This window comes from Massilia norwichensis (assembly GCF_024753245.1).
GTDB lineage: Bacteria > Pseudomonadota > Gammaproteobacteria > Burkholderiales > Burkholderiaceae_D > Telluria > Telluria norwichensis.
This window is the reverse complement of the sequence record NZ_JANUGX010000019.1, coordinates 56,746-114,416: the sequence shown is the minus strand read 5'-3', so window position 1 is coordinate 114,416 and position 57,671 is coordinate 56,746. Positions and strand designations below refer to the sequence as shown.

Sequence of the window (57,671 nt, the reverse complement as noted above, 5' to 3'; positions counted from 1 at the left end):
ACGGCACTTGGGTTCTCGCTGCTGGCCTTCTCGAGCCAGGTCGTGGCCTTGTCGCGCTGGCCCTGCAGGTTCGCCAGTTCGGCCAGGGCCGTCATCGCATTGATGTTCTTCGGATCCTTTTTGAGGATGGCGGTAAAGCGGCTTTCCGCGTCGGCCGGCTTCTTGGCGTTCAGGTCGAGCTGGGCCAGGTTGGCCGCGGCCGGGAAGAAGGTCGAGTCGATTGCGAGCGCTTTGTCAAAAGCGGCGCGGGCATTGGCCGTGTCCTGCTTGGCGACATAGACCGAGCCGAGCAGGGCATGCACCTGCGCATTGTCGGGCTGCTGCTTGACCAGGTTCTGGGCCGCGGTCAGCGCCTTGTCGTAGTTCTTCATCGACATTTCGGCTTGCACCAGCGCCATGCCGCCCTTTGGCGAACTGGTGTCGAGCGATGCGCCGAGTTCGAGTTCGCTCAGGGCCTTGGCCTGGTCGCCTTGCTTGAGCTTGGACATGCCGAGCGAGGTGTGCAGGGCCGCGACCTTCGGCGCCAGCGCCGTCGCTTTTTCGAGATAGTTGGTGGCGTTGCCGAAGTCCTGGGTACGCAGATAGCTTTCGCCGGCCAGCGCCAGCAGGTGCGGGTCGTCGGAGGTATTCTTCAGGGCCGGCGCCAGGGTGGCCAGCGCCTCGGAGGGCGCGGTCTGCAGCTGGGCCTGGGCCAGCAGCTTGCGCGCATAGGTGTTGTCCGGATTGGTATTCAGGTAATGCTGCAGATGCTGTTCCGCCTGCTGGTAGGAACCGAGGTTCAACTCGATCGCGCCGGCCAGCAGAATGCTCGGCATGTGCTCGGGTGCGCTCTTGAGCACTTTTTGCACGGACTCCAGTGCCGCCTTGTGCTGGCCCTTGGTGAAGTCGAGCAGGGCCTGGGTGTAGGCCAGCTGCAGGCTGCCCGGCGTGAGCTTGCGCGCCGCGTCGAGGTCGGCCTTGGCATCGTCGAACTTTTTCAGGTTGATCTCGACCAGCGCTTTTTCGATGCGCGCGGTGCGGTGGTCGGCCTTGATGACCGAGGCCTGGGTGAAGGCGGCCAGCGCTTCCGGCATCTTGCCTTCGCCGCGTGCCAGGGCGCCCTTGAACATCCAGGCATCGGCGTTTTTCGGATCTTTCTTGACGGCCTGGTCGGCGTAGTTCTCGGCTGCCGTGGTGTCCTTCTGGTACAGCGCCAGGCGGGCCATGCCGATCAGCACAGTGCCATTGTCCGGCTGCAGCTTGACCGCCTGCTCATAGGCTTCCTTGGCCTTCTCGACATCGTTCATGTCGAGATAGGCATTGCCGCGCAGGGTCAGCAGCTCGGCCGAGTTGGCAGCGGCTTCGGGCGTGGCAGTGTCCAGCACTTCCTTGGGCTTGCCCTGCTGTTCCAGCGAGCGCGCCAGCACCGGCAGCGCACGGCTCTTGTCGATGCCGAGCGACAGTGCTTTGCGCAATTCTTTCTCTGCCGACACAAAATCACCGGTATCGGCGTGCAAAATACCCAACGCCAGTCGTGCTTCGCCGTTCTCCGGGCTGTTGGCGACGGCATTCTTCAGCTCGATCATTGCCGCCTTGGTTTCGCCCTTTTGCTGGTATTGCTTGGCATCTGCCAGGAGCTGTTCGGTTGGCTTGCTGCGGTTGCAGCCGCCCAGGACGGCGCTGGCGATGATGGCGCCAGTGACGAGAGCGATCCGGAGCGCTCCCTTGTTGACTTTACGCGGCATGGTTTCCTCAAAAAATCGGCCGGTGCAAACAAACCTGTCTGCACAGAAATTAGCGAAAGTCAATCATACCCGAAGAAATCTGCCTGCCATTAACACAATAGGCAATTGTGCATAATCAAACGACTTTGTGGTTTGGGTGCCTCGTTTACTTGTTGTCGTTGTTGCGCAGGCGGCTCAGCAGCGCCTCCACATTTTCGCCGGCGGGGATACCGTGGCGGCGCAGTAGTTGCACGTGCAGCACCAGGTTTTCGAGGACCAGTTTGGCCGACACCGCCAGCAAGGTCATCAGGCGGTCCTCGGTACTGAACTTTTCCATTGACGCCGCCATTTCGCACAGGTGGTTGGCGACCAGTTCGCGCAGATCGTCCTCGGGGAAGGGCAGATCGGCGAAATCGATGGGATCTTCCTGCTCGACTTCCCGCATCAGGGCGGCGAGGTGTTCCGGCTTGATCGGCATGCGTGGCTCCGTGGTGGTCCTGGGCCCATTCTAGGGCAGGGCGGCGGCAACGGCCGTCTGCTTGACCGGGGAAGGCTCAACCGTTCGCCTGGTCCTTGTCGAGGCGGCTGGTGGGAATGGGTACCGCGGCGGTCCGCGCCGGCGCCTTGCGCGACAGTCCGGCCATCTGGGCCAGATCCATGAAAAACGGACGCGGATCGCGCCAGCTGAACACATAATAACGGCTGCCGGGCCGGATGAAATCGAGCAGATAGCCGAACAGTTCGGACAGGCGCGAAAACTGCAGGCGGCGGTCCGCAATGCGGCCCTGCTGGAACAGAATGCGCAGCAGCCGCTTGGTTTCCGGCACCATGAAGCGGCAGCGTAGGCCGGCATGGTAGGTCTGCTGATCGACGGTTTCGCCAAGACCGAACTGGCGGTAGCACAGCATCGGGAAGCCGGCACCGGCATGCCAGGCGAGCGGCAAGCTACCCCAAAAGCGGCCGTTGATTTCCATCAGTGCCGCTTCGCCCGTCTGCGGATCGTAGCGGTACTCGACCATCGCCACCCCTTCCCAGTCGAGTTCACGCAGCAGCGCGACCGATTTTTCCATCAGTTCGCGGTGAGCATCGGGCGGCAGCGATGCGCACATGCTCGAAAATCCCCCTTCCGGAGGCCATTCATGCAGGCGTAGATGCTGGAAGGTCGAGCGCGGCTGGCCATCCTTCATGAGGATGAACTGGCCAAGCCCGAGCCCGGGACAGTATTCCTGGATCAGCGGATAGGTATTCGCCGCTTCGAACGGGCGCAGGTAGTCCAGCAGTTCCTGCGCCGAATGGCAGTAACGCATTTTTTCGGGCGAGATGCCGAGCGGCGCCAGCAAGCGCTGGGCCTCGTGGGGATTCGCCCACTTCAGCACCACCGGGTAGCGCAGCGTGGCGCTGGCCCGTACCGCATCGACCATGCTGGACGGCAGCTCGGTGCGTGGTGTCCGCACGCCGACTCTGGCAGCGGCGGCATAGGTTCTGGTCTTGTTCAGCACGCTGGACATGCGGCGCTCGTCTGCGAACGCCAGCTTGAAGGCGCCAAGACGTGCTCGATGGTGGTTCAGCAGGTCGATATCGCCTTCGGAGATCGCGAACAGGCAGGCCTCGCCCAGCTCTTCGCCTAGCTTGACGAGCTGCTCGATCAGCGCTTCCCGCGTACCCGCACGCACCAGGCCGCGGCTGAGGTAACGCGAATGCATGCCGAGCGCATCCTGCTTGCGCGCGATGCCGATCACCGGCACGCCATGACTGCCCAGGTCGCGAATTACGGTCAACCCGATGGGCGTATCGATGCCGAGGACTACCGCCGGCAGCCTTGGCTTCATACGACCTTCCTGTCATCGGCATAGGCTGCCGCATCGGTACGCTTCAGGTGCGGCAATGCGGCCGCAAGATGGCGTACAGCCTGCTCAACCCGGCGGAAACTGGTGTCGAAATAGTCGTCGCTCAGGGTGTACGGGTCATGAAGATGCGGCATCGCCGGTTTGCACCACATGCCGAGCAGGCAGACATCGACATCGTTGCGCGGGCCCAGGCGCCGGCGCAATTCGTGCGCCTGGCGGACTTCCATCACCATGTAGAGATCTCCCGGCTGGGGCTTGAAATCCTTCCAGTCGAGTGCGTGGTGGGCAGTCATGTCGACCTGGCGCCGGCCAGCCGCCGCCACCGCCGCTGCTGGAGAGGCGCTCCCGGTACACGTCGACAAGCCGAACGAGGCAACCGGCAGCCCGCAGTCGGCGGCAATATGGTGGGCGTATGCACTGCGGCAGATGTTGCCGAGGCAGACGAACACCACGCGGCGCACCGATGCCGGGTTGCGCAGCATAAAGGGGCGCAGGCGGCCGGTCGCCAGCTCGGCGTCGGCCAGCAGCAGGCGCACTAGGCCGCGCCAGGTGCCGAAACGGCGGTCAATCCAGTTCTTCATGAGGTGAGAGGTTTTGTATTGGCGAGCGCCCAGCGGCCATAGCGGTCATATGCGACTTGCATGCCCATCCTGGGCACGCTGTGCCAGACTGGGCTGCTCAACAGGAGATTGCGTTCGTCCCGGCAGGCCGGGTCGTCGGCGGCGCGCACCATGCCGCAAGCATCGAAACGGTCCTTGTTATCCTGCAAATAAGCGCAGAGCTGGACCAGACGCTGCTGGGTCAGGGCGTGGCGGCGCGCACGGCTGTAGCCCGGGTCGGCTTTCTGTACGTATTCAAAAGGATGCGTCAGAATCACAACCAGCGGAATGCCGGCCGCCTGCGCCTTGTCCAGCAAGATGCGAGTTTCTGCGAAACTGGTGCCTGCAATGGTCAATGCCTTCATGTGCTTGCGTGGCCCCACTTTCCAGTCCGAATAGGAGAGTACTGGACACTCGAGTACGCCATGACGCTCGTGGGTGCCGCTGTAGAGCGCATAGTCGGGACTGCCGGTATGGAAGACCGGCACGGCGATATTCGAACTGTAGGGAATGCCGACCTTGGCCAGCGCCCTGAACAGGTTTTCATCGTGCTGCAGATTACCGCTACGGAAAGCGCGCGGCGCCGGTAAACCCCACTCGCTGAAGGTGTCGATACCTTGCTGAAGCAAGCTGACCGTATCGTCGAAATCGCGTCCGTGAAAATTGTCGGGCATGCGGGTGTGGCGTACCCGTTCGCGCCAGTCCTCATGGGCAAACATCGTCCAGCATGGGTGGGAGTGCAACTGCACTTCATGGCCTTCAGCGTGGATCTGCCGAGCGATCGCGCACATCGGATCGTCCTTGAAATAGAAACGCTGGACAGTCTCTACAAAAAAGGTGGCTTGGACCTGGTGACGCCGGAAGGTATCGAGCATGAATCCCAAGCCTTCCGAGCGGCCCTTGATGTTGCACCAGACGTTCTGTTCGGCTACCGGGGAGCGCGATGCGTCGGCAAAGGCGCCGCCGATACTGAATTCAGTGTCGATTGTGATGGAGACCCGTGTGCGCATCATATTCTCGAAATAATTATTGATATTACCACAAGGATTTTTTCGTCACTGCCCTATTGTGCGGTGCATACAAAAACCTGAGAACAGTGGGCTCAGGTTACCAGTGAACAGGAGTGGATGAGGGTCGAGATGCGTTCATTGCCACTATATCGTCGAGGTGGGCGCCTCAGGAACCGCGCAACCGGTATCACATGCGCAGTCGAGTTGCATAAAACAAACAGCAGGGGGAACAGCACGTACAGCGGGAAGATGAGCCTTGGGATCGGTGGCTGGGCTCGCCTGCGAGCATAGCAGGCGGAATGAAAAGCGAAGGGTAAAGCGAACCAGGGAGGGTCATCGACACCCGCATACCCAAGGGCTTGGTATGCGGGTGCGCATGCTTCGATGGCCGAGTTACATATTGCGGCGATACTGCCCACCAACCTCGAACAGCGCGGTCGTGATCTGGCCCAGCGAGCACACGCGCACGGCGTCCATCAGGCGCGCGAACACGTTTTCGTTATCGATCGCGGCCTGCTGCAGCGCGGCGAGGGCGGCCGGGGCTTCAGCGGCGTGGCGCTGGTGGAAGGCTTCCAGGCGCGTCAGCTGCGACTGCTTTTCGTCGTCGGTGGAACGGGCCAGCTCGATGGTGGCCGGCGCGCCTTCGCCCTTCGGATTGCGGAAGGTGTTCACGCCGATGATCGGCAGCGAGCCGTCGTGCTTCTTGTGCTCGTACAGCATCGACTCTTCCTGGATCTTGCCGCGCTGGTAGCCGGTTTCCATCGCGCCCAGCACGCCGCCGCGCTCGGCGATGCGTTCGAACTCCTGCAGCACGGCTTCCTCGACCAGGTCGGTCAGCTCTTCCATGATGTACGAGCCCTGGTTCGGGTTCTCGTTCTTCGCCAGGCCCCATTCGCGGTTGATGATCAGCTGGATCGCCAGCGCACGCCGCACCGATTCGTCGGTCGGCGTGGTGATCGCTTCATCGTAGGCGTTGGTGTGCAGCGAGTTGCAGTTGTCGTAGATCGCGATCAGCGCCTGCAGCGTGGTGCGGATATCGTTGAAGTCGATCTCCTGCGCGTGCAGCGAGCGGCCCGAGGTCTGCACGTGATACTTGAGCTTTTGCGAACGGTCGTTGGCGCCGTACTTGTCGCGCATCGCCACCGCCCAGATGCGGCGCGCCACGCGGCCCAGCACCGTGTATTCCGGGTCCATGCCGTTCGAGAAGAAGAAGGACAGGTTCGGTGCGAAGTCGTCGATGTGCATGCCGCGCGCCAGATAGGCTTCGACAAACGTAAAGCCGTTCGACAGCGTGAAGGCCAGCTGCGAGATCGGGTTCGCACCGGCTTCGGCGATGTGGTAGCCCGAGATCGACACCGAGTAGAAATTGCGGACCTGGTGGTGCACAAAATACTCCTGGATGTCGCCCATCACCTTCAGCGAGAACTCGGTCGAGAAGATGCAGGTGTTCTGGCCCTGGTCTTCCTTCAGGATGTCGGCCTGCACGGTGCCGCGCACGTTGGCCAGCACCCATTCCTTGATCTTGGCGGCTTCGTCGTCGGTCGGCTGGCGGCCGTTGTCCGCCACGAACTTGTCGATCTGCTGGTCGATGGCGGTGTTCATGAACATCGCCAGGATGGTCGGGGCCGGGCCGTTGATGGTCATCGACACGGACGTCGACGGGCTGCATAAATCGAAGCCGTCGTACAGCACCTTCATATCGTCCAGGGTCGCGATCGACACGCCGGAGTTGCCGACCTTGCCGTAGATGTCGGGACGCAGGGCCGGGTCGGCGCCGTACAGCGTGACGGAGTCGAAGGCGGTCGACAGGCGTTTCGCGTCCATGCCGGTCGAGACCAGCTTGAAGCGCTTGTTGGTGCGGAAGGCATCGCCTTCGCCGGCAAACATGCGGGTCGGGTCTTCGCCTTCACGCTTGAACGCGAACACGCCGGCCGTGAACGGGAAGGAGCCCGGCACGTTTTCCAGCATCAGGAAGCGCAGCACTTCGCCGTGGTCTTCGTACTTCGGCAGCGCGACCTTGCGGATCTTGGTGCCGGACAGCGTGGTCTGTACCAGCTTGGTGCGGATTTCCTTGTCGCGGATTTTGACGACGTAATCGTCGCCGGCGTAGGCCGCCTGCATATCCGGCCACATGGCCAGCAGCTTGCGCGCGCCGGCGTCCATGGCGCCGTCACGTTCGGTGATCAGGTCGTCCAGCACCACTTCGCGGTTGGCAGCCGCCAGCATGCGCTTGGTCTCAAGGAGCTGCTGGCGTTCGCGCGCCAGCTTCACCTGCCTGGACACGTTGCGGTGGTAGCCGCGCACGGTGTCGGCGATTTCGGCCAGGTAGCGGGTACGCGCAGGCGGAACGATCACGTTCTTGCCGCTCGAGTATTTCTGGGCCGGCTGCGCCAGCTTCGGCGCTTCCGTTTTCAGGCCGAGCTTCGCCAGCGCCGGCAGCAGGCCGAGGTAGAGGGCGGTCACGCCGTCGTCGTTGAAGCGCGATGCCTGGGTGCCGAACACCGGCATCTGGTCCGGGCTCTGCGACCACAGTTCGCGGTTGCGCTGGTACTGCTTGGCGACGTCGCGCAGCGCATCCTGGGCGCCCTTGCGGTCGAATTTATTGATCGCGATGAAGTCGGCGAAGTCCAGCATGTCGATCTTCTCGAGCTGGGACGCGGCGCCGAATTCCGGCGTCATCACGTACATCGACAGGTCGACGTGGGGGACGATCGCGGCGTCGCCCTGGCCGATGCCCGAGGTTTCGACGATCACCAGATCGAAGCCGGCCACTTTGCAGGCGGCGATCACTTCCGGCAGCGCCTGCGAGATTTCGGAACCGGCTTCGCGCGTGGCCAGCGAGCGCATGAACACGCGCGATTGGCCGTTCCACGGATTGATCGCGTTCATGCGGATGCGGTCGCCCAGCAGGGCGCCGCCCGACTTGCGGCGCGACGGGTCGATCGACACCACGGCGATGTTGATGCGGTCGTTCTGGTCCAGGCGGATACGGCGGATCAGTTCATCGGTCAGCGAGGATTTGCCGGCGCCGCCGGTGCCGGTGATGCCGAGCACCGGCACCGTCAAACCTTCGGCAGCGTCGACGATCTGCTTGCGCAGTTCGGCGGCGGCTTTACCGTTTTCGAGTGCCGTGATCAGCTGGGCCAGCGGACGGTGGCGCTGCGCGATGTCGCCGGTGGTCAGCGGTTCCAGCGAAGTCGGGGAATAGGTCGAGAGGTCGATGTCGCAGGCTTCCAGCATCGAGCGGATCATGCCGACCAGGCCCATGCGCTGGCCGTCTTCCGGGCTGAAGATGCGGGTCACGCCGTAGGCATGCAGTTCTTCGATTTCGCTCGGCACGATCACGCCGCCGCCGCCGCCGAACACCTTGATATGGGCACCGCCGCGCTGGCGCAGCAGGTCGATCATGTACTTGAAATATTCGACGTGGCCGCCCTGGTAGCTGGAGATGGCGATGCCTTGCACGTCTTCGGCCAGGGCCGCGGTGACGACTTCGTCGACCGAGCGGTTGTGGCCCAGGTGCACGACCTCGGCGCCGTTCGACTGCAGGATGCGGCGCATGATGTTGATCGAGGCGTCATGGCCGTCGAACAGCGAGGCTGCGGTCACGAAGCGCACTTTATTGGCCAGTTGCGGCGGCGTAGGCAGCTCGAGCCTGGCGGCGGGGGTGATGTCGTTCATGGTGTTCCTTGAGATTGCGGAAGCGAACAGGAGTTCTTGGTACGGTATATGACGTTAACGTAAACGTCAAGAATGCAGAACACGTCGTCCCCGCGTAGGCGGGGACCCATACTGAGCATTAGGAATCGATAACTGCGCAGTATTGCTGCGTATTCGACTTCGGCAGCTCAGCATGGATTCCCGCTTTCGCGGGAATGACGAATCGGATAATCAGGCAGCGCGCTTCTTGACGTTGCCGCTCAGCAGTTCCTCGACACGTGCACGGTACTCGGCCACCGCCTTTTCCTTCACGTGGCCGAAGCCGCGGATCTGTTCCGGCAGCGCAGCCAGCTCGACCGCCGTCGCGTAATTGTCTGCGTCCAGCGAGCGCAGCACGCCTTCGATCATCCCACGATATTCGGCAATCAGGGCGCGCTCCATCTTGCGCTCGGCGGTGTAGCCGAACAGGTCGAAGGCGCCGCCACGCAGGCCTTTCAGCTTGGCCAGCAGTTTGAAAGCGCTCCACATCCAGGAGCCGAATTCGGCTTTCACCAGGTGGCCCTTGGCATCCTTTTTCGCGAACAGCGGCGGCGCCAGGTTGAATTTCACCGAGAACTTGCCCTCGAACTGCCCGGCAAGCTGCTCGACGAAACGGCCGTCGGTGTACAGGCGCGCCACTTCGTACTCGTCCTTGTAGGCCATCAGCTTGAAGTAGGATTTCGCCACCGCCATCGACAGTTTGTTGCCCAGGTTATGGGCCGTTTCGAGCTTGCGCACCTTGTCGACCAGTTCCGTGTACTGCGCGGCGTAGGCGGCATTCTGGTAGCCGGTCAGGAACTCGACACGCTTCTTGATCACGCTGTCCAGGGTCTGCGGCATCTGCACGACGATGGCTTGGGTTGGCGTGGCGGTCTTTTCGACGCGCTTGAGGTCGACGGCGGCGCGGCGGCCCCACAGGAAGCTGCGCTTGTTCGACGCGACGGCCACGCCGTTCAGTTCGATGGCGCGCAGCAGCGCGGCTTCCGACAGCGGAATCAGGCCCTTCTGCCAGGCGTAGCCCATCATGAACAGGTTGGCGGCGATCGAGTCGCCCATCAACGCGGTGGCCAGCTTGGTGGCATCGATGAAGTCGACGCCCGATTCGCCGCCGACCGCCTCGGCGATCAGCGAGCGCACCTGCGCGGCCGGGAATTCCCAATCCCGCTGCTGGGCGAAGGTGCCGGTCGGCTGCTCGTGCAGGTTGACCACGACCGTGGTGCGGCCCGGGCGCATCTTCGAGATGGCGTCGGAGGCGCCGGCGGTCAGCATGTCGCAGCCCAGCACCAGGTCCGCTTCGCCGGTGGCGATGCGCTGGGCGCGCAGGCGCTCCGGCGTTTCCGCGATCTTGACGTGCGAGGTGACGGAACCGTTCTTCTGGCTCATGCCGGTCATGTCCAGCACCGAGGCGCCTTTGCCTTCCAGGTGGGCGGCCATGCCCATCAGCGCGCCGACGGTGATCACGCCGGTGCCGCCGATGCCGTTGATCAGGATGTTGTAGGGCGCAGCGATCGAGGGCAGCAGCGGCGCCGGCAGCGCGCCCCAGCCATCGTCTTCATCCTTGGACTTGGCGACGCCAGCCTTGTTCTTCTTGAGCGTGCCGCCTTCGACGGTCACGAAGCTCGGGCAGAAGCCCTTCGCGCACGAGTAATCTTTGTTGCAGGACGACTGGTCGATGGCGCGCTTGCGGCCGAATTCGGTCTCCTTCGGCAGGATCGAGACGCAGTTCGACTGCACGCCGCAGTCGCCGCAGCCTTCGCAAACGGCTTCGTTGATCACCATCCGTTTCGCCACGTCCGGGAACTCGCCCTTCTTGCGACGGCGGCGCTTTTCGGCGGCGCAGGTCTGGTCGTAGATCAGGACCGTCACGCCCGGCAGTTCGCGCAGCTCGCGCTGGATGTCGTCCATGTGCTTGCGGTCGTGGATCGTGACCAGTTCCGGCAGCGCCGAGCGATCTTCGTAGCGCGACAAATCTTCGGTGACGAGGGCGATGCGTTTCACGCCTTCGGCCGCCATCTGCTGGGCGATCAGCGGCACCGAGGTGACGCCGTCGACCGGCTGGCCGCCGGTCATCGCGACCGCGTCGTTATACAGGATTTTATAAGTGATGTTGACCTTGGCCGCGATCGCCGCGCGAATGGCCAGATAGCCCGAGTGGAAGTAGGTGCCGTCGCCCAGGTTCTGGAATACGTGCGGCACTTTCGAGAACGCCGCCTGGCCGATCCAGGGCGTGCCTTCGCCGCCCATGTGGGTGGTCAGCTTGTTCATCTCCGGGTAGATCGAGGTCGCCATCACGTGGCAGCCGATGCCGGCCAGCGCGAAGGAACCGTCCGGCACCTTGGTCGAGGTATTGTGCGGGCAGCCGGAGCAGTAGAAGGCCGGGCGGAAGGGCGTCGTGACGGCCTTCATCAGCACCGCGTCCTTGGCTTCCAGGAAGGCCAGGCGCGCCTTGATCAGGTCGCGCGTACGGTCTTCCAGGTTCAGGCGCGCGATGCGGCCGGCGATCACGCGCGCGACCTGGGCCACCGAGAAATCGGCTTTCGGCGGCAGCAGCCACTCGCCGCGCGGCGCGACCCACTCGCCCTTGTCGTCGAACTTGCCGACGATGTGCGGACGGACGTCGTCGCGCCAGTTGTACAGCTGTTCCTTGAGCTGGTATTCGACCACCTGGCGCTTCTCTTCGACCACCAGGATCTCTTCCAGGCCCTGCGCGAATTCGCGCACGCCTTCCGGTTCCAGCGGCCAGATCATCGCGACCTTGTACAGGCGCAGGCCGACCTGGGCCGCCATCGCTTCGTCGATGCCCAGTTCTTCCAGCGCTTCCAGCACGTCGACATAGGATTTGCCGGAGGCGATGATGCCGAGCTTGGCGTCCGGGCCGTCGATGGTCACGCGATTCAGTTTGTTTTCGCGCGCGTAGGCGAGGGCGGCGTAGATCTTGTAGTCCTGCATCAGCGCTTCCTGGGTACGCGCCTGCTGGCCCAGCGGCACCGAGGACAGACGCGTATTCAGGCCGCCTTCCGGCATCGCGAAGTCCTGCGGGATTTTTACGTCGACGCGGAACGGATCGGCATCGACCGAGGCGCTCGATTCGACAGTATCGGCCAGCGCCTTGAAGGCCACGGCCACGCCGGCGTAACGCGACATCGCCCAGCCGTGCACGCCGAGATCCAGGTATTCCTGCACGTTCGACGGATACAGTACCGGGATCATGCAGGCGGCGAAGATGTGGTCGGACTGGTGCGGCAGGGTCGAGGAGTAGGCGCCGTGGTCGTCGCCGGCCACCAGCAGCACGCCGCCGTTTTTCGCGGTGCCGGCGTGGTTCATGTGTTTGAAGACGTCGCCGCAGCGGTCCACACCCGGGCCCTTGGCGTACCACATGGCGAACACGCCGTCGTGCTTGGCCGGGCCGATCAGGTCGACGGTCTGGGTGCCCCAGACGGCGGTCGCGGCCAGGTCTTCGTTCACGCCCGGCACGAACTGGATGCTCTTCGCTTCCAGGTGGCCCTTGGCCTTCCACAGGTTTTCATCCAGGCCGCCGAGCGGCGAACCGCGGTAGCCCGAAATGAAGCCGGCCGTGTTCAGGCCCACGGCTTCGTCGCGGATCTTCTGGATCATCGGCAGGCGCACCAGCGCCTGGATCCCGGACAGGAAGATCTTGCCGGCGGTGGCCGTGTACTTGTCGTCGAGGCTGACGTCTTTCAGCGCTACGGGGACGGACGGGGAGGCAGGCGTGGCGGACGCAGGCGCGCCCTGGCCCAGGATGGTGTCAGGCATGATGTCTCCAAATGGTGTTCAGGTGGGACCGTGGCGGGCGTCGCGCCGGGTAGGCGCTGGCTGCAACGGACCGGATTCTGCTTTTTTAGCTTTGGCCGGCAGTGTAGAGACAAGCTGACGTATACGGAAATACGGAATGGGGATGGGGGTATAAGAAAAAATGATGGCCCGCCGTTGGTCACGGCAGGCCGGCAGCGCTCAGCGCTTTTTCTTCCTGCGCGCGTTCTTGAAGCGCGCGACCGTTCGGTCTTCGTCACGCTGGCCGAAGGCGTAGTTGGTTTCCAGCCAGATGGCGTTGATGATGGCGACGGTCAGGGCAAAGCCCAGGCCGAGAATCCACGAGAAATACCACATGGTTTGTCCTTTCGTATGCGTGCTGCGGCTCAGTATGCGGTGTGGGTGTTGTCTTCGATGTGCTGGCTGGTGACCTTGCCACGCATGACGCGGTAGACCCAGCCGGTGTAGGCAACCACGATGGGCAGCATCACGAGCACGACCCAGAACATCACGGACAGGGTACGGTGGCTCGACACGGCATCCCAGGCAGTCAGGCTGTGGCCCGGGGCCAGCGAGGATGGCATCACGAACGGGAACATGGCGCTGCCTGCGGTGACCACCACGCCGGTCACCGACAGGCCGCTGGACAGGAAGGCGGGCAGGCTGCGGCGTGCGGCGCTGCAGGCGCAGGCCAGCAGGGCACCGGCGATCCCCAGTGCGGGCAGGATCCACAGCAGCGGCCAGCGGCCGAAATTATCGATCCAGGCGCCGGTGGCGCGGGTGACGGTCTTGGCGGCCGGCAGGAACACGCTGTTCGCATCCGGCATGGCGGCGATGCGGTAACCCTCGATGCCGATGGCGATCCAGATACCACCGACGACGAACAGGGCAGCGGTGAGCAGGCTCGCACCCATGGCCATGCGACGGGCGCGTTCGGCCACTGCGCCTTCGGTCTTCTGCTGCAGGTAGGTGGCGCCGTGCATCGACAGCATGGCCAGCGACAGCACGCCGCACAGCAGGCCGAAGGGGTTCAGCAATTCAAAAAAGCTGCCCGTGTATTCCAGGCGCAGCATGTCGTCGTAGCGGAACGGCACGCCCTGCAGCAGGTTGCCGAAGGCGACGCCGAAGATGACGGGCGGGATCAGGCCGCCGGCGAACAGCGCCCAGTCCCAACTGCTGCGCCAGCGCGGGTCCTGGATCTTGTTGCGGTAGTCGAAGCCGACCGGCCGGAAGAACAGCGCGAACAGGCACAGCAGCATGGCGATGTAAAAGCCGGAGAAGGCCGCCGCATACACCAGCGGCCAGGCCGCGAACAGGGCGCCACCGGCGGTGACCAGCCAGGTCTGATTGCCTTCCCAGGTCGCGCCAATGGTGTTGATGACGACGCGGCGCTCGGTATCGGTGCGGCCGACGAAGGGCAGGGCGACGCCCACGCCGAAGTCGAAGCCGTCGGTCAGCGCAAAGCCGACCAGCAGCACGCCGACGAAGCACCACCAGATGAGTTTATAGGTTTCGTAGTCGAACAGCATGTTGGTTCCTCGGTCAGGTCAGGCGGCGATCTGGTCGTCGGCAGGGTGGGCCGGTGTTGCGCCCTTGAGTTCGCCGTGGTAGCGGCCGGTGTGGAGGCTCGCCGGGCCCAGCCTGGCATACTTGATCATCAGGCCCATCTCGATGACCAGCAGCAGAGTGTAGAAACCGACGAAGCCGATCAGGCTGAACCACAGGCTGCCCGGTGTCAGGCTGGAGGCCGACAGGTGGGTCGGCAGCACGCCGGCGATGGTCCAGGGCTGGCGGCCGTATTCCGCCACCACCCAGCCGAGTTCGGCGGCAACCCAGGGCAGCGGGATCGCGATCACGCACAGCTTGAGCAGCCAGCGCTGAGGCGCGAGCTTGCGGCGAACCATGTAATAGACCGCGGCGGCGAAGATGAACAGGAACAGGAAGCCGAGGAAGACCATGCCGCGGAAGGACCAGAACAGCGGCGCCACTTTCGGAATGGTGTCGGCGGCGGCCAGTTTGATTTGCGCTTCGCTGGCGTCGACCACGTTCGGTGTGTATTTCTTCAGCAGCAGGCCATAGCCGAGGTCGCCCTTGAGCGCATCGAAGGCGGCCTTTGCTGCGGCCGATTTGTCGCCACCCTTCAGGCGCAGCAGGGCGGCATAGGCCTGCATGCCCTTGCGGATGCGGGCTTCGTTTTCAAGACGCAGTTCCTTGATGCCAGTCACCATGCCATCGGTGGAACGGGTCGCGATCAGGCCCAGCACGTAAGGGATTTTCACCTCGTAATGCGTCTTCTGCGCCGCATCGTCCGGCAGCCCGAACAGGGTCAGACCCGCCGGCGCCGGTTCGCTCTCCCAGGCCGCCTCGATGGCGGCAAGCTTCACCCTGTTGACCTCGCCGGCCGTGTAGCCGGATTCGTCGCCCAGCACGATCACCGACAAGGTGGATGCCAGGCCGAACGCGGCGGCGATCGCAAACGAGCGCAGCGCGAACTGCACGTCGCGCGCCTTGAGCAGGTACAGCGCCGAGATGCCCAGCACGAACATCGAAGCGGTCACGTAGCCGGCAGCCGCAGTGTGCACGAACTTCACCTGCGCCACCGGATTGAAGATGACTTCACCGATCGAGACCAGCTCCATGCGCATGGTGTCGAAGTTGAATTCGGCGCCGACCGGGTGGTTCATCCAACCGTTGGCGATCAGGATCCACAGCGCCGACAGGCTCGACCCGAGCGCCACGCAGAAGGTCACGAACAGGTGCTTGCGTTTCGACAGGCGATCCCAGCCGAGAAAGAACAGGCCGACCATGGTCGACTCGAGGAAGAAGGCCATCAGGCCTTCGATCGCCAGCGGCGCGCCAAAGATGTCGCCCACGTAGTGCGAGTAATAGGCCCAGTTGGTGCCGAACTGGAATTCCATGGTGATGCCGGTCGTGACTCCCATCGCGAAGTTAATGCCGAACAGCTTGCCCCAGAATTGGGTCATGTCCTTGTAAATCTGGCGCCCGGTCATGACGTAGACCGACTCCATGATCACCAGGATCCAGGCCAGGCCCAGGGTGAGTGGAACGAAAAGGAAGTGATACAGCGCGGTGGCTGCGAACTGTAGCCGTGACAGGGCTACGACGTCGTCGAGCGGAGGCATGGTGAACCTGTTTTATTTGTTGGAGAAATCGGGACGCGCAGGCGCGGAGAACAGGTGGCGTTCCACCTGCGCCGCCGGCAGCAACATGTGCCTGGTTTGCGGATGCGAGAAGAAGGCGTGCCAGATGCCGTACAAGATCAGACACTTGAGGGCAATGGTGACGAAAAGCGTCAGCGCCAGGCGTTCACGAGGCGCTCTGGCGGGAGAAGAACCGGTATTCATGTGCTACATCTTTCTATTGCATGCTAGAAGGATAACTTTGCCAAATGGCAAAATCCTTGATGCAAATCAAATACCGGGAACTCAGGCGTTGAGCGCTCTTGCTCCAATCCAGGCACCGCTGGCGCATAGCTCTTGCGCCACCTGCGCCACCAGGCGGCTGACGGCGGCCGCCGCGTTCGTCAGCGGGATGTTCTTCGAAGTGCACAGCGCCACCGTGCGCGCGATCGAAGGGCTGTGGATGGACAGGGCGCGCATCGCCCCGCGCTCGACCTCGGCCTGCACCGGAGCCACCGGCAGGATGGTCGCCCCCATGCCGGCCAGGATCGCCGATTTCAGGATCGCGATCGAGTTGATTTCGATGACGTCGCGCGTGTGCAGGCCGGCGGCGCGCGCCGTGCTTTCGATGCGCGGGCGCACGCCGTGCTGCAGGCCGGGCAGGATCAGGGTCGCTTCCAGCGCTTCGGCCAGACTGAGGCTGTCGCGGCCTTCGCCCCAGGGCGCATCGGCACGGCAGATGAAGCGCAGTTCTTCCTCGACCAGCGGGGTGGTGGCGAAGCTGGCCAGCTGGCCGTCGTCGAGCAGCACGGCCAGGTTGACGCGGCCGGCACGCAGCTGCTCGGCCAGGTTGCCGGTCAGTTCCTCGGTCAGTTGCAGGGTAATTTCAGGATAGCGCCGCCGGATCGCGGTCAGCAGGGGCAAGGCCAGCGCACCCGAGATGCTGTGCGGCAGGCCGAGGGTGACGCTGCCGGAGGGCCGCTCGGTCGACTGGGTGACGGCTGCCTGGGCGTCGGCCACCTGCTTGAGTATCGCCAGCGCATGTTCGTAAAAGACCTTGCCGGCATCGGTGCTGACCACGCCCTGGGCCGAGCGGTGCAGCAGTTGGGCGCCAAGTTCGTCCTCGAGCTGGCGCAGCTGCTGGGTCAGCGCCGGCTGCGCCACGTGCAGCACCAGTGCCGCGCGCGAGAGCGAGCCGTGATCGACGATGGCGACGAAGTAGCGAAGCTGACGCAATTCCATTGGGTAATGGCTGTATCTTTAAGGATACACAAAAGGTAAGAAAATTTACGCGTGGCAACAGGCTAGCTGAACAGTTGCTATACTGAAAGCGCGCCGATTCCGCGGCGAGATTAACACACCCCGGTTTGATCCCCATGCTTAAGAAAATCGATTCCTCGCAGCTTCGAGTGGGGATGGCCATCCACGACCTCGATTGCGGCTGGATGGAACATCCTTTCGTCCGTAACCGCTTCGTGATCACCAGCGAAGATGAAATCCGCAAAGTGCGCAATGCCGGTATCCGCGGTGTGACCATCGACTGCGGCAAGGGTCTGGACGTGGACGACGCCCCGACCGTCGAGGAAGCGGCGGCGGTGGTGGAGGCGGAAGTGGCGGCGATCGCGGCCAAACCGGTGGCGCCGCTGCGTACCACGCTGGCCGAGGAATTCGACCGCGCCGTCGCGATCCGGCGCCAGGCCGCGGGCCTGGTCAAGACCGTGATGCAGGATGCGCGCCTGGGCAAGGCGGTGGAGCTGGACAAGGTGTCGCCGGTGGTCGAGAACATCACGGCGTCCATCCTGCGCAACGCCAGTGCCTTGCTGGGCCTGTCGTACATCAAGAACAAGGACGATTACACCTTCCTGCATTCGGTCAGCGTCTGCACGCTGCTGGTCGCGTTCTGCCGCTCGCGCAAGATGGACGACGAGACCATCTACCAGGCCGGCATCGGCGGCCTGCTGCACGATACCGGTAAAGCGCTGGTGCCGGACCATATCCTGAACAAGCCGGGCCGCCTGACCGACGAAGAGTTCGAGATCGTGCGCCGCCACCCGAGGGACGGCTACGACATCCTGTGCCGCTCGCCGGAGATCGGTGCGATCCCGCTCGACATCACGCTGCACCACCACGAACGGCGCGACGGCACCGGCTATCCGGACCGCCAGGGCGCCGATCAGATCAGCGAGCTGGCGCAGATGGCGGCGATCGTCGATGTCTACGACGCGATCACGGCCGACCGCTGCTACCACAAGGGCATGCCGGCGGCGGAAGCGCTGCGCAAGATGTACGAGTGGAGCAAGTTCCACTTCAACCCGACGCTGACCCAGGAATTCATGCGCTGCGTCGGCATCTACCCGGTCGGCACCTTGGTGCTGCTGGAATCCGGCCGCCTGGGCGTGGTGGTCGAGCCGCACGAGACGAGCCTGCTCACGCCGAAGGTGAACGTGTTCTTTAGCACCAAGAGCCAGATCTACATCAAGCCGGAGACGGTCGACCTGTCGCGCGGCCTCGGCTTCGGCGGTGGCGACAAGATCGTGCGCCACGAATCGCCCGAGAAGTGGAAGGTGGACCCGATGCGCTTCATGGCGCTGGCGTCGTAAACCGGGCTTCTAGAAAAACTCGGCGGTGTCGTTCGAGGTCACCGCCTGCAGCACACCGTGCGAGACCAGGTCGTCGTAGTGGCAGGCCTGGTTGCGGCCATTGCTCTTGGCGTAGTACAGCGCCTGGTCGGCGTGCCCCAGGGTGACCACCGGCGATTCGAAGGCGCTGATGCTCACGAAACCCACGCTGACCGTCACCCGGCCCACCTGCGGGAACTCGTGGTTCTCGACATTGGTGCGGAAGCGCTCGATGATCTTCCAGGCGTTTTCCAGCGTAGTGGAGCGCAGCAGCACCACGAATTCCTCGCCGCCGAAGCGGAACACCCGATCCTGGACCCGGAACGAAGACTGCAGCAGATTGGCGATCAGGATCAGCACTTCGTCGCCGTACAAATGGCCGAACTTGTCGTTGACGGCCTTGAAGTGGTCGACGTCGACCACCGCCAGCCACTGTTTTTCCGGGCCATGGGCATGGCGCCGCTCTGCCGAGCCGGGCAGGCGCGGGTCCTGCTCGTGGGCGCTGTGCAGCATGCGCGCCAGCTGGTCGTCGAAGGTTTTGCGGTTGAGCAGGCCGGTCAGCGAGTCGCGCTCGCTGTAGTCCAGCAGATTCTGGAAATTGCGGTAGACGCCGACGATGCCGCCGACGGTATGGATGGTATCGCTGCAGAAGGGCTGGTCGTTGCGCAGCTCCAGGCAGGTGCAGGCCTGGTCGCCGAACCAGATGGGTAACCACAGGATGCGGCAGCCGTCGGCACCGATTTCTTCCGCACTGGGGCGGTGTTCGGCCAGGCAACGCGCCAGTTCCGGGCTCAGGGGTTCTCCGAGAACGCCGTCGTAGGCGTCTTCCAGGCGCGCTTCGCCGCCGGCCTGGATCGATGCACGGGAACGCAGGTACTGCTGTCCAGCCACGGTGGCAATGCTCAGGATGCGCGTCTGCGCGGCGCCGGCCAGTTCCTGCACTGCCGAAATCACGGAAATGTCGAGCATCGCGTGATCGCGGTGGCCGGTCATATCCACCATGTGTTTCAGAAGCGAGTCCATGTCGTTCTCAGCAATGTAATCCACCGACCTGCCGGCTTGGAGCAGACGCCGTCGCGTTCGCAGGTATCTGGCATGTCACAAAGAGCAAGCGAAACAGGATATAGGGTTTTTGTATTCTATGCAATTATGCAAAAGCAATTTTTTTTGTGCTCAAGCTATTTCCTCAAGAATACCCGTGATGTACGTCTAGTAGCAGCGACGGAATGATTCTGCTCGACAAAAAATAATGCCCTTGGGAAAACTTGCGTGCAGTCAACCTGCCGTACGGCATCATCTTTTATAGTGAACTCACTGACACGGAACACGACGCAGTCAGTCGTGAAAAGCGCAGCAGTTGCAGTTAGCGCCTCCGTTCAGTGGTTGTTGTCACTAACCTACCATATGGGAGCATGTCATGAGTACTTTCACCTCCGCAGTCAAAACCTTCATGGCTGACGAGAACGGTGTGACCGCCATCGAGTACGGCCTCATCGCCGCACTGGTTGGCGTGGCAATCGCGACAGCAGCAACCGGACTTGGCGAACAGCTGAAGACCATCTTCAACAAGATCGGTAACAAGCTGGGTACGGTGTCGTTCACGTAATCGCTGCAACCCTCCGGGCCCTGGTCCGGAGGGTTTTTTTTGAGAATGCGTTGCCGGTCTGGTAGTACCCGTTTCTTGTTTCTTCTGCACGGCACCGCTGCAGCCGACGATCCGGCAGCGTGTCGTATTCCGAACCAGCAGTTGCTAGCCAAAGCTGTTGTTTGCTGTCCGGCTCCATTTCAGCACCAAGCATAGGAGCATCTCATGAGTACTTTTATCTCCGCAGCCAAAAAATTCCTGTCCGACGAGGATGGCGTGACCGCGATCGAGTACGGCCTGATCGCCGCGCTGGTTGGCGTGGCCCTCGCCATCGCAGCCGGCACCCTTGGTGAGGAAGTGAAGACCATCTTCAACAAGATCGCCAACAAGCTGAGCGCCATATCGTTTACCTAAGCTCCGCAACCGCCCGACTCCTCGCTGGACGGTCTTTATTCGGAGGATGCCATGCCGATCGAGCAGTACCTTGAGACGATCCTTCTTCTGCTGGTCACCAGCGCCGCAGTCAACGATCTGGCGACGCGCCGCATTCCGAACCGGTTGCTGCTGGCAGGATTGGCCAGCGCCTTGTTGCTGCACCTGCTGTCCGCCCATCCCGGCGCCTCCTTTTTGACCGCACTCGGCGGTATGGGAGTCGGGTTCGCGCTTTTCCTGCCGTTCTATCTGCTGCGCGGCATGGCCGCCGGCGACGTCAAGATGATGGCCGTGATCGGGGCGTTCATCGGTCCCGAGGATGTGTTCGTCGTTGCCGTCCTGAGCTGGTGTGCCGGCGGCGTGATGGCCGTGCTGATGGTGCTGTGGGGCGGACGCCTCCGTCTTCGCCTCGTTCTGGGCAACCTTGGACGCATGTTGTCGGGGGCGCTGGTTCCGGGAGCCGGAATAGCGCCGGTTGGGCGCGAAAGTGCAGGTTCCATGCCTTATGGACTGGCGATCGCGATCGGTACGATCGCATTCCTGACCCGCCATTAAGGCTGAGCCCGCTTTTATCTAAACGCAAGAGTGGGCCGGTGGCTGGTCGCTAGAATCAATTCCGACACATTTCGGAAAACATGCAGCTTTGAGGGGATTCCGATGATTGAAGCGCTATCGACAGGTAGTACCGCGACGGCGCCGCGCGCCGCCGAAGCGATGCCGCCAGCTGGGCCGGACATCGCGCCCATCCTGCCGCGCCAAGCCAAGACCGTGCGCGACACTGGCCTCGAGCCGCGCTTCGTGACCGACCTGGTGCTCAAGGCAATCCAGGCCAGCGGCAAGGCACAACTGGCGGTACTGGCAGGCAAACTGCGCCTGTCGATCAGTGTGCTGCGCGAGGTGCTCAACCCCTTGATCGCCGAACAGCAGGTGGAAGTGGCCTGGTGTGGCGAATCCGACATCGACATGCAATACCAGCTGACCGCGATCGGCCAGCGCGGTGCCGGCGAGGCGCTGGCGCGTTGCCGTTACGTGGGACCGGCCCCGGTGACGCTGGCCTCGTATCGCGCGATGGTCGAGCGCCAGGCACTGCGCCACGCCGATGCCGAGCGGATCACGCCGGCCAGGCTCGCCGGGGCGCTGGGCGAGGACGGACTGGCACCGGCCACGCGCGACATCCTGGGGGCCGCCCTCTATGCGCGCCGCTCGCTGCTGCTGTATGGCCCATCCGGCAGCGGCAAGACCCAGTTGGCACGCAAGCTCGGGCGCCTGTTGCCCGAACCGATCGCCGTGCCCTACGCGTTGATGGTCGGGCGCCAGGTCATTCGTTTGTACGACCCTGCCGTTCACGTGGCGCCGCCGCCCATGGCACGCCAGCAGGAAGACCGGCGCAGCTGCGATGCGCGCTGGACCGTCTGTGAGCGCCCACAGGTGCATGTCGGTGCTGAACTGGGACGTGACATGCTCGACCTGCGCTATGACGCCGACGAAGGCGTCTACCATGCGCCGCCGCATCTGCAGGCCAACAACGGCCTGCTGATACTCGACGACGTCGGGCGCCAGGGCATTCCTGCCGCTGAGCTGCTGAACCGGTTCATCGGCCCGCTCGGCACCGGCGTCGACCAGTTGTCGCTGCAGGGTGGCCAGACCGAATCGATGCCGCTCGACGTGATCATGGTGTTCGCAACCAACCTGGACCCGAAGGCGGTATTCGACGATGCCGCACTGCGCCGCATCGGCTACAAGGTCGGCATCGGGGCCTGGTCGCCCAGTGCCTACCGTGCCCTGCTGCGCCGCCAGTGCCGCATGCGGCGCATCGATTATGACGAAAGTGCTGCCGACTACCTGATCGAGCAGCTGCATGCCCAGTCCGGGCGCGCGCTGCTGGCCTGTTACCCCGCCGAGCTGATCGATCGGATCGCCGACTTTGCCGGCTTCGCGGGGCGTGAACCGCACCTCACCATTGCGGCGCTCGAGCAGGCCTGGCGCAGCATGTTCATTGCCAGCAATCAGGAGGACTGAATGAAGAACAAGCGTGCCTTGATCGTGATGGCGGTCGCGGTCCTGTTCGGCCTCGCCGCCGTGGTATTCGCGTCGCGCTGGCTACTGAGCCAGCCCGGCAACGCCAACGGACGCATCCTTGTCGCCGCCGCCGACATCAGCCTCGGCCAGCGGCTTGCGCCGGAAATGTTCAAGCTGGCCGAGTGGCCGGCCGACAGTGTGCCGAAGGAGGCGTTTACCGACCCGCAAAAACTCAGCGGGCGCGTCCTGAAAACGAATCTCTTGATGGGCGAACCGGTCAGCGAAGCCAAGCTGGCGCCGAACGGCACCCTGGGCGGCTTGTCGGCCCTGATCAGCGAAGGCAAGCGCGCGATCACGGTGCGCGTCAACGATGTCATCGGCGTGGCCGGCTTTGCGCTGCCGGGCAACTACGTCGATATCATCGTCAGCACCCAGAAGGATCCGCAGCCCGGGGCCGTGGTACGCGAACAGAGCATCTCCAAGATTGTGCTGGAACGGATCCTGGTGCTCGCCGTTGCCCAGGAAGTCAATCGTGACGAAACCAAGCCGAAGGTGGTCAATGCGGTCACGCTCGAAGTCACGCCGGAGCAGGCCGAAAAGCTCGACCTGGCGCGCAGCGTCGGCACGCTGTCGCTGGCGCTGCGCAACCAGATCGATCCGCAGTCTGCCAACACCGAGGGGGCGACCAAGCTGACCCTGCTGCCGGAAACCACGCCGCCGGCGCCCAAGCCCGCGCCCAAGCCGGTCGTGACACGCACGGTCCCGGTGGTGGTGAAGGTGGCCGCACCGGTCAAGCGCGACTGCGTCACCGTACTCAATGGCCTGCGCATGACGCAGGAGTGCTTCTGAACCTGTCTCGGGGTAATGCCATGAACGGATGTCTGCTGCATACACCGATGTTCCGCTGCCTGCTGGCCGCCGGCCTGGCGCTCGCCGCCAGCGGTCCCGCGTTTGCCGCCAAACAGAACCAGACTATCGATCGCCCGAGCCAGGCGGCGCCTCCGCGCGCCGAGACGGCTCTGCGCTGCGAGGGCCCGGCGGCAAAACCGGCCCAGTTGGTACTGCAGCTCGGGAAATCGAACCTGATGCGCCTGCCCGAGCCGGTCCAGCACCGCAGCGTCGGCAATCCGCTGGTGGTACAGGCGCTGCAGGTCGCGCCCGATACCCTGTACATCGCCGGCATCGATATCGGCTCCACCAACATGATCGTACAGGGCAGAAGCGGCCAGTGCAGCATGCTCGACATTACGGTGTCGATGGATGTTGCGCCGCTGCAGGCCACGCTGAGCGCGGCCTTGCCGGACGAACGCGATATCAAGGTCATGGCTGCCGGGGACACGCTGGTCCTGAGCGGCACTGTAAGCGACACCGCAGCTGCGGCACGTGCGATTGAGCTGGCAAGCGCCTATGTGCGTCGGCCGCTGCGAGCGCTGCCGACGCCGGACAAGGAAACGGCGGGTGGCCAGAATGGCACGGAAGGTGCCGCCGGGCCGGGGGCTCGGGTGGTCAACCTGCTGAGCGTCAGCGCTCCGCAGCAGGTGCAACTGGAAGTGAAAGTCGCGGAGGTTTCGAAGAGCCTGCTCGAGCGCCTGGAAGCAGGCACCACTTGGCGCTTCGGTTCCGGCAGCTGGGGGGCGGCGCTGCTGTCGAACTTCCTGTCGGGGGCAACCCATGCCTCGCTGTCGGCAACCAAAACCAATGGCAACGGTCTGTCGCTTGCCGCCGACAAGCAGGACAGTCTGGTGCGCGTGCTGGCCGAGCCCAACGTCATGGCGATCAGTGGGCAGGAGGGCACCTTCCTGGCTGGCGGCAAGTTCTATGTGCCGGTGGCGCAGGATAACAACCGTGTGTCGCTGGAAGAAAAGGAATTCGGCGTCGGCCTGCGTTTTACGCCGACCGTGCTGAAGGGCGGGCGCATCAACCTGCGCGTGGCACCCGAGGTGTCCGAACTGTCCCGCGAAGGCATCGGTTTGTCGGCCACCGGCATCTCCGGCACGGCGATCCTGCCGGTCGTGACCACGCGGCGCGCCAGCACCACCGTCCAGCTGTACGACGGCCAGAGCTTCGTGATCGGCGGGCTGGTCAAGAACAACCTCGTCACCAACCTGAAGGGCGTGCCGGTGCTGAGCGAAGTACCGGTGCTGGGTGCGCTGTTCCGCAGCACGGATTTCCAGCAGGACCGTACCGAACTGGTGTTCGTGATCACTGCCCATCTCGTCAAGCCCTTGCAGGGTTCGGGGTATCAACTGCCGACCGATAAGGTGGGCGTGCCCTCGCGCGGCGCCTTGATGCTCGGCGGCCGGCTCGAAGGTGCGGCGCCCGGGACCACGACTGCCGAAGTGTCGACGCCAGCTCCGGCTTCGGGCGTGTCGCACAGCGCCGGTGGCTTCGAACTGAAATAGGAGAACACCATGCTCATCCGACGCCATCCAGTTCTGCTCGCGATCATCCTGGCTGCCCTGCTGCAGGGATGCGGTAGCACCCCGCGCTTCAACAAGCATTTCGGCACATCGGTGCGCGCCAACCTGGCGGCCCAGGTCATTGACCCGGCGGCAGCGGCCAACACCAATCCGGTGCACGGCATGGATGGTGCTGCCGCCCTCGCGGCCCAGGAGCGCTACCAGCGTTCGTTCAAAGAAAGCGATCCAGCCGCCAACCAGCCACTGATTACCGTGAGCCGCGGTAAATGACGCGGTGCCCGTTGGCCTGGTCCTGCACCGCATTATCCGAACCTGGCATGGACCTGCCGCAATGCCGCCCGAGGAATCCGATGAAAGCCCTCCTGATCAGCCGCGACACCCAGCTCTACGCCGAAATTGCCTCCCAAGGCGCGGCGCGCGTGCCGCCGTTGAACGTCGCAGCCAGTCGTGTCAGCCTGCGCGATGCACTCGACCGCCCCCTCGCTGAGGCCCCCGGTCTCGTCATCGTCGACACCAGCGAAGCCGATGTCGCCGATGGCGACCTGCTCGAGCGTCTCACCCGACATTACGCGTCAGCGCATTTCATGCTGCTGACCGACAATCACCACCCGGACCTGCTGATCCGCGCCATGCGCGCGGGTGTGCGCGAAGTGCTGCAGCTGCCGCTAGTGCATCGGGCGTTACACGAAGCGATCGACCGTATCGCCGCCAGCGCCGGCGTGGCATCGGCACGCGACGGCAAGATTTTCGCCTTCATCGCCTGTAAGGGCGGCAGTGGCGCGACTTTCATCTCGACGAATTTCGGCTACGCGCTTGCCACGCTGGCCGACAAGAAGGTGCTGTTGATCGACCTTCACCGGCAGTTCGGCGATGCGACGCTGTACGTGTCGGACCAGAAACCGGCCATGACGCTGTCGGACGTCTGTCAGCAGATTGCACGCATCGATGGTCCGTTCCTGGAATCCTGTCTGGTGCACGTGACACCGGGATTCGGCGTGCTGGCAGCGGCCGACGATCCTGGTCAGGGCATCGAAGCCAAGCCCGAACACATCGATATCATTCTGCGGGTGGCGCGCCAGCACTACGATTACATCTTGCTCGACGTCGGCCGGCAGATCGATGCCGTTTCGCTGCGTGCGCTCGACGCCACCGATGCGATTTACCCGGTACTGCAGCTGGCGCTTCCCGATATCCGCGACGCGCGCCGCCTGCTGGACATATTCCGCTCGCTCGGCTACGTCACCGATCACATCCGGCTGATCGTCAATCGGTACGAGAAAGGTGGCCGCCTGCGCCTGCAGGACCTGCACGCGGCACTCGGTGCCGAGGTACTGCACACCGTCCCCAACGACTACGTGGCCGTCACCGATTCGGTCAACCAGGGCATCCCCGTGCTGCAACTGGCACGTGGCAGCGCTGCTGCGCGCAGCCTGGCCGACCTGGTCGAGCTGATAACCGCCCGCCGCGTGACCGAGACCAAAGGCCTGTTCGACCGCCTGTTTGGACGCGGCGAAGGCGATAACTGAATTTCAAGGAGCCGAACTCATGTCTCTGCGCGAACGTTTGTCCGGAACCGACGAGGAGCGCCAGTACCAGGCCTTGCCGGAGGTGGCGCAACAAGCCTACCAGGAGCTGAAGAAGTCGATGCACCAGATGATCCTCGACCGGATCGACCTGGAGCGCTTGAAGCGCCTGACCAGCGAGCAGTTCAAGCACGAGCTGGCGCTGCTGGTCCAGCGCATCATCGAGGACGAGCGCATCGTGCTGAACCAGCAGGAGCGCCATCACCTGGTACTGGACATCCAGCACGAGATGCTGGGCTTCGGGCCGCTCGAACCCCTGCTGAACGATCCCAGCGTCTCGGACATCCTGGTCAATACCTACAACAAGGTCTATGTCGAACGGCGCGGGCGCCTCGAGCTGACCGACGTGGCTTTCCACGACAACGCGCATCTGATGAAGATCATCGAGAAGATCGTCTCGCGCGTCGGCCGCCGCGTCGATGAGTCGAGCCCGATGGTCGATGCGCGCCTGCCCGACGGTTCGCGCGTCAACGCGATCATCCCACCGCTCGCGGTCGACGGCCCGCTGGTATCGATCCGCCGCTTCGGCGCCACCCCGCTGACGGTGCAGAACCTGCTCGATTACAAGAGCGTCACGCCACCGATGCTCAAGGTGCTGGAAAGCCTGGGCATGGCCAAGGTCAACATCCTGATCTCGGGCGGTACCGGCAGCGGCAAGACCACCATGCTGAACCTGATTTCCGGCTTCATCCCGGGCAACGAGCGGATCGTGACGATCGAGGACGCCGCCGAACTGCAGCTGCGCCAGCCGCACGTGGTGCGCCTCGAGACCCGCCCGCCGAACATCGAAGGCAAGGGCGAAGTGACACAGCGCGCCCTGGTGCGCAACTCGCTGCGGATGCGCCCCGACCGTATCATCCTGGGCGAGGTGCGCGGCGCTGAAGCGCTGGACATGCTGCAGGCGATGAACACCGGTCACGAAGGCTCGCTGGCGACGATCCACGCGAACACCCCGCGCGACGCCCTGTCGCGCCTGGAAAACATGGTCGGCATGGCCGGGGTGAGCTTGACGCCGCGTGCGATCCGTCAGCAGATCTGCTCGGCCATTACCGTGATCCTGCAGGCCTCGCGCCTCACCGACGGCACCCGCAAGGTCGTGAGCATGCAGGAGATCACCGGCATGGAAGGCGACATCATTTCGATGCAGGAGATCTTCCGTTTCGAGCAGACCGGCATCGATGCCGACGGCAAGGTGCTGGGCCACTTCTGCGCTACCGGCGTCCGTCCGCGCTTTGCCGAACGCCTCAGGATGTTCGGCGCGCCCGTGCCCGAGGACACGTTCGACCCCGACCGTATCTTTACCTGAGCCGGACCGGAGTCGCCCATGGACATTCTGTTCTACGGTTTCGTTGTCTTCCTGTTTGCTGCGGTGATTCTGGGCATCGAAGGCTTTTATTTGTGGTGGGTGAGTACCCACGGCGCCGCAGCGCAGCGTGTGACGCGGCGTCTTCAACTGATGTCCGGGACCCCTGGCCGCAACGCGGAACGCATCTCGATCCTCAAGCAGCGCCGGTTCAGCCGCTATGACATCGCCGATCGCCTGCTGCACCGGGTCTTCATTGCGCATCATATCGACCAGTTGATGGTGCAGGGAGGCATGAAGTGGTCGGTGGAGACCTTCCTGCTGTGGTCAGGCACTGCGCTGCTGGCAGGCTTCTTCCTGCTCGCAAACTGGTCGATGCCGCTGGGCATACGCATCGCCGTGGCGTTGCTGTTTTCGCTCATCCCCCTGATCTTGGTGCGGCGCGCGCGCGCGCGGCGCCTGGTGCGCATCGAGCAACAGTTGCCTGACGCGGCCGATTTTATTGCGCGCGCGCTGCGCGCCGGCCACTCCTTCACGAATGTGCTGCAGATCGTCAGCAACGAATTGTCCGAGCCGCTCAGCAGCGAGTTCCGGATCGTGCGCGAGGAGATCAATTACGGCGTGTCGATGAGCGAAGCATTGCACAACATGGCCGCGCGCATTCCGCTGACCGACCTGCGCTACCTGATCACCGCAGTGCTGATCCAGCGCGAGACCGGCGGCAACCTGGCCGAAATTCTCGGGAACATCAGCCACATCATTCGTGCCCGGTTGAAGCTCGTGGCGCAGGTACGCGTGCTGTCGGCAGAGGGCCGGATGTCGGCGTGGATTCTGGGCCTGCTGCCGTTTGCGGTGGCCGGGATGATGCTCCTGGTCAATCCCGATTACATCCAGTTGCTGTGGACCGATCCGGCCGGTGTCAAGCTGCTCTATTACGCGGCAGGAATGATCTTCATTGGCGTGGTCTGGCTGCGTAAGTTAATCCGTATCCGTGTTTGAGGAGGCATGATGACTTCGCCGCAGTTATTGTTCCTGGTCGTCGTTTTCGTGATCGTCTGCAGCCTCGTAGGACTGGGCATGATGCTGTTTGCCCCGGAGGCACTGAGGACGCGCCTGTTCGGTGCCATGGGCAGTTCGCAGGATGTCCATGCGGACCGCAGTAGCTGGACCGAACGGGTTGCGCGTGTCGTACGGCCGCTGACCAAGCTTTCGGTACCGGAAGAGGGCTGGACGGAATCCGCGCTGCGCACCCGTTTCATCAGTGCCGGCTGGCGCAACCCGGCGGCGCCGACCTTGTACTTCGCATCCAAGACCGTGCTCGCACTGCTGATGCCCGCCATCGTCGGTTTTTTGCTGTTCTTTTTCGCGTCTGGCGCAACCGGCTCGAAATTCCTGTTCCTGCTTTTGGTCGTGGCAACCTGTGGCTATTACCTGCCGAACGTCGTATTGCACCGTATCGTCAAGCGCCGCAAACGCGAAATCTTCGAAAGCATTCCGGATGCGCTGGATCTGTTGACTGTCTGCGTCGAGGCCGGTCTGAGCCTGGAACGCGGGCTGGTCAAGGTGGCATCCGAAATCCATATCAAGAGCGTGATACTGGCGCAGGAGCTGCAACTGGTGCAGATGGAAATGCGCGCCGGCTTCAGCAAGGAAAAAGCCTTGCGTAACTTTGCGTTGCGAGTCGGCCTGGACGATGTCGACGCCGTGGTTGCCATGCTGATTCAGGCCGAGCGTTTCGGCACCAGTATCGGCGATGCCTTGCGCGTGTATTCGGACAACCTGCGCAACAAGCGCCGGGTGATCGCCGAAGAGGCTGCCGCAAAGATCGGCCTGAAGCTGCTGTTCCCCCTCATCTTCTGCATTTTTCCGACCCTCCTGATGGTATTGCTCGGTCCGGCGGGAATCCAGATCAAACGCACCTTCAGTGTCCTCAACGGCACCCCCTGATTTACAGCGGAGGCATCATGCGAGCCCGAATCCTGACCCACACCTTGCCCCTGCTGTGCAGTAGCGCATTGCTGATGGCCTGCAGCAGCCCGCCGCTGCAGCAGGCGGCGGCGCAGACGGTCGCCGCTTCCGCCGCCGACAACTACCTGCGCGGCCGCAACCTGCACCTGGCGCACCGCTACGAGGAAGCAATCGCGGCCTACCAGGCGGCGCTGAAGGCGGACAGCAGCCACGTCAACGCGCGCAACGGCCTGGCGATCGCCTACGCCGAGCAGCGCGACTTCGCGAAGGCGATACCGATCTGGCGCGAGCTCACGCATGGCGCCACGATGGCGTCCGGTACCGACACCGCCTTCTTGTTCGGGAACCTGGGCCATGCCTACTTCCTCAACGGCCAATACGACGACGCCCTGGTCGCGCTGGAAAAAGCCTGCCTGCTCGATCCGTTAAACCACCGCACCTGGCAGCGCCTCGGCGAAACCCTGCAGCAGCTCGGCCAGGACGAGAGAGCAGGGCAGATGCTGCGCCAGGCCAGCGCCCTGCGCGACCACGATTTCCGTGCCGACTACGCGGCGGCGGACGGCGGCGCCAGGCTGCCGGCGATCGAACAGGCGCTCAAAACGCCTCAGCGTCCCGACCAGGACTGGGCATCCGTCGAGGTCACAACCCGACCGAACGGCATGCTCGAACTGCGCCGCGTGGCGCCGAACCGCACTGCCTCGTCCGTGCCGCCGAGCAGGCCCGCGGTTCCGCCGCTGCCGAAGGAGGGCAAGGATCCCTTGGTCGTTGTCGCACTCGAGATCAGCAACGGCAACGGCCGCCAGGGATTGGCGCGGCTGATGTCGCGCCAGTTGCGCGATGCGGATGTCAAAGTGGTGCGGCTGACCAACGAAAAGGGCTTCGCGGTACGCCAGACCCGCATCGAGTACCAGCCGGCCTTCCGCAGCGTGGCCGAGCGGCTGGCCGAACGCTATGCTGCCACGACGGTCGAGGTCAACCTGAACGGCCGTACGAACATGCGTCTGGTGATCGGCCGGGACCTGCCGGCGGGTTTGACCGCCAGCCGCGCGCCTGCCGTGCCGGCGGGCCAGGGCCGCGGGGCGGCCGCGCCCTGAGCCCGAATAGTGCCGCTTTCACAACAGTATCGGGCGCCGGTATAAACCGAAATTGGGAATAATAAAAATCTCAATTCATTCGGGAGAACTGCCATGGCTTTTACTCGTTTCCAGTCCGCTATTGCCCAATCCGTTATCGCTGGCACCCTGCTGGTATCGGTGGTTGCCTGCGCCCCGACTGCCACCCGTGAAGGCACCGGCGAATACATCGACGACTCGGTGATCACCGGCAAGGTCAAGGCCGCCTTCGCCGCCGACCCGACCGTCAAGGCGACCCAGGTTCAAGTGGAAACGTTCAAGGGCACGGTGCAACTGAGCGGCTTCGTCGACTCGCGTGAAAGTGCCCAGCGTGCCGTCGAACTGGCGCGCGGCGTGAAGGGCGTCAAATCCGTGAAGAACGACACGGTGATCCGCTAAGCGGCCAAGCCCGCGATCCCGGCCGGGTCCCCGGCCGGTTTCCCTCTCCTTACTGCCAGCTCACCTTGCCGAAGCCGTTGGTGGTCGCATTGCGCGTCGCTGGCTTGCCATAGACGGTGGCCGAGCCCATACCGTTCAGGCTGACGTTGGCTGCGGTCCTGGCGAACACGCTGGCGCCGCCCAGGCCAGACATGTCCAGGTCGACCGTCTCGGCGCGCAACTGCTGCGCATCGAGGCTGCCGACGCCGCCCAGGTGGGCACGCAGCAGCTTGGTCTGGCCGCTTACGCTGATCTGGCCTGCGCCGCCCAGCTTCACGTCGATGCGGTCGGCCTGGCCGCTGCTGTTGAGCGTCAAGCCGCCGACGCCGCCCAGGCGGGCGTCGATGTCACGGTACTGGCCGCTGACCTTCACGGCGCCCGCGCCGTCGAGCGACACGGTCAGCCTGTCGCCGCTGAAGCCCGATACCTCGCTCTGACCCACGCCTTCGGAGACGAACTCCTGCAGATTCGGCACCACCAGCTCGGCACGCAGCTCGCCGCTATTGTTGCGGCCGAAGTGCAGGTTGCTATTGCTTTCGGTGTCGATCGTCAGCGTGTCGCCGCGTTGGACCGTGGTGATCTTCGATACATAGCGGCGGTCGCCCGATACCACCAGCGATGGCGTCGTGCCCTGGCGCACGTTCAGGCGGATCACGCCGCCCAGATGGATCTTCGACACCCTGGCGTCGACCGCGCGGTTTTCGCGCACGATGTCATCGGCCCAGGCCGCGTGGGTGCCGATGGCGAAGGCGGTGGCCAGGAATGCGGTACCGAGCAGCTTGTTCATGACTTGTTCTCCAAAAGGGTTGCCGATGGATGCACTATAGGCCCGTGCATCCGGCGGCCAGAGCGGATTGCGACAGACTGCAGCATCGGCGGCATGAAGCGTGAAATCCCTAGCTTTGCAGCGCATCCCAGGACAGGCCGAAACGCGCCAAGTATTTCTTGAGGCGGTCGGCGTCGTTCGGCTGGCGCTTGGCGCTGCGCGAGACCGCGAACAGCCGCCGTCCCGCATCCGACAGCGACTTCGATTGCCGGCAGACCCGCAGCACCGCCGCCAGCTGCAGCGCATCGAACTGGTCCAGGCCTGCTACGGCCTCGGTGCCGAGCAGTGCCTCGAGATCGAGATCGGGGCCCGCATCGATCGCGCCATCGCCCACTTCACGCAAGGGCTGCCAGAGGCGCTTGAGGCGCAGGCATTCCGCCTCGACGATTTCATTGGAGATGCGTCCTGCTTCGGCCAGCGTCGCCATGCGCATCACCGAGGCCGACAGGTCGCGGAAGTTGCCGGTCCAGCGCGCGCGATCGGACATCGCGAAGCGCATGTAGCGGTCGCGCGCCTCCTTGTTGAAGCGGACCATCTGGCCGTGCTCGGCGCCGAACTCGCGCAGCAGGTAATCGATGTTCGGCTCGATGTCTTCCGGGCGCTCGGCCAGGCCGGGCAGCTCGTAGGTCCACAGGTTGATGCGGGCGAACAGGTCGTCGCGGAAGCGCCCGCGCGCCACTTCGCGCGCCAGGTCGCGGTTGGTGCCTGCGATCAGCTGGAAGTCGCTGTGCACTTCATGATCGCCGCCCACTGGCAGGAAGCGCTTTTCCTCGATCGCCTTGAGCAGCATCGCCTGCTCATCCAGTCCCAGCTCGCCGATCTCGTCGAGGAACAGCACGCCCTTGTCGGCGGTGCGCAGCAGCCCGGCGCGGCCCGATGCGGCACCGGTGAACGCGCCCTTGATGTGGCCAAACAGGGTCGAGCCGGCGCCGTCGCCGTGCAGGGTCGCGCAGTTGATCTCGACAAAGGCACCGTCGATCTGGCGCCGCGCCTTTTTCAGCGCATACAGGCGCCGCGCCAGGAAGGATTTGCCGGCGCCGGTCGGTCCCATCAGCAGCATCGGCGCCTTCGACTTGATGGCGACCCGCTCGATCTCCTCGATCATGCCGTTGAAGCGGCCATTACGGGTGGCGATGCCGGACTTCAGGAAGGCCACGCCTTCCTGCTGCTCGCGCGAGAAGCGCTGCGCGATCTGGTCGTATTTCGACAGGTCGAGATCGATCAGCGCGTAGCTGCCGGGCTTCCCGGGCGCATGGCGCCGCGGCGGCGACGTCTGGAGCAGGCGACCCGGGAAGTAGTTCGCTTCGGTCATCAGGAACAGGCAGATCTGCACGACGTGGGTACCGGTCGTGATATGCACCCAGTACTCCTCGTTTTCCGGATCGAAGGGGTAGGTCTTCGCAAAATCGAAGAGCGCGCCATAAACCTGTTCGAAGTCCCAGGGATCGTCGATCGCGATATGGTGTGGCACGACGGTTGTCTCCGGCGAAACCGCCCCGATATCCTGGCCTACCTGCTCGACCAGCGCCTGCATCTGGCCATTGAACAGCAGCTCGATGCGGTCGACCACCACGTCTTCATGCTGGGTCAACGCGACCGTCGGCCGCCATTTTTCCCAACGCGCACTACCCTTGCCGCTATCGAGCTGGGTGCCAACAAAGCCGATCACCACGATCTTTATATTTTTCATCGTATAAAACCTTATCCTGAAATATAAATCTATCATATTTCTGGAGGGAAGTAATCCGATAAGGATGCATCTCGTCTGCAAGCATTTCTTTAATAATCAACGACTTGCTCCCTGGCTCGCACCCAGTCAGACAGGCTGGCACGCCGCTTGCAATAACAAGGGTACAAACGACGACAAGAGGAGCGAAAAATGGGCTGGATCATCAGCGTCGGCAAGGCCGGCGCCAAAGGCAGGGCAGGGAGTGCACAAGCAGTGTCGCTGCGCATGGACGTGCAAGGCATGGTGGCCCAGGTCAGGATCTTTCCCGCTGCCGGACAGCCGGCTCCTGGCGCCACCGATGCGCTGCCGGCCTGGCAGGCGCAACGCGTCTGGCAAAACGTCCTGACCACCCTTGTCGGGCACTGAGAACACCCTGTATCGTCATACGGAAGAGAGAGAACAATGAACAACGAACACTACGATGTCCTGAACGTGGACGGCGGCAGCCCGGTCAAGATGTGGACCCGCGGCGTGCCGGTCGAGGAAGAAGCGAAGCGCCAGCTGGCCAATACCGCGCGCATGCCCTTCATCTACAAGCACATGGCGGCGATGCCCGATGTCCACGTCGGCAAGGGCTCGACCATCGGCAGCGTGATCCCGACCCTGGGCGCGGTGATCCCGGCCGCGGTGGGCGTCGACATCGGCTGCGGCATGATGGCCGCGAAGACGACCCTCAGCGCAAACGATCTGCCGGATAACCTCGGGCCGCTGCGCAGTGCGATCGAGCGCTCGGTGCCGCACGGGATGTCGCCGAAAACGCGTGGCTTCAAAGGCCGTGACAAAGGCTCGTGGGAAACCCCGCCGCGCGCCGTCGACACGGCCTGGACGACGCTGAAAGACGAATTCAATGTCATCTGCCAGAAGACCCCGAAGCTGAAGAACACGAACAACTACAAGCACCTGGGTACGCTGGGCAGCGTTTCCCTGATTGAGAAGATTTTTGTCAAAAATTGTCAGCAATGGGCCTTGTTTGTGTCCCATACACAACAGTCTGCCAGGTACCACTTTTGAGCTGCAGCTAACTTATATGTCCGCAGCCCAGGTACTTAGTCGTCCTTCTTCCTCTTACGGGTCTTCCTGGCGAGATACTTCATCATTACAGGGCTGAACTCCTTCCCAAGTAGCTCATGTAGCTCCTGCATGACCAGACGCGAATCAGACATGGGCATGTCCCCCAAACCAGCCTCATCTAAGAACAATGCCACGGCATCAATCTCATCGGGTGCTTTGGCTTTTTCCACTTCTTCACGGATGGACTTCATACCTCTTCCGCTGTCAACAAACTCATCCCTATCGTTCAGCAGACGAAGATAAATCCCACGCTCTTTCAGGTTGGTCGATAGCATGCCATTCGCCTCGTCTAGGAGGCTCGCTACACGCTCTTTGTCGCCGAGCTTACGCACAGTTGATGCGTTGACCAAGCGCCTTTTGACCAGCATGTCGGCCCGCACTTGGCGGTCGTCACGCTTGCGATAAGCCCGTAAAGTGTACCCCTTGGGACAACCTTGCTTGCCCAGAAACTTGCGAGCGAAGTCGCTGATTGTGCTTTCTGTTAATTCCATCGTGCCCCCTAACTTATCAATTTGCCATGCTGGTCACTGTACGGTCCGAAGCATGAGAAGTCAATATGCCCGCCCCCCTTTATTTATTTTAAAGGGGGGGTATATTAAATTGAAGAGTTCGAGGCGTCGATGTCGTGCGGAAGCGCTAGATACTTACTACATCGACAAGTAGAAGGCAAGGTCAGATGTGAGCGGATGACGTAGTTGCTGGAGCTGTTTGACGTCCTTCGCATATCAGTGGCAGGGTACGCAACCGACGAGCTTTGTTAGGCAGTGTGTGCTATATTTACTGCCCCCTTTGGTTCAAAGTTGTTCCAAAGGTTTGGCCACTCTATGTAGGAGGACACAATGGCTGAAGTGGACATCAAATGCTCCGACGGTAGCTCGGATTGCTTTGGTACTGTGACGACTCAGGTGCGGTTTGCAGGCCTGAGCTCTGACCAGCTAGACGAAATTTCGGACGGCGGTGGTCGAGCTGAAATCCTGCTGACGCCTCTTCAAGTCGAGCTGAATAAAGCTCGGCTGACGCCAGATGAGCTGACGTCACTAGAAGATGATGGCGGGCTCTACGTTGAAGTAACGGCGGACCAGACGATTTGCGCTGGTTGCGGTTCTGACAATAGTTACGACAGCGAAGGCCGTATCATTTTGTAAGAATAGATGTCTTAATGCCCACTCTAATGTCGGTTACGTGAGCACACCGGACCTCAAGAACAACAAATGGCAGAGATGTGGGATGATTAACAAAGTACAGGTGAGGACCTTTTAACACTATTCAGGTTCTTCCGGTCAAAAGTTGAAGCGCGAGGCTCTGCTTAGGTCCTCGGCTCCTTAAGACAGAAGAAAAAGTGATAATCCGTTTTTGTTTCGTGAGGAACAATCTCTCGTTTGTAGTTTAGGCGGCGGTTTCTCGAGGACTGCTGTTATAAAAAATATGGGCGGCACGGCTAGATGAGCGTGCCGCCTTTTTCATTTGAATCTTTAAGTGGAGCACCACCGCCAATTGCCCTTTGGCGCTGCAGCTGCCTACACGCTTCTTTCAACCGCTTCTTGGTGAATCCAAACCCGCTTCTGCACAGAACGACATGCCCATCCAATGCGAGGGGAGAATACGCCAGACGGGTTCCACTCCAGCTGTCGTCAATGATGATGAACGGCTGCGACTGCTTACGATGTGCCTCAAGCCACCACTCAATTTCATCCCGCCGGCTCGACGAAAGTGCTCGTGGCGTTCTCCACTCCGTATGCAGGTTTTCAACTAGGAATTGTAGCTTCGTACGAGTCAATGCTTCGCACATCTGCTCCCGGTTGAGATATGTTGCCCAGGACGAGCTAATAACATATACCGGTTCGAACTCAGCATGCAGCTGACGCAAATTCTCTGCTGCGCCGGCGTCAACAAGCCGCTCCCACATCTCCGGATAGTCCGGAAGTTTCTTCTCGAATATTTTCAACATCTGGCCGCTGTGATGCACATCGTCCAAGCAAAGGACGTCGTCCATGTCGAGAAACACAAGAGGACGAGCGTCAAGTTCCATATCGCCACTTTTCTCCATGAGCCTCCTTTATCGCGTGATTCCGCACCCAATAGTTGCATTAATTTTAATGAAATCTTTCTCAACCAATAGGTTTACATATTGGGCGAGTTAAGTGAATTGTGGCCAAATAGGGTTCCAATCATCAGCAAGGCGGATGGATGCGAGCACCAGGTCGGATGTGAAAGCAACGTCATACGTTTGCTGGTCATCAGAGAAAATGGTCAAATGCATCCCGTGCAATTTCTGGCGATACCGAATATAGGTCACTCTATTAAGTCCATGTAGGGGTATGGAAGACTCGAATACCGCCGAAAGAGCTTCGTCAAAAGCACCAACAATAGCAATGCTTGCTCGATAATAATCGTCTGGGGCGCAACCGCCGCTAAGTAATGCCCTCATGTGCTCTCTTGCATAACAATACGTCGCTAGAGCTTGCGTTTCACGAAGAAAATCTGGAAAACTGTTTGGGCAGTAAACATGAATTAAATGTTCAAATACCAGACCAAGCTGCGCTGGGTCGGCCTCCTTAATCGAAAAAGCGCAATAGCTCCCCTTTTCCTTATCTGCTGCCACGAGTGCGGAGTCTGTTATAACATAACGTCCCCATGCTAACGAATTCTCTGTCAGCTTGAATGAGCGGCCGAGCCATGGCGACGAATATATTGGTCGAATGTTCTTTTGCATCATTGCTAGAGTCGCCGATTGACATTGATTTTTAGATTAATCCGGTATCGTTTGGCCAGTTGTTTCTCAAAATTCGGAAATTTTCGTAGAGACACAGGCAACACAGAGGAGCAAGCAAACTAATGTCAATAACTCCGCGATAGTGAGTCTCAGCTAAGTAAGGCCGTGCTCGGGCCATCCACCACCGAGGATTTTTTGTTCGTGTAACGCTTAGCAAAGACTGCCTTTCGATTTACGGGCCTTTTCGAAGGTTTTAGAAGCGGAAGGCTAGCCATTAATGTTTTGTCGAAAGTGCCGTTTCCAATTTCGAAGCAGAGGCGCGAATCACTAAACCGAACTTCCTTGAATACTTGCCAGCTGGCATAGGGCAAATCGTCGCGGAATGGAGACGAACTATCGATGACCTCGATTACTACCAGCGCTTTGCATGCCTCCAGCATCGACGCATGGAAATCTTCAGTTGTCATAAGTGGCAAGCCGGCCAAGCTACACAACTCGGCGCGTTGCATGTCATAGACCTCCTCCCCCTGATGTCTGTAGGCGTGCTGTACTGCAGCCTTCATGAGCTGCAATGCCACGTCCGACAACACGGACACATCAAAAGTGGAAACAACAAGTTCGGGCATTAAGCGGTTCTCCTGAGAAGCGGCATCGCGTACGCACGCTATAGCGTGTAGCACTATAGCATGCAATGTAGTCTCATGGGGCTCAACCAACGGAGTACCATGAAGCACAAAAATCGGTTCGGTGCTGCGTTCAGAACGGTGCGGCTCGCCCGGGGCTTGACGCAGGAGGACTTCGCGCAGCAGTCCGGCCGTACTTACATAAGTGAGGTTGAGCGTGGCGTTAAGCAGCCAACCTTGCAGAAAATTGATGAACTTGCTACGCCTCTAGCAGTTCACCCGCTCACCCCTATCGTACTTGCTTACCTAAACCAGTACGACGCTGCTTCGGTCGACGAATTGCTCGGCCTGCTGCGTAGCGAGCTTCGCGAAATCGTGGCTTAACTACCAGCGGGGTATTCGGCCCCTGCATTGCGTGCCCGCAGAAAGTGCCCATGCAATGGGTTGCACGGGCGGAGCCTTGTTCCATGGGCCCGTCAGTAGTGACTGCCAGTCGAGGTGAATAGCCTACACCGTACCGGTGGCCGGCAGCCATCTCAACTTTACACGGTGACCGTTCCCCAGGCCTCTGCCGAGGCATCAGCGATGAGGTCCTCCGCCTCCTTCTTCACCTGCGGCCAATGCTCAAGAAGAAGTTGTGCGCATTGCTCAACAGTCTTAATGTCCACTTCGAAATCGTCTATATCGGTGACGCCAATGGACTCCGCATCCGTTGCCGATATTTCATCGCAACAGATTCTTAAGTACAGGTGCCCAGCTATAAATTCAACATCCCTCTCGCCGCGCAGAATTTGCTCAGCGACTACGCCCGCCATACCGTACATCACACGCCAATTCGGCGGGGGAGCAGGAACATTAATGCCTGCGCAAGTAAATGCTTCATACTGTTGTTCGGGACAACTGCTAGGCCTGAACTGCCCCAGCCAAGCCACTTCATCTGGGTTTCCACTATGGTTCTTCCAGACAAACGCGTTACCGGCGCCGCCAACAAGCTCATAGATAATTTTGTGGCCGATTTCATGGTAAGCCGCTTTTCGAAGGTCGTCGGCGGATATTTGGTCTAGCGTAAGGTCTGGCATGGAGTTGGAGGTATCAATGTCGGGCAGAAGTATAGCTCCGAGCGACAGGCATGACGCCGCGTACATCCACGCAGCTATTCCCTTGCGCCTTAAGCAGTAAGAAGCTCAGCTCTATTGCGACCTTCAGGCAAGCCGCGCGTTCGCCTCGACCAGTGCACGTCATGCCGGACACTGTGGTTCTTGTATCCAGCGGGAACCACGGCGAGCAGCCTTGAACCCCTTGGCTCTCAGCACGACGCGCCATTGGTATCGCGAGTCACGGCTGCGCTCGGGAGGCTGTGAACGCAGCATCAAGAAGTTTCATCAATTCTGAGAAGTTTCAAATCCGTTGATACTTCTTGATACTGCCGCCAGTAGTGCTCACTCGTGGTTGTGCTTCTACTCGTACGCAGAACATAGTCTTGCGGCGTATTCCCTGCTGTGAGCCGATGTTCCGCGATGTGCCAAACATGTTGACCAATCGCCCGAATCCCGATATTATCCACTCCACAGGCGGTTTGGCACACCGGGGCACATCACAGGGGGGGTATGGGTAAATACACGGCTACAGCTCGACAAAATCCAGGACGTAAGGCATGGCTCGTCGATTTTAGGCATCCGCTTAAAACCGACAATGCCGGCAAACCGGGGCGCAAGACCCGTAAAGGGCTTGGCACCGAAAGTGTGCAAGAGGCTGACTTTCTAGTAAAACAGCTGCAGACCTTATTGGACGATGAGTCTTTTTGGTCGGTCGGTGCGAAGGCTAGGGCGGCAGCGCTGTTCGATGCTCGCGTAATTGAGATTTTTTACGCTGAGCTTGAGCCGCGGGCAGGCAATCCTCGAGAGCTCCGTGACCAGCTTCTCCCTCTTCCAGGGCGTGAAGATGGCTACGCTCGCATTATGCTTTTGGGGGTTCCTGGGGCGGGTAAGACAACGCTGCTGCGCCAACTTATGGGAACTCATCCTGAGCGAGACCGATTCCCATCCACATCGGTTAATCGCACGACCACGTTCCCAACTGAGGTTTTCTTGCGTGGGACTGGGTATGAGGCGGTTGTCTCGTTCATGTCCGAGCACGAAACCCGGTTTGAGATAGAGGAATGCGTCTCAGCCGCTGTGCTTGAGGCGATTTCAGGGGCCAGGCGGCAGGTCGCGCGCACCCTGCTGGAAAAAAGTGATATGCGTTTCCGCCTGAAGTATATCCTCGGCGACATCATCGAAGAAGACGAAGAGGTAGACCCCTACAGTGTTGAGGACGATGATTCTAGCGTTGTCGCCGGTAGCTCCGACCCGTCAGTGGTAACAGAGGCAGAGGCGCTCGAATTTAGTCAGCGCCTGGAAACTTACTTAGACAGAATCGAGAATCTGGCCAGCCAGGCAAAACGGGCAGTTGAGGAAGCGTACGGTGAAAATGTCGCAGATATGAAGCCCGAAGACCGCAATGCCGCGCTTGACCTGATTCAAGAGCAAGCATGCGAATCCCCGGATTACCTCGACATCGTGTCCGAAATTTTGGACGACGTCCGTACCCGGTTCGACTTGATTGCTGATGGTCGCTTTGAAAAAACCACAACTGGTTGGCCCCGTGCATGGCATCTTAAATGCGAAGATGACCAGCGAATGGATTTTCTTGCTGCAGTACGCTTTTTTTCTGGAATATCTGTCAACGCGTGGGGGAAGCTGCTTACGCCAGTTGTCAACGGCATGCGCGTCGGAGGGCCATTCCATTCCGTCTGGGCTGAGCAGGAAGCTAAGCTTGTCTTAATCGATACTGAAGGGTTAGGACATAAAGCTGGCGCCAATGCCGACCTACCGGAGCAGATGGTACTCATGCTGGATGACGCGGATGTCATCCTGCTGGTAGATAGCGCGAAGAATGCCATGACGAATTTTGCCGCTGGCAAAGCCGTTGAAGGGATTGTCAACTCGGGTCATAGCAGCAAGCTCGTCGTCGCCTTTACTCATATGGATACCGTTTCCGGCGAAAACCTTAAGGGACGCGCGAAGCTTGACCACGTCTTCGGCGGCCTGCGAAACGTGGTTGAAAATCAGGTTGCAAAATCGGTATCCGCAGACGCGGCAAGGTACTTACTCGAGCACTTAGAGAAGAGCACGTTTTACTTGGGAAGGCTCGATGACTATGAAGCCAAGCCTGCACGCCCCGAACTGAACCGTTTGCTGCAGCGACTGGTTGATTCGCAGCCGGCTGTATTCGAGCCTGTGGCGTTCCCTGAATATAGCGTCGACAATCTCGTGCTTGCCATTCAGAGGGGGGCTCGCATGTTCCGCAGCCCATGGCGTGCCATTCTAGGGTTTGAATCACACCCGGACGAAACCGCGCGGCATTGGCAAACTATTAAAGCGCTGAGTCGACGTTACGCCGAGGGATGGCCTGAAACCTTCACACTTCGCCCTACGACGAACTTAATTACTGCCCTGTCGTCCGCTATCTCCCGCTTTTTGGAAAACCCCGCGAGTTGGAGCGGTACGCTGACATCAGAAGAAAAGCGAGAGACCATCGAGCGTATTAAGACTTTGGTTACCCGCCAGCTTCCGGCACTCTGCGCAAGAAGGTTGCGCGAACAACCTCAATCCACATGGGTTGACGCCTTTGGCCTGCGTGGACCAGGGAGCACATTTGAGCGTCGAATGAAAATCGAAGGCATCTACGAGCGATGGGTACCCATTCCTGATGAGCGTGGAGACCGCGAAGTTCAGGAGTTTATGAACGACGTTAAAGTGGTTGTGATGTCAGCAATCAGTGTGGTCAAAGATGAAGTAGAAGCTAACGCTGCTCAATAAAAAAACGGCAATCTTTTTTCGCTGGGCAAGTCGGGCTTGCGTTACAATTGCGGTACATTTACTCTTGCCAATCTGCAATATGGAACGCAAGTCTGACACGCTGAATCTTCGGATAACCCCGGAGTTAAAGGAATTGATTCGATTAGCCGCTGAGCGAGAACACCGAACAATCGCAAATTTCATTGAAGTGCTGGTGAGGCAACACTGCACCGCACACGAAATAGCTGTGCCGAATAAGCAGCCGTAGAGCCGCTAAGTCAACTAGGGGGATTGATGGACGTATTTCAGTTTCGCGAGCGCATTGTTGCCGACTACGAACAGTTCACTCGTAGCTTCACGCGCATCCGAGCCGACGACATCCGGGCGTACGTCGACCGTGAGTACGACAGCCAACGTTACTGGCCTGAGCCTCTCATTCAAATCAATCCGAACTTCCGGTCGGGTGGTACCGTCGATGAGCTCGTTCAAGCGGGGCAGCTGAGCGACGAATGCTCGGCCATCTTCCGGTTGGGTAAGTCAGCTAGTTCCGCTGGCGTGACGCTGCCGCTGCATCAGCACCAAGCTGAGGCCATCAGCTTGGCGTCGGCCGGCGAGAGCTATGTCATGACCACCGGCACGGGCTCTGGCAAATCCCTCAGCTACTTCATCCCCATCGTCGATGCTTGCCTCAAGGCGAAAAAGGTCGACGCAACGCCTCGCACGCGCGCTATCGTCATTTATCCGATGAATGCGCTGGCTAACTCCCAGCTTGAGGAGTTAAAGAAATTCCTGGGCTCGGACCCAGCGACGCAGTCCGTGAGCTTTGGTCGCTACACCGGACAAGAAGGGGATGAAGAGCGTCAGGCTATGGCCGCGACGCCGCCAGACATTCTCTTAACCAACTTCATGATGCTCGAGCTGCTGATGACCCGGCAGAACGACATCGACAAGGCCGTGATGCGCAATGCTAAGGGTCTGCGCTTCTTGGTCCTCGACGAGCTGCACACTTACCGCGGTCGTCAGGGTGCCGACGTCGCGCTACTAGTGCGGCGGGTGCGCGAGGCGCTTTCTAGCGAACTCATCTGCATCGGCACCTCGGCCACGATGGCATCTGAGGGCAGCCAGATGGAGCGAAATGCTGTCGTGGCCAATGTCGCTCGGCGTCTATTTGGCACTCCCATCCCCGAACGTAACGTCATCACCGAAACTCTGCGTCGAACAACACCTGAGAGCCAGACGCTTCAGACGGTGCAGAGCCAACTTGGTCCCGCCATTCGTGCCGGCGTGCCGATGGACCTTAATTTTGAAGCGATGGCGGCGCACCCCATGTCGGTGTGGGTCGAGCTCACCTTGGGCCTGACTTACGAGGACGACAAGCCCCGCCGTGCTCGCCCGCGCAAACTTGCAGATGCTGCCCAATTGCTCCACAAAGCCTCGAGCGAGTCACTAGAGAGTTGCTTGGCCTATCTCCAGCAATTCATGCTGCGTGCCTACGCCGTGACAGACAGCTCCGGCAAGAGCCTCTTCGCCTTCAAACTCCACCAGTTCATCGCTGGCGGTGGCAAGGTCTACACGACGCTGGAGGCGCCTTTCCACCGTGCCATCACCCTCGACGGGCAACAATTCGTTTCTGGAGATGACCAGCGGCAGCGGAGGTACTACCACGTGCACTTTTGCCGCGACTGCGGCCAGGAGTACATCCCGGTGTGGGATACCGACGGCCCCGAAGGCCGTGCTTTCAACGTGCGTAGCATCGACGAGCGTCAACATGATGACGAGCAGGTGAAGTTCGGTTTCCTGATGCCCGACGGCCGCGGCCTGTGGAATCCCGAAGTGCTGGAGCGCTACCCGGAAACCTGGCTGGAGGAGCGCGCCGATGGCGAGTGGCGCATCAAATCAGGCCAGCGCAAGTTCATCCCACAATCGGTCAAGGTACGGCCTGACGGCATCACCACCGCAGACAAGGGATTGCAAGCCTGGTTCATCCCCGGCGCCTTCCGTTTTTGCTTGGCTTGTGGGGTGTCGCACACCTCGTCTGGCAAAGATGCGCTGCGCCTTACGTCGCTGTCGGGCGAAGGCCGCAGCTCTGCCACGACGATGCTCACGCTGTCGGCACTGCGCTACCTGTACGAAGAGGACCAGCAACTGTCCCCGGACGCCAAGAAGGTCCTAGGGTTTTCCGACAACCGACAGGATGCGGCCCTGCAGGCAGGCCATTTCAATGACTTCCTGCAGGTACTGCTGACCCGGGCTGCGCTGTTGTCCGCAGTGCAGAAAGGTGGTGGACAGGGCCTGTCAGAGCGCGAGGTCGCAAATGCTGTGTTCGAAGCGTTGGGCTTCCACCGCGACGACCCGGCCGTGCGTGCTGAGTATATGCAGCAGCCTGAGGTTAAGGGCAACACCCGTCGGCAAGTACAGGAGGCCATGCGCGGCATCCTAGGTTACCGCACATTTTTTGACCTACGGCGTGGTTGGCGCTTCAATAACCCTAACCTCGAGCAATTGGGCTTGGTGCGCATTAGTTACCAGGACATCGAAGACCTCGCCGCCGATGCGTCTGAATGGGCCACGGCACCGCGGGTGCTCCAGGCGGCTACGGCCGCCGAGCGCTCCGTCGTGCTTCGCGCCCTGTTCGACTTCATGCGCCAAGGCCTATGCATCGCAACACGCTACCTGGACCGCACGGAACTCGAACAACTGCGCACGCAGAGTTACGCTAACCTCCGAGAGCCTTGGGGCTTCACTGAAGATGAGCGGCCGATGACGGCGCGCTGGTTTGTTACCTCGCGCCCGCGCGAAGAAACCGACCGTCGGGGCCGCCGAGTGAAGGTCGAGGACTTCTTGGTTATCGGCTCGAGCCGTTCGCGTCTTGGTCGAATGTTGCGGCAGGGTAGCACCTGGGGAGGAGCCAACCCCTACTACAGGGACATCGACGACCATACCTATCCAGAAGTCATCGCTGCGCTGCTCAAAGCCGCCGAGTCGTATGGCTTAGTTAAGCGCGAAGAAACGGACGTCGGCCTGACTGGTTGGCAGCTGAACGGCACGACACTGCTGTGGAAAGTGGGTGCGGGTCAGAGCCAGCGCCAAGCGGAGGGCAATGAATTCTTCCGTGGCCTGTATCGCAATATCGCCGGGCTGCTTGCCAGCCCAGTGCACCAGCTCTTCGATTTCGAAGCCCGCGAGCACACGGCGCAGGTGGAGCAGGAGGACAGGCTGGAGCGAGAAGCCCGCTTCCGCTACACCGAGAAGGACCGCGACGAATGGCGAAAGAAGAATGGCACCGAGCTCGATTGGCTGCCAGTGCTGTTCTGCTCTCCGACTATGGAGCTCGGTGTCGACATCTCATCGCTGAACACCGTCTACATGCGCAACGTACCGCCCACACCGGCTAACTACGCGCAACGAAGCGGTCGTGCCGGGCGCGCTGGGCAGCCGGCCTTGGTCATCACTTATTGCGCCAGCCAGTCTCCGCACGACCAGTATTATTTCCGCGACCCTGTGCGAATGGTACACGGGCAGGTCAACGCGCCTACGCTGGACCTGGCGAACTTGGAGCTTGTTAAAAGCCACATGCATGCCATTTGGTTGGCTGAGACCGGGAAACGCCTGGGAAACAGCGTTCGTGACCTCTTGGACATGAATCTACCTGAGAAGCTGCCCATCATTGACGAAGTGGCCGCGGACCTGGACAAGGCTGAAGCCAAGAAGCTGGCGCATGAACGCGGGCTCAAGGTGCTAGGCATGCTAGCCAGCGAGCTGACACCCAAGAACGCACCTTGGTACAGCGAACACTGGGCAGAGATGGTCTTTCAACGGGCGTATCTCGAGTTCAACGATGCCCTGCAACGTTGGCGCGACCTGTACCGAGCTACGGCTCAGGCTATTGAGCTGAATTTCAAAATCGAAAACAATCCGGCCGCAAGTGAGCGTGAGCGCCGCGAAGCTCAGCAGCGCCATAATGAGGCCCGCAAGCAGCGAGACCTGCTGCTGGCCGGCGATAGCGCTTTCAATTCCGATTTCTATACCTATCGTTACCTTGCGAGCCAAGGCTTCCTGCCCGGCTACAACTTCCCCCGCTTGCCCCTGCTGGCTTATCTGCCAGCACGGCGCGGCAGTATCGGCCGCGAGAGCTTTTTATCCCGCCCACGCTTCCTTGCGCTCGGAGAGTTCGGTCCCTACAGCCTCATCTATCACGAGGGCAGCCAGTACAGGGTGACTAAGGCCCTGCTGACTATCAGTGGCCAAGACCAGGTCAGCGAGGGTGCGCGACTGCCCACTGAATTTGCTCGCCTATGCCCCACTTGCGGCTACGGCCACTTCCGTTCACAGCGCGATGCCGACCGCTGCGTCTCCTGCGGCGCCTCGTTGTCGGGAGCACAGGAGGTCAAGAGTCTTTATCGTATCGAGAACGTTTCGACAAAGCGCGCCGAGCGCATCACCGCCAACGAAGAAGAGCGCGTACGCCAGGGTTACGAGATGCAGACCACGCTTCAGTTTGCGGAGGCCGACGGGAAACTGAATATGGTCACCACTGTGGTGGAAGACGATGAGGGCCCTTTGTTGGAATTGCAGTACGGTCCATCCGCCACCGTTTGGCGCATGAACTTCGGCTGGCGCCGACGTAAGGAGAAGTCCATCCGGGGCTTCATGATGAATCCTGTCACCGGCCACTGGGTCGGCGGGGTGGAGGACGGCAACGGCGAGGTGGAGAACGAAGGTGAAGCGCCACCCGACAAGACGCCACCGCAACGCATCGTACCCTACGTCGAGGACCGCCGAAACATTCTTATCGTGCGCCCGCACCCTTGCCTCGGCGAACTTAAAGCCGAGACCCTGACCACTCTGCAATACGCACTCAAGCGAGGCATCGAGGCCGTTTACCAGCTAGAAGAAAGCGAGCTGATGGCCGAGCCCCTGCCCACGCGCGACAATCGCCAGTCCATCCTGCTGTTCGAGGCTGCCGAGGGCGGTGCCGGCGTGCTCACCCGCTTAGCCACAGAGCCAGATGCTTTGTCGGCCGTCGCCGCAAAGGCTCTGGACGTTATGCATTTTGTAGGGCCGCCGGCCGGCCAAGCATGGTCCGGCAATGCGCTGACAGAAGAACTCGACCACGAAGGCAAACCGTTGTGCGAAGCTGGCTGCTATCGCTGCTTGCTGTCCTATTACAACCAGCCGGACCACACACTCATCGACCGCAAGGACAAGAGCGCAGGCGGGCTGTTACTCGACATTTTGTGTCGCCTGACCCGGGCCCATGCCCATCAGGGCACACAAGGGCGCGCGCCGCAAGAGCATGACGCCGAACTTGCTCGGACTGCCGGCAGCACCCTGGAACAGGTTTGGCTGGACCACGTCATCGAGCATGGCTACCGCAAGCCGGACCGCGGCCAGCAAACTATTACCGGAGCCAATGTCTGCGTCGACTTCTTCTATGACGAGCTGAACTTGGTCGTCTTCATCGACGGCCCGCACCACGAGACAGAAGCCCAGCGAGCACAGGACTCCGCCATAGACCGCGCCTTGGACGACCTTGGCTACTTGGTGGCTCGCTTTCCCAAGGAGCAGGCTCGCTGGCCCGACATTTTCAAGAACAACGCCGACCTTTTTGGTCCCGGCAAAACCTGATTCGATATGAATGCACCAACTCCGGAATTCCTTCCTGGTAGCCTCGTTGCGGCCCGGGGCCGTGAATGGATAGTCCTGCCCCGGGCTGACGCGCTCGATAACCAGACGCTGCGCCTGCGCCCCTTAGGCGGCGGCGAGCGCGATGAAACTCTTATCTACTTGCCGCTGGAGCGCCAGCCCGTCCAGCCTGCTATATTCCCATGGCCTACGCTTGCCCAGGCTCGCAACCACTCTGCCAGTCAACTGCTGCTGGACGCGCTACAGCTGAAGCTGCGCAGTGGCGCAGGCCCCTTCCGCAGTTTCGGCAACATTGCCGTCGAACCTCGCGCCTATCAGCTAGTGCCGTTGCTGATGGCGCTCAAGCTGCCTACCGTGCGCCTGCTGATTGCCGATGATGTCGGTATTGGTAAGACCATCGAGGGCGCGCTTATCGCCCGCGAGCTGCTTGACCGCGGTGAGGTCCAGCGCCTTGCTGTGCTTTGTCCGCCCCACCTTTGTGAACAATGGCAGCGCGAGTTGGCCGAACGCTTCCACATCCAGGCCGTTGTCGTGCGTTCTAATACCGCGGACCGCCTAGAGCGCGACCTTCCACCTGGCACTTCGGTATTCCATGCCCATCCGTATACTGTAGTAAGCCTGGACTACATTAAGTCCGAACGGCGCCGTGAAGCGTTTCAGCGTCACTGCCCGGAATTCGTCATTGTGGACGAGGCGCACACCTGTACCCAAGCAGCAACGGGTCGCCAGCAGCGATACCAGCTTCTCAAGGGCCTTGCGGACCAGAGTGACCGGCATCTGGTGCTACTGACTGCAACACCGCACAGTGGTGACGACGAGGCCTTTTTCAACCTGTTGGGTCTGTTACGCCCCGACTTTAGTCAGCTCAAAGACCTGCCTGCCAACCAGCGTAGTGACCTGCGTGAAGCCTTAGCGCGCCACTTCGTTCAGCGTCGCAGACCCGATATTGCTGAATGGCAGGACACTTCCATGTTTCCTGACCGCCGCACGGCTGAGCTTACGTACAAGCTCAACGGAGCTTGGGGGCAATTGTTTAATGACGTACTTTCCTATGCTAGAGAGCTCGTTGAGCGTTCGGAAAGCCAAGGTCTGCGTGAGCAGCGCATGAACTGGTGGGCAGCGCTGGCATTGTTGCGCTGCATCTCCTCGTCACCTGCCGCAGCCATCAATGCATTGCGTACACGCCTTCTAGGAGCCAAGCCGGACTCAGAGGCGTCCGACGCGAAGTCTTTAGATGAGTTCGAAGCTCAAGCAAGCGAGCGTGTGCTCGACGGTTTCGACGATGCACTCTCAACAGACGACATCGAACCTGGAGCCCAGACCGAGGATAGTCAACGCTTGAAGACGCTGATGGCCAATGCCGCCGCCTTGGCTGGTCAGCAAAACGACCCTAAGTTGGCCAAGCTGCAGGAACATCTAGCACTTCTGCTAAAGGATGGATTTCAGCCAGTCGTTTTCTGCCGCTACATCGCCACTGCGCATTACTTAGCTGCCGCTCTACAGAGCAAGTTTAAGTCCGCCACAGTGAAAGCAGTCACGGGTGAGTTGACGCCCGATGAGCGCGAAGCTGCTGTCGAGCAATTGGGCGAAAGCGACATCCGCGTTCTTGTAGCTACTGACTGCCTGTCCGAGGGCATTAACCTGCAGAGCCTTTTTACGGCCGTGGTCCATTACGACCTGAGTTGGAATCCCACTCGACACGAGCAGCGCGAAGGACGCGTGGACCGTTTCGGCCAAAAGGCCCGCGAGGTTCGCAGCACTATGCTCTACGGCGAAGACAATCCTGTTGATGGTGCCGTGTTGCAAGTTATCTTACGCAAGGCCGAAAGTATTCGTAAAGAACTCGGGGTTCTTGTTCCCATGCCTGACAACGAGGGCAAGCTCACCCAGGCCCTCATGAACGCTGTGTTGTTGCGCAAGGGCACATCATTCACCGCCCAGTCACAACTGGACCTATTTGGCGCACCTGCTAAGGAAATCGAGCTTGCGTGGGAGAGCGCGCGCGAAAAGGCGAAACAAAGCCGCTCCATATTTTCCCAGCGTCGCTTGCGGCCGCAAGATGTTCTGCCTGAATGGCAAAAGTCTGCGGCAGTTTTAGGCGGCGAAGATGAGGTCGAGCGTTTTGTTAGCCGGGCATTAGCGCAACTCGGTGCCCCGCTTCAGCCGGTTAAGGGGCACTTCAAGTTGTCGGCTGAGTACTTACCCGATTCTGTGCGCGAACGCCTTTCTGCGGAAGGCCTGGCCGACACCCTGCATATCGATTTCCGCTTACCTGCTGCTCAGGGCGCCAGTTTCGTCCACCGTACGCATCCACTGGTGGCCGTGCTTGCCGACACGCTGCTTGAACAAGCCTTAGACGAGTCAGCGCACTCTGATGACGCCGCCAGTGTCGCGCGGGCCGGTGCCGCCTTTGTCAGCCAGGTCTCGTTGAAAACTACAGTGCTACTGTTGCGAATTCGTCATCAGCTAACGGTAACGCACGGTGCTAATACCCGGTTGCTGATGTGTGAAGAAGCCATTGCTGTAGCCACCTCTGGGAGCGAACCTTTGACTGAACTCTCTGCTGACCAAACCCGAGCCCTCCTGGGGGCGGAAGCTACTCGCAACATGCCTAGCGCTCTTCGTGACCGCCAACTACAGACCGCCCTCGATGCCTTGCCTAGCTGGCAGTCACAACTTGAGGCCATTGCCCAAGCGCGCGCCCAGTCGTTGTTGCAAGACCACCGCCGCGTGCGTGAAGCAGCTGAAGGTCGTGGCAGCTACCAAGTTACTGCCAGCCTACCAATGGACGTGATGGGCGTCTATGTGTTGTTACCCGATGCAGCAACTGCGACCGTAGGAGCCTAACGCCATGAATCGCAGTAACTCCACACGTAGAGCTCACCAGTTTGCCTACCGTGCCATTCGGATTGAAGGTAGCCTTATTCCGGCCGATGAGCTTACCCGGCTGACCTTGCTCATAGACCCCAAGGCGACTGAGCAGACGGAAAGCCACTACCGCATTGCCAAAGGCCTGAAGCTGCGCGACGAAATTGCCCGCGACTTTAAGATTGCGCTTAACCTTTGGCAGGACTTTCAAGCCCTGCGTCTGCGCCAGGATGTACAGTCACACGACGTTACTGTGCGTGAGTGGTTGCTACCGTTGCTCCGCGATGTGCTTCATTTTCATGACGCTGCGCGTTGCCCAACTATTGAACAGGCAGGCCACCAATACAACGTTGGGCACGCCGGAGGTGGTGGACGTGTGCCGCTAGTGCTCGCCGGCTTTGACCAGCCGTTGGATATTGCTGGCGAACGTTTCGGTGAATTCAATCCGGACACCGGCAAGATTCGGCGCCGTAGCCCCTTCATGCTCGCACAAGAAGCACTCAACGCCAGCGACGCCTCGCTTTGGGCCTTAGTCAGCAATGGCCTGTCGCTGCGCATTCTACGCGACAATCCAAGCCTGACACGTCCGGCCTACATCGAAGTTGACCTCGAAGCCATCTTCACTGAAGAGCTTCTGGCCGACTTCAGTGCGTTCTGGCTACTTGCCCATGCCAGTCGCTTCGGCCAGCTTGAAGAGCCGTCCACCGATTGTCCTTGGGAGCGATGGCGTAATGCGGGCCTACAGGCCGGTGTGACCGTACGCGGTAAACTGCGAGACCAAGTGGCTAACGCATTGCGTGCACTGGGCACCGGTTTTCTCTCTCATCCCGCTAACGATGCATTACGCTCCGCGCTGCAAAGTGCCGATAGTGGCTACGACCGCCAAGCATTCTTTGAAGAACTGCTGCGTTTAGTCTATCGCCTCATCTTCTTGGCAACCGTTGAAGACCGCCGAGACCGCGGCAGTGGTGAGCGTTTAATTTTCGCACCCGATGCCGCTGACAAAGCAAAAGCTCGTTACCTCGCAGGGTATTCGCTTACTTGGCTGCGCGAGCGCGCCGTGCGTCGCAGCTTGCATGACCGCCATAACGACCTCTGGCAGGCATTGACCATTACCTTCCGCGCACTGTCTCTTGGTGAGGCCGCGCTAGGCCTGCCAGCTCTTGGAGGACTGTTCGATGCCGACCAATGCTCGCACTTGGATGCTGCCGAGCTCGAGAACCGCCACTTATTGACCGCAGTGTTCCAATTGGGCTGGTTCCGAGTGGACGGAAGCCTTTCTCGCGTTAATTACCGCGACATGGGTCCGGAGGAGCTTGGAAGCGTGTATGAAAGCCTTCTTGAACTCGTACCTGACCTTCAAAACCTTACTCAGCCCAGCATTGCATGCCTCGCCTTTGTCGGAGACGATGCGACTAATGCTTCCACCAAAGGTAATACCCGTAAACTTACTGGTAGCTACTACACCCCCGATAGTCTAGTGCAGGAACTCATAAAGAGCGCGTTGGAACCTGTCATCTTCCAGACCATCAGGACCAATCCTCAACGCCCAGTGGACGCGCTACTTGCACTGACTATCTGCGACCCTGCCTGCGGTAGCGGTCACTTCCTGCTTGCTGCCGCGCGCCGTCTTGCTGATGAGGTATCCCTGCACCGCGCTGCGGCGGAACGCGAAGGGGGCGTTCCGACACCAGTTGACTATCGTCACGCTTTGCGCGATGTAGTTAGCCATTGCATTTACGGCGTGGATAAGAATTCTATGGCCATCCAGCTCGCAAAAACCGCTCTGTGGCTGGAGGCATATTCCCCTGACCGACCCCTGAGCTTCATCGACCATCATCTGCGTGTCGGTGACGCGCTGCTGGGAGTGTTGGACCCCAAGGTGCTTGAACAAGGCATCCCTGACGATGCTTACACCGCGCTATCCGGGGACGACAAAGCCATCGTGAGCGCGCTGAAGAAGCAGAACAAGGCCGATTTGAAGAGCTGGCGTGCTATTGCCAGCGGTGACCTGCTTACCCAACCCGGACTAGCTGCCCAAGCAGCGTCGGTCGAGACGCTGGACGACGACACTCCCGAACATTTGGCCGCCAAGCGCCAAGCTTGGCAAGAGGCCGATTCCGCTGCACATCGCAGTACCTTCGCCCGTCTGGCTGACACCTATGTGGCCGCCTTCCTAGCGCCGAAGCTGGCCGATGCCAGCGACGTCGTGCCACTGTCGGGTTATCTGTGGGGTGTACTTAGTGGGCAACCGGTGAGGGCTGATGTGGAAGATGCTGCCCAGGCGCTGTGTCGCCAGCATGGCGTTTTCCACTGGTGGTTGGCTTTCCCTCAGGTCGCGGCGCAGGGCGGATTCTCGGTAATGCTGGGTAACCCACCATGGGAGCAGCTCCAGCTTAGTGAGGAAGAATTCTTCGCATCGCGAGCGCCAAGCATTGCTTTAATGGCGGGCGCTAAGCGGAAGGCAGCAATCGCAGCATTAGAGGTCGACTCTCCTTGGCTTTGGGCTCAACTACAGGATGCTCGGCGTCAGAACGATGCGGCCAATCTCTTTTTCAGAGCGGGCAATCGCTTTCCATTGAGCGCACATGGGAAGCTGGATACGTACCCTCTGTTTTCAGAGACATTTCTGCAAGCAACGCATCCGAATGGTCGTTCCGGATTCATCGTCAAGGCAGGAATTGCGACCGATGACAGCAATAAGCGCTTTTTTGCGGCGATAGTAGAGCGCCAGCGACTTGTCTCTTTGTTCGGATTCGACAATGCAGAGCGAATTTTTCCTGCAGTACATCCAGACACGCCTTTTGTACTCGTCACACTAGGTGCTGCTACAACTCCTACTCAGTTACTTCACTACGCATTACGGGTCGAGCACCTTCAAGACCCGCGCCGGAGATTTTCATTAACGCGCGAGGACTTCTCCCTTATCAACCCAAACACGCGGACCTGTCCTGTTTTCAGAAGCGAGCGTGATGCCGAGTTGACTAAGAAGCTGTACCGGACGGCACCGGTGCTTATCGAGGAGGCCGTGGTCGATACTGAAGGCAACGTGCTCCGGCCTGAAGTCAACCCGTGGGGTATTACGTTCTCCCAAGGGTTGTTCAATATGACCAGCGATAGTGGCCTGTTCTACGACACGTCGACCGTATCAAATCAGTCCCTGCTTTTGCCGCTATACGAAGCAAAGATGATTCACCAGTTCGACCATCGGTGGGCGACCTACATTGATGCTACCAGCAGTGCGACCGGCGAGGTAGAGACCGCCGACGTCACCGATGCACAAAAGCAGAACCCCGGCTTTACCGTGCGCCCCCGCTACTGGGTAGACGAGCGGGAGGTACTGGCCTGCATCGCTCGAGTCCCTGCTCGTGTGGCGCGCGCTTGGCTGGCGCTACATGCTTCACATGGTGCAGCGGCGCATGAGCTTGAAGATTCTGCAGTGGACGAGCTGCTGCATGCGCTGGCCCAATGGGTGGCTGGTGAGTTGTTTCACCGCACTGCCGGTACACCGCCAATAGCGGGTGGTTGGGCGCCTGCTCAGTCGTTGCCGCACATTGCGTCCACTGAGCTGCAGCTTAAGGCGAACTTTCTCCGCCTGAGCGACATGCTGCGCGACGAAGGCATGACGACGAAGAAAGCCCTGGTTCAGTTCCCTAAATGGGCCGAACAGAATACCGACGTACGATTGGCCGATGACGAATTGACTATGCTCGCTGAGGCATTGCGCGCGAAGGCATTACCAAACGCGCTGCGTGAATTGTTGGGAGAGTGGATGGACCGCCGCAGTCCTCGTTGGCTGATGGGATGGCGGGACATCACAAATGCGACCAACGAGCGGACGGTAATTGCCTCGGTAGCGCCGCGCGCAGGTGTCGGCAACAATATGCCGTTGATGTTTTTTGGCTCAGGTAGCGCGCCTGGTACGCTTGCGGCTCTGCTCGGAAACCTGTGCTCTTTGACGTTCGATTTCGTTGCGCGTCACAAGGTCGGTGGTACGCACCTAAACTACTTCATTTACAAGCAACTTCCGGTCCTTCCTCCTGACCGTTATACGCCAGCTGCCCTGGACTTTATTGTCCCGCGCGTCCTTGAGCTCACCTATACTGCGCATGACCTCAAATACTGGGCCGAAGACCTCGCCGCCTATGACCCGCGCCCCGTCCACGAACGTGGCCAACCCTTCTCCTGGAACCCCGACCGCCGCGCCAAGCTACGCGCCGAGCTTGATGCGTACTATGCTCGTTTATATGACCTCACCCGCGAGGAGCTACGATACATTCTTGACCCCGTCGACGTGATGGGCTCCGGCTACCCGAGCGAGACCTTCCGCGTGCTCAAAGAAGGCGAGCAGCGTAGTTTCGGCGAATACCGTACACGCCGCTTGGTGATGGAGGCATGGGACCATCAAAGCGCAATGCCGTCGCGAGAAGCCCCAGGCACTTCGGCCGTGCCTATGCAGTATTCCGAATACGGCTTGATTCGAAACGCGGAGGAGGCCAAGTTCGCAGGACTCATCGTCGCACTCCTGGAACATTGTCCTGGCGGATGTTCTGTATCGAAACTCCAATCCCTTATTGCCCGTTCGGCTTCTGCGAAGGAGCATCTGGAACCGGCGGATGGGCAACTGCTTGCGACCCTGATGAGTAAGCAAGGTCCTGCGGATGTGGTGCCGCTGCTGGACCGTGTTCGCCCCATTGTTCAGCGCCTTGAGGCCATCTCAGTCCTTGTGCGCCAGACCGAGGGAACGGAGTCATCATTTAAGCGCGGCGGGGGAGCACTTCCACGTGACATAAGTCAGCTAGAAGAACACGCCGACATCGCTCGATTGTTACTAGCCGCAGAGTCGCGGCGCGAAGCAACTACTGATGGTGGTTCTGCAGCACTGAGGGCTACTGGGACACGTTAGGGGACACGATGACACACTGGCTCAAGGAGCACAAACCCGTTCGGACGCATCCACGACTGTGGGTTGAAACCGTTTGGCTTGTGGAGTCCCGCGAGCCACTGGTGCTGACACGTGCCATTGAACTGCACCAGGGGCTTAACATTGTCTGGGCCAAGGAATCAGCCACAAGTGAGTCCCCTGGCCTGACCAGCGCAGGCCACGGAGTCGGGAAGACCTCGCTCTGTCTACTGATGCGATATGTGCTGGGGGATGATGCGCCTGCCATCGCAACGTTGCGCGAGAAGGCGGTAGGAGGTTTCCCCAAAGGAGGCGTAGCAGCGAAGGTCCACCTTGAAGATGCGACGTGGCTGGTCTTTCGACCTTATAGCGCTTACAGTCACTCGCTAGCTGCGCAGTGCGAGGAGCTACAGTTGCTTCTTCAAGGGGGGACTTCGAATGATTTCTCGGGATACCTCAAGGCACTGGAGCGATTTTCGATAGGTCGTCTTGCCGCGCAATCGCTACCAGGCACAAATCAGCCACTCAAGTGGCGCCATTTGCTGGCCTGGTGTATTAGAGACCAGAGGACTCGTTTTGACGGGTTTTATCATTGGCGCGACGGCGAAGGACTTGGATTTCCGAGGCCGAGGCGCGACCCACCACTGTTCGTCGCTTCCATATTAGGACTCATCGACACCGGGCTGGACAAGCTTCTTCGCGAAATTGAGTCGAAACAAGTTGAGTTCGACCAAGGTAAGGAACGGATTCCTGAATTGGAGCGTGCGCCGGTGTTTTTGCTCGCTCATGCCGAGCGTCAGTTGCGCTTCCGGCTTGGGGCCGATGACGGCGAGCCGCTGCACGTGACGACCGTTGGCCAATCAGTCGAATCTCGTTTGCAGGCCACATTGGCAGCTGCGGAGAGAGAGGAAAACCGTTTAGAGCATGAGGTCGAGCAGGTCGAAGAGCAACTCGCACAGGAACAAATTCGTCTTGCCAGTTTGAATAATGTTTTGCGGCGGGCCGAGCTTGAGGTGGGTATCGCCAAGGCGCTCTTTAACGCGAACCGTGCCGACTTTGAGCGATTGACCACGTTGCGTGACCGACTAGAGGGACTTGCCGGCGGCCGGTGTGACCACGGTGACGTCGAGTTCTCGATGTGTCGGCATATTCAAGACCGAAAGGATGCGGTCAGCATGACCTGGCATCGCGACGGTAAAGAAGTGCGGGCAAGCGCTTCGGAACTTGCGCAGCAGCTGGCTCAACTGGAACTTGAATTCCAGAACGCTACAACGGCAATATCCGCGCAATCTCAACGGATTTCGGGCAAGAAGGCTGAGTTGCGAAGGCTGTACGTTCGAGTCGCAACGAGCGAAAATTCCCGCACTCTTCTGAAGAGGTCTTGGGAAGAACTTCAGTTATTGCATTCTCGAAGAGTCCAAGGCATCGACTCCCCAGATTTGTTACAAGCACGAAAACGCCAGCAGGAGCTCGAGTCAGACTTAGGTAGCTTACGAACTTCGGTAGGCGTTAGACGGTTACAGCAGTCCTCTCGTGCCGATGCAATCAAATCCTTGACCTCCTGTGTTTCAACGCGGTTGCTCGGGGCTGCCGGGCATGCTCGATTTGTGCCGGACCATGAGCTTCGGCCGTTTGAGGTTTCGCGTGGTGGTGAAGCGTATCAGGTACTGGAAGTGCTCCTGGGCGACATCGCCTGTTTGCTTGACTCGGCCACGTCGGAAGCGAGCAGCCATCCCGGCTTCTTGGTCCATGACTGCCCACGAGAGGCTGATATGAGCGAGCGCCTGTACCGAGAGTTCTTTCTGGTGGTGTCGGAGGCCGCAGAGCAGCTCAGCCGGAACGGCGCCATCCCATTTCAATTCATCGTGACCACTACTTCGCCCCCGCCGGAAGAGCTCCGTGGGGAACCGGATATCGTCCTAGAATTAGAGCCAGGCTGTGATGAAAAGCTCTTGTTTAAGCGAGAGCTTATGCCCGTATTGCCGGGATTCGAATGACAAAAAGTAAAATGACATATGTAGCGGCACTATGCAGGACGATGTCCATGACTGTGAGCAGTGCTAAATCCGATATTAAAAATAAAATTTTTTGGGATTATGACCGATACTCTATTTAAAGAAGTTCACTACAGCCTCGGCGGCCTCATTAATGACATCGGCCTCGGTCGCATTGGATTACCTGACATCCAACGTCCTTTTGTTTGGGC

44 protein-coding genes and 1 pseudogene (2 of these 45 only partly in view) are annotated in these 57,671 nt (G+C 60.6%); 25 read left to right on the top strand and 20 right to left on the bottom strand.

What is annotated here, in order from left to right:
- The 12 genes from prsT to NX782_RS16175 all read right to left on the bottom strand — a co-directional run.
- Positions 1–1,724, bottom strand: partial view of an XrtA/PEP-CTERM system TPR-repeat protein PrsT gene (gene prsT, locus NX782_RS16230; RefSeq protein ID WP_258846518.1) — the 5' portion only. 1,051 nt of this gene lie to the left of the window's left edge; only the first 1,724 of its 2,775 coding nucleotides appear in the window; it begins with the start codon at positions 1,722–1,724; its stop codon lies off the left edge, out of view.
- 145 nt (positions 1,725–1,869) lie between these two features.
- Positions 1,870–2,181, bottom strand: a complete 312-nt coding sequence (locus NX782_RS16225) for a hypothetical protein (protein WP_258846517.1) — start codon at positions 2,179–2,181, stop codon at positions 1,870–1,872.
- Between the two features lie 76 nt (positions 2,182–2,257).
- Complete coding sequence (locus tag NX782_RS16220) at positions 2,258–3,532, bottom strand: carboxylate--amine ligase (protein ID WP_258846516.1); 1,275 nt, start codon at positions 3,530–3,532, stop codon at positions 2,258–2,260.
- On the bottom strand, positions 3,529–4,131 hold the full coding sequence (locus NX782_RS16215) for an arsenate reductase/protein-tyrosine-phosphatase family protein (RefSeq protein WP_258846515.1): 603 nt from the start codon (positions 4,129–4,131) through the stop codon (positions 3,529–3,531). Before NX782_RS16215 ends, NX782_RS16220 begins: the two co-directional genes overlap by 4 nt.
- Positions 4,128–5,162 carry a polysaccharide deacetylase family protein gene (locus NX782_RS16210; protein ID WP_258846514.1) on the bottom strand — a complete coding sequence of 345 codons (1,035 nt, stop codon included), beginning with the start codon at positions 5,160–5,162 and terminating at the stop codon, positions 4,128–4,130. The genes NX782_RS16215 and NX782_RS16210 overlap by 4 nt, the downstream gene beginning before the upstream one ends.
- A 390-nt stretch (positions 5,163–5,552) precedes the next feature.
- Positions 5,553–8,840, bottom strand: coding sequence for a fused isobutyryl-CoA mutase/GTPase IcmF (gene icmF / locus NX782_RS16205; protein WP_258846513.1), 3,288 nt, complete (start codon positions 8,838–8,840; stop codon positions 5,553–5,555).
- 210 nt (positions 8,841–9,050) lie between these two features.
- On the bottom strand, positions 9,051–12,632 hold the full coding sequence (locus tag NX782_RS16200) for an indolepyruvate ferredoxin oxidoreductase family protein (RefSeq protein ID WP_258846512.1): 3,582 nt from the start codon (positions 12,630–12,632) through the stop codon (positions 9,051–9,053).
- Positions 12,633–12,830: 198 nt separating this feature from the next.
- On the bottom strand, positions 12,831–12,986 hold the full coding sequence (gene cydX / locus NX782_RS16195; RefSeq protein ID WP_258846511.1) for a cytochrome bd-I oxidase subunit CydX: 156 nt from the start codon (positions 12,984–12,986) through the stop codon (positions 12,831–12,833).
- Between the two features lie 29 nt (positions 12,987–13,015).
- Positions 13,016–14,158, bottom strand: coding sequence for a cytochrome d ubiquinol oxidase subunit II (gene cydB, locus NX782_RS16190; protein ID WP_258846510.1), 1,143 nt, complete (start codon positions 14,156–14,158; stop codon positions 13,016–13,018).
- 18 nt (positions 14,159–14,176) lie between these two features.
- Entirely contained in the window at positions 14,177–15,772 is a 1,596-nt protein-coding gene (locus NX782_RS16185; protein ID WP_258846509.1) for a cytochrome ubiquinol oxidase subunit I, read from the bottom strand.
- Positions 15,773–15,784: 12 nt separating this feature from the next.
- Positions 15,785–15,994 (bottom strand): cytochrome oxidase putative small subunit CydP, encoded by a 210-nt coding sequence (gene cydP / locus NX782_RS16180; protein WP_258846508.1) that lies wholly within the window; start codon positions 15,992–15,994, stop codon positions 15,785–15,787.
- An 81-nt stretch (positions 15,995–16,075) separates the two neighbouring features.
- Positions 16,076–17,011 (bottom strand): LysR substrate-binding domain-containing protein, encoded by a 936-nt coding sequence (locus NX782_RS16175; RefSeq protein WP_258846507.1) that lies wholly within the window; start codon positions 17,009–17,011, stop codon positions 16,076–16,078.
- Between the two features lie 134 nt (positions 17,012–17,145).
- On the opposite strand from NX782_RS16175, the gene NX782_RS16170 reads away from it, so the two are divergent.
- Positions 17,146–18,369 (top strand): HD-GYP domain-containing protein, encoded by a 1,224-nt coding sequence (locus tag NX782_RS16170; RefSeq protein ID WP_258846506.1) that lies wholly within the window; start codon positions 17,146–17,148, stop codon positions 18,367–18,369.
- 9 nt (positions 18,370–18,378) lie between these two features.
- Here NX782_RS16170 and NX782_RS16165 read toward each other — a convergent pair whose 3' ends face one another.
- Complete coding sequence (locus tag NX782_RS16165; protein ID WP_258846505.1) at positions 18,379–19,410, bottom strand: GGDEF domain-containing protein; 1,032 nt, start codon at positions 19,408–19,410, stop codon at positions 18,379–18,381.
- Positions 19,411–19,804: 394 nt separating this feature from the next.
- On the opposite strand from NX782_RS16165, the gene NX782_RS16160 reads away from it, so the two are divergent.
- From NX782_RS16160 to NX782_RS16100, 13 genes are all read left to right on the top strand, one after another.
- Complete coding sequence (locus tag NX782_RS16160; RefSeq protein WP_258846504.1) at positions 19,805–19,993, top strand: Flp family type IVb pilin; 189 nt, start codon at positions 19,805–19,807, stop codon at positions 19,991–19,993.
- A 204-nt stretch (positions 19,994–20,197) separates the two neighbouring features.
- Positions 20,198–20,386: a Flp family type IVb pilin gene (locus tag NX782_RS16155; protein ID WP_258846503.1), complete on the top strand. Its 189-nt coding sequence runs from the start codon at positions 20,198–20,200 to the stop codon at positions 20,384–20,386.
- A gap of 51 nt (positions 20,387–20,437) precedes the next feature.
- Positions 20,438–20,959, top strand: coding sequence for an A24 family peptidase (locus NX782_RS16150; RefSeq protein ID WP_258846502.1), 522 nt, complete (start codon positions 20,438–20,440; stop codon positions 20,957–20,959).
- Between the two features lie 102 nt (positions 20,960–21,061).
- Entirely contained in the window at positions 21,062–22,423 is a 1,362-nt protein-coding gene (locus tag NX782_RS16145) for an ATP-binding protein (RefSeq protein ID WP_258846501.1), read from the top strand.
- On the top strand, positions 22,424–23,272 hold the full coding sequence (gene cpaB / locus NX782_RS16140) for a Flp pilus assembly protein CpaB (RefSeq protein ID WP_258846500.1): 849 nt from the start codon (positions 22,424–22,426) through the stop codon (positions 23,270–23,272). It abuts the gene before it with no gap.
- Positions 23,273–23,319: 47 nt separating this feature from the next.
- On the top strand, positions 23,320–24,825 hold the full coding sequence (locus NX782_RS16135) for a type II and III secretion system protein family protein (RefSeq protein WP_258846499.1): 1,506 nt from the start codon (positions 23,320–23,322) through the stop codon (positions 24,823–24,825).
- A gap of 9 nt (positions 24,826–24,834) precedes the next feature.
- On the top strand, positions 24,835–25,113 hold the full coding sequence (locus tag NX782_RS16130) for a hypothetical protein (protein WP_258846498.1): 279 nt from the start codon (positions 24,835–24,837) through the stop codon (positions 25,111–25,113).
- 80 nt (positions 25,114–25,193) lie between these two features.
- Positions 25,194–26,369: a CpaE/TadZ family protein gene (locus NX782_RS16125; RefSeq protein WP_258846497.1), complete on the top strand. Its 1,176-nt coding sequence runs from the start codon at positions 25,194–25,196 to the stop codon at positions 26,367–26,369.
- A 19-nt stretch (positions 26,370–26,388) separates the two neighbouring features.
- Positions 26,389–27,732, top strand: a complete 1,344-nt coding sequence (locus NX782_RS16120; protein ID WP_258846496.1) for a TadA family conjugal transfer-associated ATPase — start codon at positions 26,389–26,391, stop codon at positions 27,730–27,732.
- A gap of 18 nt (positions 27,733–27,750) precedes the next feature.
- Positions 27,751–28,728, top strand: coding sequence for a type II secretion system F family protein (locus tag NX782_RS16115; RefSeq protein WP_258846495.1), 978 nt, complete (start codon positions 27,751–27,753; stop codon positions 28,726–28,728).
- A 9-nt stretch (positions 28,729–28,737) separates the two neighbouring features.
- Complete coding sequence (locus NX782_RS16110; RefSeq protein ID WP_258846525.1) at positions 28,738–29,676, top strand: type II secretion system F family protein; 939 nt, start codon at positions 28,738–28,740, stop codon at positions 29,674–29,676.
- A gap of 17 nt (positions 29,677–29,693) precedes the next feature.
- Positions 29,694–30,791 carry a LytR C-terminal domain-containing protein gene (locus tag NX782_RS16105; RefSeq protein WP_258846494.1) on the top strand — a complete coding sequence of 366 codons (1,098 nt, stop codon included), beginning with the start codon at positions 29,694–29,696 and terminating at the stop codon, positions 30,789–30,791.
- 93 nt (positions 30,792–30,884) lie between these two features.
- On the top strand, positions 30,885–31,208 hold the full coding sequence (locus NX782_RS16100; protein ID WP_258846493.1) for a BON domain-containing protein: 324 nt from the start codon (positions 30,885–30,887) through the stop codon (positions 31,206–31,208).
- Positions 31,209–31,257: 49 nt separating this feature from the next.
- On the opposite strand, the gene NX782_RS16095 is transcribed toward NX782_RS16100, so the two are convergent.
- Entirely contained in the window at positions 31,258–32,034 is a 777-nt protein-coding gene (locus NX782_RS16095) for a GIN domain-containing protein (RefSeq protein WP_258846492.1), read from the bottom strand.
- 109 nt (positions 32,035–32,143) lie between these two features.
- The gene (gene rtcR, locus NX782_RS16090; protein ID WP_258846491.1) at positions 32,144–33,763 is read right to left on the bottom strand and encodes an RNA repair transcriptional activator RtcR; all 1,620 of its coding nucleotides are present in this window, start codon (positions 33,761–33,763) and stop codon (positions 32,144–32,146) included.
- A 189-nt stretch (positions 33,764–33,952) separates the two neighbouring features.
- On the opposite strand from rtcR, the gene NX782_RS16085 reads away from it, so the two are divergent.
- On the top strand, positions 33,953–34,168 hold the full coding sequence (locus tag NX782_RS16085) for a hypothetical protein (RefSeq protein ID WP_258846490.1): 216 nt from the start codon (positions 33,953–33,955) through the stop codon (positions 34,166–34,168).
- 36 nt (positions 34,169–34,204) lie between these two features.
- Positions 34,205–34,720 (top strand): annotated as a pseudogene (locus tag NX782_RS16080) (RtcB family protein); the annotation flags it as partial.
- 128 nt (positions 34,721–34,848) lie between these two features.
- Here the strand turns inward: NX782_RS16080 and NX782_RS16075 are convergent.
- A complete protein-coding gene (locus NX782_RS16075; protein WP_258846489.1) occupies positions 34,849–35,364 on the bottom strand; it encodes a hypothetical protein in 516 nt (171 codons plus the stop codon).
- A 348-nt stretch (positions 35,365–35,712) separates the two neighbouring features.
- Between NX782_RS16075 and NX782_RS16070 the strand changes: the two genes are divergently transcribed.
- Positions 35,713–36,018 carry a hypothetical protein gene (locus NX782_RS16070; RefSeq protein ID WP_258846488.1) on the top strand — a complete coding sequence of 102 codons (306 nt, stop codon included), beginning with the start codon at positions 35,713–35,715 and terminating at the stop codon, positions 36,016–36,018.
- Between the two features lie 293 nt (positions 36,019–36,311).
- Here NX782_RS16070 and NX782_RS16065 read toward each other — a convergent pair whose 3' ends face one another.
- The 3 genes from NX782_RS16065 to NX782_RS16055 all read right to left on the bottom strand — a co-directional run bounded on the left by NX782_RS16065 (position 36,312) and on the right by NX782_RS16055 (position 38,212).
- Complete coding sequence (locus NX782_RS16065; protein ID WP_258846487.1) at positions 36,312–36,920, bottom strand: HAD domain-containing protein; 609 nt, start codon at positions 36,918–36,920, stop codon at positions 36,312–36,314.
- A 90-nt stretch (positions 36,921–37,010) separates the two neighbouring features.
- A complete protein-coding gene (locus tag NX782_RS16060) occupies positions 37,011–37,589 on the bottom strand; it encodes a hypothetical protein (RefSeq protein WP_258846486.1) in 579 nt (192 codons plus the stop codon).
- Positions 37,590–37,735: 146 nt separating this feature from the next.
- A complete protein-coding gene (locus NX782_RS16055; RefSeq protein WP_258846485.1) occupies positions 37,736–38,212 on the bottom strand; it encodes a hypothetical protein in 477 nt (158 codons plus the stop codon).
- Positions 38,213–38,311: 99 nt separating this feature from the next.
- Between NX782_RS16055 and NX782_RS16050 the strand changes: the two genes are divergently transcribed.
- Positions 38,312–38,593 (top strand): helix-turn-helix domain-containing protein, encoded by a 282-nt coding sequence (locus NX782_RS16050; protein ID WP_258846484.1) that lies wholly within the window; start codon positions 38,312–38,314, stop codon positions 38,591–38,593.
- A gap of 158 nt (positions 38,594–38,751) precedes the next feature.
- Here NX782_RS16050 and NX782_RS16045 read toward each other — a convergent pair whose 3' ends face one another.
- Positions 38,752–39,288, bottom strand: a complete 537-nt coding sequence (locus NX782_RS16045) for a hypothetical protein (protein ID WP_258846483.1) — start codon at positions 39,286–39,288, stop codon at positions 38,752–38,754.
- A 528-nt stretch (positions 39,289–39,816) separates the two neighbouring features.
- Here NX782_RS16045 and NX782_RS16040 point away from each other — a divergent pair.
- From NX782_RS16040 to NX782_RS16010, 7 genes are all read left to right on the top strand, one after another.
- A complete protein-coding gene (locus tag NX782_RS16040; RefSeq protein WP_258846482.1) occupies positions 39,817–42,069 on the top strand; it encodes a hypothetical protein in 2,253 nt (750 codons plus the stop codon).
- A 79-nt stretch (positions 42,070–42,148) separates the two neighbouring features.
- Positions 42,149–42,316 carry a type II toxin -antitoxin system TacA 1-like antitoxin gene (locus NX782_RS16035; RefSeq protein ID WP_258846481.1) on the top strand — a complete coding sequence of 56 codons (168 nt, stop codon included), beginning with the start codon at positions 42,149–42,151 and terminating at the stop codon, positions 42,314–42,316.
- A 26-nt stretch (positions 42,317–42,342) separates the two neighbouring features.
- A complete protein-coding gene (locus NX782_RS16030; RefSeq protein ID WP_258846480.1) occupies positions 42,343–47,676 on the top strand; it encodes a DEAD/DEAH box helicase in 5,334 nt (1,777 codons plus the stop codon).
- A 6-nt stretch (positions 47,677–47,682) separates the two neighbouring features.
- Positions 47,683–50,541 (top strand): DUF8741 domain-containing protein, encoded by a 2,859-nt coding sequence (locus NX782_RS16025; protein WP_258846479.1) that lies wholly within the window; start codon positions 47,683–47,685, stop codon positions 50,539–50,541.
- 4 nt (positions 50,542–50,545) lie between these two features.
- Positions 50,546–55,468: an Eco57I restriction-modification methylase domain-containing protein gene (locus NX782_RS16020; RefSeq protein ID WP_258846478.1), complete on the top strand. Its 4,923-nt coding sequence runs from the start codon at positions 50,546–50,548 to the stop codon at positions 55,466–55,468.
- Positions 55,469–55,476: 8 nt separating this feature from the next.
- A complete protein-coding gene (locus NX782_RS16015; protein WP_258846477.1) occupies positions 55,477–57,462 on the top strand; it encodes a hypothetical protein in 1,986 nt (661 codons plus the stop codon).
- A 99-nt stretch (positions 57,463–57,561) separates the two neighbouring features.
- A protein-coding gene (locus tag NX782_RS16010; protein WP_258846476.1) for a GmrSD restriction endonuclease domain-containing protein crosses the window boundary here: on the top strand, positions 57,562–57,671 show its start. It continues 1,654 nt past the right edge of the window; 110 of the gene's 1,764 nt are visible here — the first part of the coding sequence; its start codon is at positions 57,562–57,564; the stop codon falls past the right edge of the window.

Excerpts from the sequence above, each read along its gene's own strand:
- NX782_RS16225 (WP_258846517.1), bottom strand. The coding sequence starts at position 2,181 with ATGCCGATCAAGCCGGAACACCTCGCCGCCCTGATGCGGGAAGTCGAG.
- NX782_RS16220 (WP_258846516.1), bottom strand. The coding sequence starts at position 3,532 with ATGAAGCCAAGGCTGCCGGCGGTAGTCCTCGGCATCGATACGCCCATC.
- NX782_RS16215 (WP_258846515.1), bottom strand. The coding sequence starts at position 4,131 with ATGAAGAACTGGATTGACCGCCGTTTCGGCACCTGGCGCGGCCTAGTG.
- NX782_RS16210 (WP_258846514.1), bottom strand. The coding sequence starts at position 5,162 with ATGATGCGCACACGGGTCTCCATCACAATCGACACTGAATTCAGTATC.
- icmF (WP_258846513.1), bottom strand. The coding sequence starts at position 8,840 with ATGAACGACATCACCCCCGCCGCCAGGCTCGAGCTGCCTACGCCGCCG.
- NX782_RS16200 (WP_258846512.1), bottom strand. The coding sequence starts at position 12,632 with ATGCCTGACACCATCCTGGGCCAGGGCGCGCCTGCGTCCGCCACGCCT.
- cydX (WP_258846511.1), bottom strand. The coding sequence starts at position 12,986 with ATGTGGTATTTCTCGTGGATTCTCGGCCTGGGCTTTGCCCTGACCGTC.
- cydB (WP_258846510.1), bottom strand. The coding sequence starts at position 14,158 with ATGCTGTTCGACTACGAAACCTATAAACTCATCTGGTGGTGCTTCGTC.
- NX782_RS16185 (WP_258846509.1), bottom strand. The coding sequence starts at position 15,772 with ATGCCTCCGCTCGACGACGTCGTAGCCCTGTCACGGCTACAGTTCGCA.
- cydP (WP_258846508.1), bottom strand. The coding sequence starts at position 15,994 with ATGAATACCGGTTCTTCTCCCGCCAGAGCGCCTCGTGAACGCCTGGCG.
- NX782_RS16175 (WP_258846507.1), bottom strand. The coding sequence starts at position 17,011 with ATGGAATTGCGTCAGCTTCGCTACTTCGTCGCCATCGTCGATCACGGC.
- NX782_RS16170 (WP_258846506.1), top strand. The coding sequence starts at position 17,146 with ATGCTTAAGAAAATCGATTCCTCGCAGCTTCGAGTGGGGATGGCCATC.
- NX782_RS16165 (WP_258846505.1), bottom strand. The coding sequence starts at position 19,410 with ATGGACTCGCTTCTGAAACACATGGTGGATATGACCGGCCACCGCGAT.
- NX782_RS16160 (WP_258846504.1), top strand. The coding sequence starts at position 19,805 with ATGAGTACTTTCACCTCCGCAGTCAAAACCTTCATGGCTGACGAGAAC.
- NX782_RS16155 (WP_258846503.1), top strand. The coding sequence starts at position 20,198 with ATGAGTACTTTTATCTCCGCAGCCAAAAAATTCCTGTCCGACGAGGAT.
- NX782_RS16150 (WP_258846502.1), top strand. The coding sequence starts at position 20,438 with ATGCCGATCGAGCAGTACCTTGAGACGATCCTTCTTCTGCTGGTCACC.
- NX782_RS16145 (WP_258846501.1), top strand. The coding sequence starts at position 21,062 with ATGATTGAAGCGCTATCGACAGGTAGTACCGCGACGGCGCCGCGCGCC.
- cpaB (WP_258846500.1), top strand. The coding sequence starts at position 22,424 with ATGAAGAACAAGCGTGCCTTGATCGTGATGGCGGTCGCGGTCCTGTTC.
- NX782_RS16135 (WP_258846499.1), top strand. The coding sequence starts at position 23,320 with ATGTTCCGCTGCCTGCTGGCCGCCGGCCTGGCGCTCGCCGCCAGCGGT.
- NX782_RS16130 (WP_258846498.1), top strand. The coding sequence starts at position 24,835 with ATGCTCATCCGACGCCATCCAGTTCTGCTCGCGATCATCCTGGCTGCC.
- NX782_RS16125 (WP_258846497.1), top strand. The coding sequence starts at position 25,194 with ATGAAAGCCCTCCTGATCAGCCGCGACACCCAGCTCTACGCCGAAATT.
- NX782_RS16120 (WP_258846496.1), top strand. The coding sequence starts at position 26,389 with ATGTCTCTGCGCGAACGTTTGTCCGGAACCGACGAGGAGCGCCAGTAC.
- NX782_RS16115 (WP_258846495.1), top strand. The coding sequence starts at position 27,751 with ATGGACATTCTGTTCTACGGTTTCGTTGTCTTCCTGTTTGCTGCGGTG.
- NX782_RS16110 (WP_258846525.1), top strand. The coding sequence starts at position 28,738 with ATGACTTCGCCGCAGTTATTGTTCCTGGTCGTCGTTTTCGTGATCGTC.
- NX782_RS16105 (WP_258846494.1), top strand. The coding sequence starts at position 29,694 with ATGCGAGCCCGAATCCTGACCCACACCTTGCCCCTGCTGTGCAGTAGC.
- NX782_RS16100 (WP_258846493.1), top strand. The coding sequence starts at position 30,885 with ATGGCTTTTACTCGTTTCCAGTCCGCTATTGCCCAATCCGTTATCGCT.
- NX782_RS16095 (WP_258846492.1), bottom strand. The coding sequence starts at position 32,034 with ATGAACAAGCTGCTCGGTACCGCATTCCTGGCCACCGCCTTCGCCATC.
- rtcR (WP_258846491.1), bottom strand. The coding sequence starts at position 33,763 with ATGAAAAATATAAAGATCGTGGTGATCGGCTTTGTTGGCACCCAGCTC.
- NX782_RS16085 (WP_258846490.1), top strand. The coding sequence starts at position 33,953 with ATGGGCTGGATCATCAGCGTCGGCAAGGCCGGCGCCAAAGGCAGGGCA.
- NX782_RS16075 (WP_258846489.1), bottom strand. The coding sequence starts at position 35,364 with ATGGAATTAACAGAAAGCACAATCAGCGACTTCGCTCGCAAGTTTCTG.
- NX782_RS16070 (WP_258846488.1), top strand. The coding sequence starts at position 35,713 with ATGGCTGAAGTGGACATCAAATGCTCCGACGGTAGCTCGGATTGCTTT.
- NX782_RS16065 (WP_258846487.1), bottom strand. The coding sequence starts at position 36,920 with ATGGAGAAAAGTGGCGATATGGAACTTGACGCTCGTCCTCTTGTGTTT.
- NX782_RS16060 (WP_258846486.1), bottom strand. The coding sequence starts at position 37,589 with ATGATGCAAAAGAACATTCGACCAATATATTCGTCGCCATGGCTCGGC.
- NX782_RS16055 (WP_258846485.1), bottom strand. The coding sequence starts at position 38,212 with ATGCCCGAACTTGTTGTTTCCACTTTTGATGTGTCCGTGTTGTCGGAC.
- NX782_RS16050 (WP_258846484.1), top strand. The coding sequence starts at position 38,312 with ATGAAGCACAAAAATCGGTTCGGTGCTGCGTTCAGAACGGTGCGGCTC.
- NX782_RS16045 (WP_258846483.1), bottom strand. The coding sequence starts at position 39,288 with ATGCCAGACCTTACGCTAGACCAAATATCCGCCGACGACCTTCGAAAA.
- NX782_RS16040 (WP_258846482.1), top strand. The coding sequence starts at position 39,817 with ATGGGTAAATACACGGCTACAGCTCGACAAAATCCAGGACGTAAGGCA.
- NX782_RS16035 (WP_258846481.1), top strand. The coding sequence starts at position 42,149 with ATGGAACGCAAGTCTGACACGCTGAATCTTCGGATAACCCCGGAGTTA.
- NX782_RS16030 (WP_258846480.1), top strand. The coding sequence starts at position 42,343 with ATGGACGTATTTCAGTTTCGCGAGCGCATTGTTGCCGACTACGAACAG.
- NX782_RS16025 (WP_258846479.1), top strand. The coding sequence starts at position 47,683 with ATGAATGCACCAACTCCGGAATTCCTTCCTGGTAGCCTCGTTGCGGCC.
- NX782_RS16020 (WP_258846478.1), top strand. The coding sequence starts at position 50,546 with ATGAATCGCAGTAACTCCACACGTAGAGCTCACCAGTTTGCCTACCGT.
- NX782_RS16015 (WP_258846477.1), top strand. The coding sequence starts at position 55,477 with ATGACACACTGGCTCAAGGAGCACAAACCCGTTCGGACGCATCCACGA.